At 58.7% G+C, this 57077-nt stretch carries 57 protein-coding genes and 1 pseudogene (2 of these 58 cut by a window edge); 55 read left to right on the plus strand and 3 right to left on the minus strand.

The window, feature by feature from the left end:
• The 22 genes from tsf to ispD form a co-directional block, all read left to right on the plus strand.
• A protein-coding gene (gene tsf, locus H8B20_RS00255) for a translation elongation factor Ts (RefSeq protein WP_042557875.1) crosses the window boundary here: on the plus strand, positions 1-501 show its 3' portion. It extends 363 nt beyond the left edge of the window; only the last 501 of its 864 coding nucleotides appear in the window; its start codon lies off the left edge, out of view; its stop codon occupies positions 499-501.
• A gap of 208 nt (positions 502-709) precedes the next feature.
• Complete coding sequence (gene pyrH / locus H8B20_RS00260) at positions 710-1453, plus strand: UMP kinase (protein ID WP_003222124.1); 744 nt, start codon at positions 710-712, stop codon at positions 1451-1453.
• A complete protein-coding gene (frr, locus tag H8B20_RS00265; RefSeq protein ID WP_042557876.1) occupies positions 1450-2007 on the plus strand; it encodes a ribosome recycling factor in 558 nt (185 codons plus the stop codon). The genes pyrH and frr overlap by 4 nt, the downstream gene beginning before the upstream one ends.
• A gap of 14 nt (positions 2008-2021) precedes the next feature.
• A complete protein-coding gene (uppS, locus tag H8B20_RS00270) occupies positions 2022-2777 on the plus strand; it encodes a polyprenyl diphosphate synthase (RefSeq protein WP_042557877.1) in 756 nt (251 codons plus the stop codon).
• Positions 2777-3583 carry a phosphatidate cytidylyltransferase gene (locus H8B20_RS00275; RefSeq protein ID WP_150594528.1) on the plus strand — a complete coding sequence of 269 codons (807 nt, stop codon included), beginning with the start codon at positions 2777-2779 and terminating at the stop codon, positions 3581-3583. Before uppS ends, H8B20_RS00275 begins: the two co-directional genes overlap by 1 nt.
• Positions 3580-4770 carry a 1-deoxy-D-xylulose-5-phosphate reductoisomerase gene (gene ispC, locus H8B20_RS00280; RefSeq protein ID WP_210622039.1) on the plus strand — a complete coding sequence of 397 codons (1191 nt, stop codon included), beginning with the start codon at positions 3580-3582 and terminating at the stop codon, positions 4768-4770. Before H8B20_RS00275 ends, ispC begins: the two co-directional genes overlap by 4 nt.
• A gap of 54 nt (positions 4771-4824) precedes the next feature.
• Positions 4825-6177, plus strand: coding sequence for a sigma E protease regulator RseP (gene rseP, locus H8B20_RS00285; RefSeq protein ID WP_047299911.1), 1353 nt, complete (start codon positions 4825-4827; stop codon positions 6175-6177).
• A 74-nt stretch (positions 6178-6251) separates the two neighbouring features.
• Positions 6252-8642, plus strand: a complete 2391-nt coding sequence (gene bamA, locus H8B20_RS00290) for an outer membrane protein assembly factor BamA (RefSeq protein ID WP_210622040.1) — start codon at positions 6252-6254, stop codon at positions 8640-8642.
• 45 nt (positions 8643-8687) lie between these two features.
• Positions 8688-9191 carry an OmpH/Skp family outer membrane protein gene (locus H8B20_RS00295; protein WP_210622041.1) on the plus strand — a complete coding sequence of 168 codons (504 nt, stop codon included), beginning with the start codon at positions 8688-8690 and terminating at the stop codon, positions 9189-9191.
• Positions 9192-9194: 3 nt separating this feature from the next.
• Entirely contained in the window at positions 9195-10250 is a 1056-nt protein-coding gene (gene lpxD, locus H8B20_RS00300) for a UDP-3-O-(3-hydroxymyristoyl)glucosamine N-acyltransferase (protein ID WP_210622042.1), read from the plus strand.
• A gap of 106 nt (positions 10251-10356) precedes the next feature.
• The gene (gene fabZ, locus H8B20_RS00305) at positions 10357-10797 is read left to right on the plus strand and encodes a 3-hydroxyacyl-ACP dehydratase FabZ (protein ID WP_042557884.1); all 441 of its coding nucleotides are present in this window, start codon (positions 10357-10359) and stop codon (positions 10795-10797) included.
• Positions 10794-11570, plus strand: coding sequence for an acyl-ACP--UDP-N-acetylglucosamine O-acyltransferase (gene lpxA, locus H8B20_RS00310; RefSeq protein WP_042557885.1), 777 nt, complete (start codon positions 10794-10796; stop codon positions 11568-11570). Before fabZ ends, lpxA begins: the two co-directional genes overlap by 4 nt.
• Before the next feature lie 2 nt (positions 11571-11572).
• Complete coding sequence (gene lpxB, locus H8B20_RS00315) at positions 11573-12703, plus strand: lipid-A-disaccharide synthase (protein WP_042557886.1); 1131 nt, start codon at positions 11573-11575, stop codon at positions 12701-12703.
• A gap of 11 nt (positions 12704-12714) precedes the next feature.
• Positions 12715-13341 carry a ribonuclease HII gene (gene rnhB / locus H8B20_RS00320; RefSeq protein ID WP_042557887.1) on the plus strand — a complete coding sequence of 209 codons (627 nt, stop codon included), beginning with the start codon at positions 12715-12717 and terminating at the stop codon, positions 13339-13341.
• A gap of 76 nt (positions 13342-13417) precedes the next feature.
• Positions 13418-16939, plus strand: coding sequence for a DNA polymerase III subunit alpha (gene dnaE / locus H8B20_RS00325; protein WP_042557888.1), 3522 nt, complete (start codon positions 13418-13420; stop codon positions 16937-16939).
• 139 nt (positions 16940-17078) lie between these two features.
• Positions 17079-18026 carry an acetyl-CoA carboxylase carboxyltransferase subunit alpha gene (locus H8B20_RS00330; RefSeq protein WP_042557889.1) on the plus strand — a complete coding sequence of 316 codons (948 nt, stop codon included), beginning with the start codon at positions 17079-17081 and terminating at the stop codon, positions 18024-18026.
• 133 nt (positions 18027-18159) lie between these two features.
• Entirely contained in the window at positions 18160-19488 is a 1329-nt protein-coding gene (gene tilS, locus H8B20_RS00335) for a tRNA lysidine(34) synthetase TilS (protein WP_210622043.1), read from the plus strand.
• A 274-nt stretch (positions 19489-19762) separates the two neighbouring features.
• Complete coding sequence (locus H8B20_RS00340) at positions 19763-21394, plus strand: CTP synthase (protein ID WP_042557891.1); 1632 nt, start codon at positions 19763-19765, stop codon at positions 21392-21394.
• 5 nt (positions 21395-21399) lie between these two features.
• Positions 21400-22245: a 3-deoxy-8-phosphooctulonate synthase gene (gene kdsA, locus H8B20_RS00345; RefSeq protein ID WP_210622044.1), complete on the plus strand. Its 846-nt coding sequence runs from the start codon at positions 21400-21402 to the stop codon at positions 22243-22245.
• Between the two features lie 156 nt (positions 22246-22401).
• Entirely contained in the window at positions 22402-23691 is a 1290-nt protein-coding gene (gene eno, locus H8B20_RS00350) for a phosphopyruvate hydratase (protein WP_042557893.1), read from the plus strand.
• A 171-nt stretch (positions 23692-23862) separates the two neighbouring features.
• Positions 23863-24141: a cell division protein FtsB gene (gene ftsB / locus H8B20_RS00355; RefSeq protein ID WP_007908838.1), complete on the plus strand. Its 279-nt coding sequence runs from the start codon at positions 23863-23865 to the stop codon at positions 24139-24141.
• Positions 24138-24845 (plus strand): 2-C-methyl-D-erythritol 4-phosphate cytidylyltransferase, encoded by a 708-nt coding sequence (ispD, locus tag H8B20_RS00360; protein WP_115146392.1) that lies wholly within the window; start codon positions 24138-24140, stop codon positions 24843-24845. Before ftsB ends, ispD begins: the two co-directional genes overlap by 4 nt.
• Positions 24846-24932: 87 nt before the next feature.
• Here the strand turns inward: ispD and H8B20_RS00365 are convergent, their stop codons facing one another.
• Positions 24933-25829, minus strand: coding sequence for a LysR substrate-binding domain-containing protein (locus tag H8B20_RS00365; protein ID WP_210622045.1), 897 nt, complete (start codon positions 25827-25829; stop codon positions 24933-24935).
• Positions 25830-25945: 116 nt separating this feature from the next.
• On the opposite strand from H8B20_RS00365, the gene H8B20_RS00370 reads away from it, so the two are divergent.
• The 8 genes from H8B20_RS00370 (at position 25946) to rpoS (ending at position 33154) form a co-directional block, all read left to right on the plus strand.
• Positions 25946-27058 (plus strand): S-(hydroxymethyl)glutathione dehydrogenase/class III alcohol dehydrogenase, encoded by a 1113-nt coding sequence (locus H8B20_RS00370; RefSeq protein ID WP_115146393.1) that lies wholly within the window; start codon positions 25946-25948, stop codon positions 27056-27058.
• A gap of 65 nt (positions 27059-27123) precedes the next feature.
• Positions 27124-27969 carry an S-formylglutathione hydrolase gene (gene fghA, locus H8B20_RS00375; RefSeq protein ID WP_210622046.1) on the plus strand — a complete coding sequence of 282 codons (846 nt, stop codon included), beginning with the start codon at positions 27124-27126 and terminating at the stop codon, positions 27967-27969.
• Between the two features lie 44 nt (positions 27970-28013).
• Positions 28014-28487 carry a 2-C-methyl-D-erythritol 2,4-cyclodiphosphate synthase gene (gene ispF / locus H8B20_RS00380; RefSeq protein ID WP_210622047.1) on the plus strand — a complete coding sequence of 158 codons (474 nt, stop codon included), beginning with the start codon at positions 28014-28016 and terminating at the stop codon, positions 28485-28487.
• The gene (truD, locus tag H8B20_RS00385; RefSeq protein ID WP_210622048.1) at positions 28484-29542 is read left to right on the plus strand and encodes a tRNA pseudouridine(13) synthase TruD; all 1059 of its coding nucleotides are present in this window, start codon (positions 28484-28486) and stop codon (positions 29540-29542) included. The genes ispF and truD overlap by 4 nt, the downstream gene beginning before the upstream one ends.
• Positions 29530-30279, plus strand: coding sequence for a 5'/3'-nucleotidase SurE (gene surE, locus H8B20_RS00390; protein ID WP_042557899.1), 750 nt, complete (start codon positions 29530-29532; stop codon positions 30277-30279). The genes truD and surE overlap by 13 nt, the downstream gene beginning before the upstream one ends.
• Before the next feature lie 41 nt (positions 30280-30320).
• Positions 30321-30956 carry a protein-L-isoaspartate(D-aspartate) O-methyltransferase gene (locus H8B20_RS00395; RefSeq protein WP_170947254.1) on the plus strand — a complete coding sequence of 212 codons (636 nt, stop codon included), beginning with the start codon at positions 30321-30323 and terminating at the stop codon, positions 30954-30956.
• Between the two features lie 211 nt (positions 30957-31167).
• The gene (locus H8B20_RS00400; RefSeq protein WP_210622049.1) at positions 31168-32037 is read left to right on the plus strand and encodes a peptidoglycan DD-metalloendopeptidase family protein; all 870 of its coding nucleotides are present in this window, start codon (positions 31168-31170) and stop codon (positions 32035-32037) included.
• A gap of 106 nt (positions 32038-32143) precedes the next feature.
• Complete coding sequence (gene rpoS, locus H8B20_RS00405; protein WP_150594510.1) at positions 32144-33154, plus strand: RNA polymerase sigma factor RpoS; 1011 nt, start codon at positions 32144-32146, stop codon at positions 33152-33154.
• A 522-nt stretch (positions 33155-33676) separates the two neighbouring features.
• On the opposite strand, the gene fdxA is transcribed toward rpoS, so the two are convergent.
• Both fdxA and mutS read right to left on the minus strand, forming a co-directional pair.
• Positions 33677-34000, minus strand: a complete 324-nt coding sequence (fdxA, locus tag H8B20_RS00410) for a ferredoxin FdxA (protein ID WP_007908827.1) — start codon at positions 33998-34000, stop codon at positions 33677-33679.
• A 163-nt stretch (positions 34001-34163) separates the two neighbouring features.
• On the minus strand, positions 34164-36743 hold the full coding sequence (mutS, locus tag H8B20_RS00415; RefSeq protein ID WP_210622050.1) for a DNA mismatch repair protein MutS: 2580 nt from the start codon (positions 36741-36743) through the stop codon (positions 34164-34166).
• A 202-nt stretch (positions 36744-36945) separates the two neighbouring features.
• On the opposite strand from mutS, the gene H8B20_RS00420 reads away from it, so the two are divergent.
• The 25 genes and pseudogenes from H8B20_RS00420 to H8B20_RS00540 form a co-directional block, all read left to right on the plus strand.
• Complete coding sequence (locus H8B20_RS00420) at positions 36946-37689, plus strand: LexA family transcriptional regulator (protein ID WP_080895993.1); 744 nt, start codon at positions 36946-36948, stop codon at positions 37687-37689.
• A 528-nt stretch (positions 37690-38217) separates the two neighbouring features.
• Positions 38218-38556, plus strand: coding sequence for a phage holin family protein (locus tag H8B20_RS00425; protein WP_047299923.1), 339 nt, complete (start codon positions 38218-38220; stop codon positions 38554-38556).
• A gap of 71 nt (positions 38557-38627) precedes the next feature.
• Positions 38628-39149, plus strand: coding sequence for a hypothetical protein (locus tag H8B20_RS00430; RefSeq protein WP_210622051.1), 522 nt, complete (start codon positions 38628-38630; stop codon positions 39147-39149).
• Positions 39150-39173: 24 nt separating this feature from the next.
• Positions 39174-40204 (plus strand): annotated as a pseudogene (locus tag H8B20_RS00435) (phage late control D family protein).
• A gap of 145 nt (positions 40205-40349) precedes the next feature.
• Positions 40350-40934 (plus strand): phage tail terminator protein, encoded by a 585-nt coding sequence (locus H8B20_RS00440; protein ID WP_210622052.1) that lies wholly within the window; start codon positions 40350-40352, stop codon positions 40932-40934.
• Entirely contained in the window at positions 40931-41113 is a 183-nt protein-coding gene (locus H8B20_RS00445) for a DUF2635 domain-containing protein (RefSeq protein ID WP_003222219.1), read from the plus strand. Before H8B20_RS00440 ends, H8B20_RS00445 begins: the two co-directional genes overlap by 4 nt.
• Positions 41113-42609 (plus strand): phage tail sheath subtilisin-like domain-containing protein, encoded by a 1497-nt coding sequence (locus tag H8B20_RS00450; protein WP_210622053.1) that lies wholly within the window; start codon positions 41113-41115, stop codon positions 42607-42609. Before H8B20_RS00445 ends, H8B20_RS00450 begins: the two co-directional genes overlap by 1 nt.
• 67 nt (positions 42610-42676) lie before the next feature.
• Complete coding sequence (locus H8B20_RS00455; protein WP_042557909.1) at positions 42677-43024, plus strand: phage tail tube protein; 348 nt, start codon at positions 42677-42679, stop codon at positions 43022-43024.
• The gene (locus H8B20_RS00460) at positions 43021-43317 is read left to right on the plus strand and encodes a phage tail assembly protein (RefSeq protein WP_007908778.1); all 297 of its coding nucleotides are present in this window, start codon (positions 43021-43023) and stop codon (positions 43315-43317) included. Before H8B20_RS00455 ends, H8B20_RS00460 begins: the two co-directional genes overlap by 4 nt.
• Before the next feature lie 130 nt (positions 43318-43447).
• Complete coding sequence (locus H8B20_RS00465; RefSeq protein WP_210622054.1) at positions 43448-45010, plus strand: phage tail tape measure protein; 1563 nt, start codon at positions 43448-43450, stop codon at positions 45008-45010.
• Positions 44997-46232, plus strand: coding sequence for a DNA circularization protein (locus H8B20_RS00470; protein ID WP_210622055.1), 1236 nt, complete (start codon positions 44997-44999; stop codon positions 46230-46232). Before H8B20_RS00465 ends, H8B20_RS00470 begins: the two co-directional genes overlap by 14 nt.
• A 3-nt stretch (positions 46233-46235) precedes the next feature.
• Entirely contained in the window at positions 46236-47279 is a 1044-nt protein-coding gene (locus H8B20_RS00475) for a phage baseplate assembly protein (RefSeq protein WP_210622056.1), read from the plus strand.
• 140 nt (positions 47280-47419) lie between these two features.
• Entirely contained in the window at positions 47420-47929 is a 510-nt protein-coding gene (locus tag H8B20_RS00480; protein ID WP_042557912.1) for a phage baseplate assembly protein V, read from the plus strand.
• Positions 47929-48327 carry a phage GP46 family protein gene (locus H8B20_RS00485; protein ID WP_047299943.1) on the plus strand — a complete coding sequence of 133 codons (399 nt, stop codon included), beginning with the start codon at positions 47929-47931 and terminating at the stop codon, positions 48325-48327. The genes H8B20_RS00480 and H8B20_RS00485 overlap by 1 nt, the downstream gene beginning before the upstream one ends.
• Positions 48317-49363: a baseplate J/gp47 family protein gene (locus H8B20_RS00490; protein WP_042557914.1), complete on the plus strand. Its 1047-nt coding sequence runs from the start codon at positions 48317-48319 to the stop codon at positions 49361-49363. The genes H8B20_RS00485 and H8B20_RS00490 overlap by 11 nt, the downstream gene beginning before the upstream one ends.
• Positions 49351-49950, plus strand: coding sequence for a YmfQ family protein (locus tag H8B20_RS00495; protein ID WP_042557915.1), 600 nt, complete (start codon positions 49351-49353; stop codon positions 49948-49950). Before H8B20_RS00490 ends, H8B20_RS00495 begins: the two co-directional genes overlap by 13 nt.
• A 12-nt stretch (positions 49951-49962) precedes the next feature.
• Complete coding sequence (locus H8B20_RS00500; RefSeq protein WP_210622057.1) at positions 49963-51120, plus strand: phage tail protein; 1158 nt, start codon at positions 49963-49965, stop codon at positions 51118-51120.
• Complete coding sequence (locus H8B20_RS00505) at positions 51117-51632, plus strand: phage tail protein (RefSeq protein ID WP_210622058.1); 516 nt, start codon at positions 51117-51119, stop codon at positions 51630-51632. The genes H8B20_RS00500 and H8B20_RS00505 overlap by 4 nt, the downstream gene beginning before the upstream one ends.
• 137 nt (positions 51633-51769) lie before the next feature.
• On the plus strand, positions 51770-52861 hold the full coding sequence (locus H8B20_RS00510) for a phage tail protein (RefSeq protein WP_210622059.1): 1092 nt from the start codon (positions 51770-51772) through the stop codon (positions 52859-52861).
• An 8-nt stretch (positions 52862-52869) separates the two neighbouring features.
• Entirely contained in the window at positions 52870-53436 is a 567-nt protein-coding gene (locus tag H8B20_RS00515; RefSeq protein ID WP_210622060.1) for a tail fiber assembly protein, read from the plus strand.
• A gap of 20 nt (positions 53437-53456) precedes the next feature.
• On the plus strand, positions 53457-54383 hold the full coding sequence (locus H8B20_RS00520; RefSeq protein WP_210622061.1) for a glycine-rich domain-containing protein: 927 nt from the start codon (positions 53457-53459) through the stop codon (positions 54381-54383).
• Positions 54383-54835 (plus strand): phage tail assembly chaperone, encoded by a 453-nt coding sequence (locus H8B20_RS00525; RefSeq protein WP_210622062.1) that lies wholly within the window; start codon positions 54383-54385, stop codon positions 54833-54835. Before H8B20_RS00520 ends, H8B20_RS00525 begins: the two co-directional genes overlap by 1 nt.
• A gap of 52 nt (positions 54836-54887) precedes the next feature.
• On the plus strand, positions 54888-55628 hold the full coding sequence (locus H8B20_RS00530) for a gp53-like domain-containing protein (protein WP_210622063.1): 741 nt from the start codon (positions 54888-54890) through the stop codon (positions 55626-55628).
• Between the two features lie 2 nt (positions 55629-55630).
• Positions 55631-56062 carry a phage tail assembly chaperone gene (locus H8B20_RS00535; protein ID WP_210622064.1) on the plus strand — a complete coding sequence of 144 codons (432 nt, stop codon included), beginning with the start codon at positions 55631-55633 and terminating at the stop codon, positions 56060-56062.
• A gap of 55 nt (positions 56063-56117) precedes the next feature.
• Positions 56118-57077: the 5' portion of a carbohydrate-binding protein CenC gene (locus H8B20_RS00540; RefSeq protein ID WP_210622065.1), read on the plus strand. 243 nt of this gene lie beyond the right edge of the window; the window shows 960 of its 1203 coding nt (coding positions 1-960); its start codon is at positions 56118-56120; its stop codon lies beyond the right edge, outside the window.

A 57077-nucleotide genomic window follows, 5' to 3' on the forward strand; every position in this document is an offset into this window, starting at 1 on the left:
CTGGTCGGCAAGGTTGGCGAAAACGTCAACATCCGTCGTCTGGTTCGCGTTGAAGGTGATGTTGTTGGTGGTTACCTGCACGGCAACAAGATCGGTGTTGCTGTTGTTCTGAAAGGCGGCGACGTTGAGCTGGCCAAGGACATCGCTATGCACGTAGCGGCGACCAACCCTGAATTCCTGCTGCCATCGGAAGTTTCCGCTGAAGCAGTTGAGCGTGAGAAGGGCGTTTTCCTGAGCCTGAACGCTGACAAGATCGCTGGCAAGCCAGAAAACATCGTTGAAAACATGATCAAAGGCCGTATCAGCAAGTTCTTGGCTGAAGCGAGCCTGGTTGAGCAGGCGTTCGTCAAGAACCCTGAAATCAAGGTCGGCGACCTGGCCAAGAAAGCCGGTGCTGAAATCGTTTCCTTCACCTACTTCAAAGTAGGCGAAGGCATCGAGAAACCGGTCGACAACTTCGCTGAAGAAGTTGCTGCCCAGCTGGCTGCCGCCAAGCAGTAAGACGGTTTTCAACTGTCGCCCGAAAGAGGCTGCCCGCTCACGCGCGCAGCCTCTTTTCAGATGGGGTAACCAATTATTTATTGGTTTCCACTTGGAACTGACTTACAAAGCCATGTTCCGATGGCGCTGAAGCAGCGCCAAGCTAGAGTGAACGCCAGCTGAAAACAGCTCGCAAAGAATTTTAAATACGCCGCAGGAGAGATTCGCAATGGCTCAGCAGGGCAGTGGTTATCAGGCTCGCTATAAACGCATTCTACTCAAGCTTAGCGGCGAGGCCCTGATGGGCTCGGAAGAGTTCGGGATCGATCCAAAAGTGCTGGATCGTATGGCGCTGGAAGTCGGCCAACTGGTCGGCATCGGCGTACAGGTCGGTCTGGTGATCGGCGGTGGCAACCTGTTCCGCGGCGAAGCCTTGAGCAAAGCCGGTATGGATCGGGTGACAGGCGACCACATGGGCATGCTGGCCACTGTGATGAACGCCCTGGCCATGCGCGACGCGCTGGAACGTGCGAATATCTCGGCAATCGTCATGTCGGCCATTTCGATGGTGGGCGTGACCGATCACTATGATCGCCGCAAAGCCATGCGTCACCTGAACTCCAAAGACGTAGTGATTTTCGCAGCCGGTACCGGCAATCCGTTCTTTACCACGGATTCGGCAGCCTGCCTGCGTGCAATCGAAATCGATGCCGATGTCGTCCTCAAGGCGACCAAGGTCGATGGCGTCTACACCGCAGATCCGTTCAAAGACCCGCATGCCGAGAAGTTCGATCATCTGACTTATGATGAAGTACTGGATCGCAAGCTGGGTGTAATGGACCTGACAGCTATTTGCCTGTGCCGCGACCACAAGATGCCGCTGCGTGTATTCAACATGAACAAGCCCGGCGCCCTGCTGAACATCGTGCATGGCGGCGCTGAAGGCACCCTGATCGAGGAAGGTCAACAATGATCAACGAAATCAAGAAAGACGCTCAAGAGCGTATGCAGAAATCCCTGGACTCTCTGGCCCACGCATTTGGTCAGATTCGTACCGGCAAGGCTCACCCAAGCATTCTGGGCAGCGTAATGGTGCCGTACTACGGCGCTGATACCTCCATTACCCAAGTGGCCAACATCACCGTAAAAGACTCGCGCACCCTGCAAGTCGTGGCTTTCGAGCGCAACATGCTCGCGGCTGTCGACAAGGCGATCCAGAGCGCTGGTCTGAACCTCAACCCGACCAACCTGGGCGAGTTGTTGCTGATCTCCATGCCTGCCCTGACCGAAGAAACCCGCAAGGGCTTCACCAAGCAGGCACGCAGTGCCGCTGAAGACGCTCGTGTTGCCGTGCGCAACATCCGTCGCGATGCGCTGGGCGATTTGAAGAAGCTGGTTAAAGACAAAGAAATCAGCGAAGACGAAGAGCGTCGCGCTGCTGCCGATATCCAGAAACTCACCGACAAGGCTGAGGCTGATATCGACGCGGCTACCAAGCAGAAAGAAGCGGATTTGATGGCCGTATAAGGGTCGAGTTTTTAATGGACAAGACCAAGCAGACTGCGCCGTCCGCGGTGCCGCGCCATGTCGCGATCATCATGGATGGCAACAATCGCTGGGCGAAAAAACGCTTTATGCCGGGTGTCGCCGGGCATAAGGCGGGCGTGGATGCGGTTCGTGCGGTAATCGAGGTGTGTGCCGAGGCCAAGGTCGAGGTGCTCACCCTGTTCGCTTTCTCCAGTGAAAACTGGCAGCGCCCGGCCGATGAGGTCAGCGCTTTGATGGACCTGTTCTTCAAGGCGCTGCGTCGTGAGGCCAAGCGCCTTAACGACAACAACATCAGCTTGCGCATCATCGGTGATCGCTCGCGCTTTCATCCGGAGCTTCAGGTCGCGATGCGCGAAGCCGAGGCCATGACCGCGGGTGCCAACCGTTTCATCCTGCAAATTGCCGCCAATTACGGCGGTCAGTGGGATATCGCACAAGCTGCACAGCGTCTTGCACGTGAGGTTCAGGCCGGGCATCTGCGTCCGGAGGACATCACCCCGGATCTGCTGCAAACGTGTCTGGCAACCGGCGATCTGCCGTTGCCGGACTTGTGCATCCGCACCGGTGGCGAGCACCGCATCAGCAACTTCCTGTTGTGGCAACTGGCTTACGCCGAGTTGTACTTCTCCGACCTGTTCTGGCCGGACTTCAAACACGATGCCATGCGCAATGCGCTGGCCGATTTCGCTTCGCGCCAACGTCGCTTCGGTAAAACGAGCGAACAGGTCGAAGCTGGAGCCCGGGTTTAATGCTTAAACAACGAATCATCACCGCGCTGATCCTGCTGCCGATCGCCTTGTGCGGGTTTTTCCTGCTTGAAGGTTCCGGTTTTGCGCTGTTCATCGGTCTGGTCGTGAGCCTGGGCGCCTGGGAATGGGCGCGACTCGCGGGCTTCACTGCACAATCGTTCCGCGTCGGTTTTGCCGCCGTCGTCGCGTTGATGCTGTTCGTCATGTATGTGCTGCCCGGTCTCGCACCTTGGGTGCTCGGTGCTTCGGTGCTGTGGTGGGCGGTCGCGACGTATCTGGTGCTGACCTATCCACGTTCCAGTGAGCATTGGTCCAGTGCGGCCACCAAACTGGTGATCGGCTTGCTGATTTTGCTGCCGGCCTGGCAAGGTCTGGTACAAATCAAGCAGTACCCGTTGGGTAACTGGCTGATCATGGCGGTCATGGTGTTGGTCTGGGGCGCAGATATCGGTGCCTATTTCTCTGGCCGTAAATTTGGCAAGCGTAAGTTGGCTCCTCAAGTCAGCCCCGGTAAGAGCTGGGAAGGCGTTTACGGTGGTCTGGCGCTGAGCCTGGTGATCACCGCAATTGTCGGCCTGGTGCGTGACTGGACGGTAGCCGAGTTGCTCAAGGGGCTGATTGGCGCTGCGCTGATCGTCTTTATCTCGGTCGTGGGAGACCTGACCGAAAGCATGTTCAAGCGTCAGTCCGGCATCAAGGACAGCAGTAACCTGTTGCCCGGTCATGGCGGCGTGCTTGATCGCATCGACAGTCTGACCGCGGCCATTCCGGTGTTTGCCGTGTTGCTGTGGATGGCTGCGCCGTGAGCCGCCCGCAACTGATTACCGTGCTGGGCGCTACCGGCTCGATTGGCCTGAGTACCCTTGATGTGATTGCGCGTCATCCTGAGCGTTATCAGGTGTTCGCGTTGAGCGGTTTTACGCGCCTCAGCGAATTGTTGGCCTTGTGCATACGTCACGTGCCGCAATTTGCCGTGGTGCCGGAAGTCGCTGCAGCTCGCGGTTTGCAGGATGATTTGCGTGCAGCCGGTCTGGCGACTCGTGTGCTGGTGGGTGAGGCTGGCTTGTGTCAGGTCGCTTCTGCGCCGGAAGTCGATGCGGTCATGGCGGCGATCGTCGGTGCCGCAGGTCTGCGTCCGACGCTGGCGGCTGTCGAAGCAGGCAAGAAGATTCTGCTGGCTAACAAGGAGGCGCTGGTCATGTCCGGCGCCCTGTTCATGCAGGCTGTGCGCAAGAGTGGTTCGGTGCTGCTGCCAATCGACAGCGAGCACAATGCGATTTTCCAGTGCATGCCACAGGATTTCGCCAGTGGATTAAGCAAGGTCGGAGTCCGTCGGATTTTACTGACAGCTTCTGGTGGACCGTTCCGGCAGACGCCCATGAGTGAGTTGGCGCATGTGTCGCCTGAGCAGGCGTGTGCGCATCCGAACTGGTCAATGGGTCGCAAGATTTCCGTGGATTCGGCCAGCATGATGAACAAAGGTCTCGAACTGATCGAGGCCTGCTGGTTGTTTGATGCAAAACCAGCGCAGGTCGAGGTGGTGATTCATCCGCAAAGCGTGATTCACTCGCTGGTCGATTATGTCGACGGTTCGGTCCTGGCTCAGTTGGGCAATCCTGACATGCGCACTCCGATCGCCAACGCGCTGGCCTGGCCGGAGCGTATCGACTCCGGCGTCGCGCCGCTGGATCTGTTTGCGATCGCGCGCCTGGACTTCGAAGCGCCGGATGAAGAGCGCTTCCCGTGCCTGCGTCTGGCGCGGGAAGCGGCCGAGGTGGGCGACAGCGCACCGGCAATGCTCAATGCGGCCAACGAAGTGGCGGTGGCAGCGTTTCTCGACGGACGGGTTCGTTACCTGGAAATCGCGAGTATCATCGAGGAAGTCTTGAACCTCGAGCCGGTCGTAACGCTGGATGATCTCGATGCTGTGTTCACGGCGGACGCGAAGGCGCGAGTTCTGGCCGAGCAATGGCTGGCTCGTCACGACCGATAGGTTTTGCAACACAATAGTTTCAAGCAGCACTGAACAGGATTGCGGAGAAATTAGATGAGCGCGCTCTATATGATTGCCGGCACCCTGATCGCCTTGGGTGTGCTGGTCACCTTTCACGAATTCGGCCACTTCTGGGTCGCGCGTCGCTGTGGCGTCAAGGTTCTGCGCTTTTCCGTAGGCTTTGGCATGCCGCTGCTGCGCTGGCACGACAAGCAAGGTACTGAGTTCGTCATCGCTGCGATTCCGCTGGGTGGCTACGTCAAGATGCTCGATGAGCGCGAAGGCGACGTCCCGGTTGATCAGCTCGATCAGTCGTTCAACCGCAAATCCGTTCGCCAGCGTATTGCTATTGTCGCGGCTGGCCCTATCGCCAACTTTCTTCTGGCCCTGGTGTTCTTCTGGGTATTGGCGATGCTCGGTAGTGAGCAGGTCCGCCCGGTAATCGGTGCGGTCGAATCCGGCAGTATCGCCGCGAAGGCTGGTCTGGGTGCAGGTCAGGAGATCGTCGCGATTGATGGCGAGCCGACTTCCGGCTGGGCCGCCGTCAATTTGCAACTGGTTCGCCGGCTCGGCGAAAGCGGCTCGCTGCAGGTGCTGGTGCGCGAACAGGGCTCTACGGCGGATTCGCCGCGTGAACTGACGCTGGATAAATGGCTCAAGGGGGCTGATGAGCCGGATCCGATTCGCTCTCTGGGGATTCGTCCATGGCGTCCTGCCCTGCCACCTGTGCTCGCCGAGCTTGATCCAAAAGGCCCGGCCCAGGCCGCTGGCCTGAAAACCGGTGATCGCCTCGTTTCTCTTGACGGTCAGGCGCTCAATGACTGGCAGCAGGTGGTCGATACCGTTCGTACGCGTCCTGATACTAAAATCTTGCTGCGGGTCGAGCGCGATGGTGCTCAAATCGACGTCCCTGTCACTTTGGCAGCGCGCGGTGAAAGCAAGGCGCCAAGCGGTTATCTGGGCGCAGGTGTCAAAGCGATCGACTGGCCGCCGGAGATGATCCGCGAAGTCAGTTATGGTCCGTTGGCCGCGATTGGCGAGGGCGCCCGTCGTACTTGGACCATGAGCATCCTGACGCTGGATTCGCTCAAGAAAATGCTGTTCGGCGAGCTCTCGGTAAAAAACTTGAGTGGACCGATAACCATTGCTAAAGTGGCGGGCGCTTCTGCCCAGTCGGGTGTCGCTGATTTCCTGAATTTCCTTGCTTATCTGAGTATTAGCCTGGGTGTTCTGAATTTGCTGCCCATTCCTGTACTGGATGGGGGGCATTTGTTGTTTTATCTGATCGAGTGGGCGCGTGGTCGTCCCTTGTCGGATCGGGTGCAAGGTTGGGGGATACAGATCGGTATCAGTTTGGTGGTCGGGGTGATGTTGCTTGCTCTGGTCAACGATCTGGGTCGACTGTAACGCTTCGCTGAATTGCGAATCTGCCGCATTTTGCGGCAGTTTGTTTATTGCCAGTTGGAATAAGAAAGGACTTCATGAAACGTCTGCTGCTAACTGCGGTTCTCACCGTATTGATGATCGCCGAAGTTCACGCCGAGTCCTTCACCATCTCTGATATTCGCGTCAATGGCCTCCAGCGGGTCTCCGCGGGTAGTGTCTTTGGTGCCTTGCCGTTGAACGTCGGCGAGCAGGCGGATGATCGTCGCCTGGTGGAATCCACTCGTGCGTTGTTCAAAACCGGTTTCTTTCAAGACATCCAGCTGGGCCGCGAAGGCAACGTTCTGGTGATCACGGTCGTCGAACGTCCGTCGGTTGCCAGTATCGAGATCGAGGGCAACAAGGCGATCTCCACTGAAGACTTGATGAAAGGCCTCAAGCAATCCGGTCTTGCCGAAGGCGAAATCTTCCAGCGTGCCACCCTCGAAGGCGTGCGTAACGAACTGCAGCGCCAGTACGTCGCGCAAGGTCGCTATTCGGCTACGGTCGATACCGAAGTGGTATCGCAGCCGCGTAACCGCGTCGGCCTGAAAGTGAAGATCAATGAAGGCACTGTTGCGGCCATTCAACACATCAACGTGGTGGGTAACACGGTTTTCCCTGAGGATGACCTGACCGACCTGTTCGAGCTGAAGACCACCAACTGGCTGTCGTTCTTCAAGAACGATGACAAATATGCCCGTGAAAAACTGTCCGGTGACCTGGAGCGTCTGCGTTCCTACTATCTGGACCGCGGCTATATCAACATGGATATCGCTTCGACCCAGGTGTCCATTACCCCGGACAAGAAGCACGTCTACATCACTGTCAACGTGACCGAAGGCGAGAAGTACACCGTTCGCGACGTCAAACTCAGCGGCGACCTCAAAGTTCCTGAAGACCAGGTCAAGTCCTTGTTGCTGGTGCAGAAAGGCCAGGTGTTCTCGCGCAAGTTGATGACCACCACCTCTGAACTGATCACCCGTCGTCTGGGTAACGAGGGTTACACCTTCGCCAACGTCAACGGCGTGCCTCAGCCGCACGATGATGACAACACCGTGGACATCCTGTTTGCCGTCGATCCGGGCAAGCGTGCCTACGTCAACCGCATCAACTTCCGTGGTAACACCAAGTCGGAAGATGAAGTGTTGCGTCGTGAGATGCGTCAGATGGAAGGTGGCTGGGCTTCGACCTACCTGATTGACCAGTCCAAGACACGTCTTGAGCGTCTGGGCTTCTTTAAAGAAGTCAACGTCGAAACCCCGGCCGTTCCGGGTGTCGATGACCAGGTTGATGTGAACTACAGCGTTGAAGAGCAGGCTTCGGGTTCGATTACCGCCAGTGTCGGTTTCGCCCAGAGTGCCGGTCTGATCCTCGGCGGTTCGATCACCCAGAACAACTTCCTCGGTAGCGGTAACCGCGTCAGCATCGGTCTGACACGAAGCGAATATCAGAGCCGCTATAACTTCGGCTATGTTGACCCGTACTGGACTGCCGATGGCGTAAGTCTGGGTTACAACGCGTTCTACCGCACCACTGACTACGATGAACTCGATGCCGATATCTCGAGCTACTCCGTAGACAGCCTGGGCGCCGGTGTCAACGTTGGCTACCCGATCAGCGAGACTTCGCGACTGACCTTCGGTCTGTCTGCTCAGCAAGACACGATCAATACAGGTAAATACACCGTTGACGAGATTTTTGACTTCGTCAAAAAGGAAGGTGACAGCTATCTGAACTTCAAGGCTTCGGCCGGCTGGTCCGAATCGACCCTGAACAAAGGCGTTTTGCCGACTCGTGGCCGTTCCCAGAGCCTGACCCTGGAGAGCACCATTCCGGGCAGCGACCTATCATTCTTCAAACTTGATTACCGTGGTCAGTTGTTCCAGCCGCTGAGCGAAAACTACACCATGCGTCTGCACACCGAACTGGGTTATGGCGACGGTTACGGTTCGACTGACGGCTTGCCGTTCTATGAAAACTACTATGCTGGTGGTTTCAACTCGGTTCGTGGTTTCAAGGACAGTACGCTTGGCCCGCGAAGCACGCCGAGTCGTGGCGCAGATAAGACCGGTAACACCGGTACGCTGGCCGACCCGGATCAGGATCCGCTGCCATTTGGCGGTAACGTGTTGATCCAGGGTGGTGTTGAACTGCTGTTCCCGCTGCCGTTTGTCAAAGATCAGCGCTCCCTGCGTACTTCGGTATTTTGGGACGTGGGTAACGTATTTGACTCCAAGTGCGAGAAGACTACCAACGCTACCGTCGGTTCGACTTCCGCCACTAAGTGCAACGACATCAGCCTGAGCAACATGGCAAGTTCCGTCGGTGTGGGCGTGACCTGGGTCACCGCGCTGGGTCCTCTGAGCTTCGCGTTGGCCATGCCGATCAAGAAACCGGATGACGCTGAAACTCAAGTGTTCCAATTCTCCCTCGGCCAGACGTTCTAAGCGTCTGACCCAAGATAACGACAATGGATTTTGTAGGAGTGCATCGTGCGTAAGTTGACTCAATTGGTTCTCCTGGCCTCCGTACTGGTGGCAGGCCCGGCGTTCGCCGACATGAAAATCGCTGTCCTGAACTATCAGATGGCCTTGCTGGAATCCAACGCGGCGAAGAAGTACGCCGTGGATGCCGAGAAGAAGTTCGGTCCGCAACTGACCAAACTGAAGACTCTGGAAAGCAGCGCCAAAGGCATTCAGGATCGTCTGATGGCCGGTGGCGACAAGATGCAGCAAGGCGAGCGTGAGCGTCTGGAACTTGAATTCAAGCAGAAGGCCCGTGATTTCCAGTTCCAGTCCAAGGAGCTGAACGAAGCCAAAGCCGTTGCCGACCGCGAAATGCTCAAGCAACTGAAGCCAAAACTGGATGGCGCAGTGGAAGAAGTCATCAAGAAAGGTGGTTTTGACCTGGTGTTCGAGCGTGGCGCAGTCATCGATGTCAAACCTCAGTACGACATCACGCGCCAGGTTATCGAGCGCATGAATCAGCTGAAGTAACCCATGACCGTGACTATCAAGCTCGGCCAGTTGGCCGAGTTCCTCGGCGCCACCCTGCGTGGCGACGCGGAGAAGCAAATTACTGGGCTAGCCACTTTGCAAGAGGCTGGCCCAGCTCAGTTGAGCTTTCTGGCAAATCCGCAATATCGCAAATTCCTTGCCGGTTCTCAGGCAGCAGCGTTGCTGCTCAAAGAGGCGGACGCCGAGGGTTTTGCCGGTAACGCATTGGTGGTGCCGGATCCTTATCTGGCCTACGCACGCATCTCTCACCTGTTCGATTCCAAGCCAAAAGCCACTGCGGGTATTCATCCTTCGGCGGTAATTGCAGCTGATGCGGTGGTTGATCCAACCGCCAGCATCGGTGCGTTTGTGGTGATCGAGGCGGGTGCGCGGATTGGTGCGCAGGTCACTCTGGGTGCCCATTGTGTTATCGGTGCACGCAGTGAAATCGGTGAGGGCGGCTGGCTCGCTCCACGGGTGACGCTGTATCACGATGTGCGCATCGGCAAGCGTGTGGTTATCCAGTCCGGTGCCGTAATCGGTGGTGAAGGCTTCGGCTTTGCCAACGAGAAGGGTATCTGGCAGAAAATCGCCCAGATTGGTGGTGTGACCATCGGTGACGATGTGGAGATCGGCGTGAATACCGCCATCGACCGCGGTGCATTGGCCGATACGGTGATCGGCAATGGCGTAAAACTCGACAATCAGATCCAGATTGCTCACAACGTCCAGGTCGGTGATCACACCGCGATGGCTGCGTGCGTGGGCATCTCCGGCAGCACCAAAATCGGCAAGCACTGCATGCTGGCCGGCGGTGTCGGTCTGGTCGGGCACATTGATATTTGCGACAACGTTTTCCTGACCGGGATGACCATGGTGACCCACTCGATTACCGAGCCGGGTGCCTATTCTTCCGGCACAGCCATGCAACCGGCTGCCGAATGGCGCAAAAGCGCGGCACGCATCCGTCAGCTCGATGAAATCGCGCGACGTTTGAAACAGCTGGAAAAGCGCGTTGGGGACGTGACCCCTGACGGCAATGCTTCATCAGATGGCTGATACCATTTCCATATCAAGTGTGCACAGCCTCTAGACTGCCTCCTTGATTTGCTAGAGGAGTGCGCGTCAGTCGCGCTCCCAATCTTTACATAGGCTTCCCCCCGAAATGATGGACATCAACGAGATTCGCGAATACCTGCCTCACCGTTACCCGTTCCTGCTGGTGGACCGGGTGGTGGATCTGGACACTGAAGGCAAGCGAATTCGCGCCTACAAGAATGTCAGCATCAATGAGCCGTTCTTCAATGGTCACTTCCCTGCGCACCCAATCATGCCGGGCGTGCTGATCATCGAAGCGATGGCTCAGGCTGCCGGGATCCTCGGTTTCAAAATGCTCGACGTCAAACCGGCCGACGGCACTCTGTATTACTTCGTTGGTTCGGACAAACTGCGCTTCCGTCAGCCAGTCAAGCCGGGCGACCAGTTGATTCTTGAAGCTACGTTCATCAGCTGCAAACGCAAGATCTGGAAATTCGAGTGCCAGGCTTCGGTTGATGGCAAGCCGGTCTGCTCGGCCGAGATCATCTGCGCGGAACAAAAAGTATGAGTTTGATTGACCCTCGCGCAATCATCGATCCGTCGGCCGTTCTGGCTGACGGCGTCGAGGTCGGCCCGTGGTCGATCATCGGCGCAGGTGTGGAAATCGGCGAGGGTACCGTGATCGGGCCGCATGTGATCCTCAAAGGTCCGACTCGCATCGGTAAACACAATCGCATCTACCAGTTTTCTTCGGTAGGCGAAGATACGCCCGACTTGAAGTACAAGGGCGAAGAAACCCGCCTGGTGATCGGTGACCACAACGTCATCCGTGAAGGCGTGACGATTCACCGCGGCACCGTTCAGGACCGTTCGGAAACCACGCTGGGCGATCACAACCTGATCATGGCCTATGCCCACATCGGTCACGACAGTGTCATCGGCAATAACTGCATTCTGGTCAACAACACCGCGTTGGCTGGCCACGTGCACGTCGATGACTGGGCGATCCTCTCCGGGTTCACCCTGGTTCACCAGTATTGCCACATCGGCGCCCACAGTTTTTCCGGTATGGGCACGGCGATCGGTAAAGATGTTCCGGCATTTGTCACGGTATTTGGCAACCCGGCCGAAGCGCGCAGCATGAACTTCGAGGGCATGCGCCGTCGCGGTTTCAGCGAAGACGCTATCCACGCGCTGCGCCGTGCTTATAAAACCGTTTATCGCCAAGGGCTGACAGTTGATCAGGCCTTGGCCGACCTGGCAGGACCTGCTGCTCAGTTCCCGGAAGTTGCGGTGTTTCGCGACTCCATCGAGTCGTCGACTCGCGGCATCACCCGCTGATCATGGCCAGTCTGCGTATTGCGCTGGTGGCGGGGGAGGCTTCCGGTGACATTCTCGGTGCCGGCCTCATGCGTGCCCTCAAGGCACAACATCCGTCAGTCGAGTTCATCGGTGTCGGCGGTCCGTTGATGCAGGCCGAAGGCCTGACTTCCTACTTCCCCATGGAGCGCTTGTCGGTCATGGGGCTGGTTGAGGTTCTCGGCCGACTGCGCGAGTTGCTCAAGCGTCGCAAAAAGCTGATTGCCACGCTGATTGCCGAGAAGCCTGACGCGTTCATCGGCATCGATGCCCCGGACTTCAACCTCAATATCGAACTCAAGCTGCGTCAGGCCGGGATCAAAACCGTGCATTACGTCAGCCCGTCGGTGTGGGCATGGCGGCAGAAGCGCGTGCTGAAGATTCGCGAAGGTTGCGATCTGATGCTCACGCTTTTCCCATTCGAAGCCAAATTCTACGAAGAGAAAGGCGTGCCAGTGCGGTTCGTCGGTCACTCGCTGGCCGACGCCATACCGCTGCAAGCCGATCGCGCCGCTGCACGTGCCGAGCTGGGCCTGCCAGACGGGCCGCTGGTCGCGTTGATGCCCGGCAGCCGTGGCGGTGAAGTCGGTCGTCTCGGCGCGTTGTTTCTCGATACTGCCCAGCGCCTGCGGGCCCTGCGTCCGGGTGTGCGTTTTGTCATGCCGTGCGCCAGTCCGGAGCGCCGTGTGCAACTTGAAGAACTGCTCGCCGGCCGTGATCTGCCGGTGACGTTGCTCGATGGCAAATCCCACTTGGCTCTGGCCGCGTGCAATGCGGTGCTGATCGCTTCCGGCACGGCGACCCTTGAGGCGCTGTTGTACAAGCGGCCGATGGTGGTTGCGTATCGCCTGGCACCGCTGACGTTCTGGATTCTCAAACGCATGGTCAAGAGCCCGTACGTGTCCCTGCCGAACCTCCTGGCCCAGCGCCTGTTGGTGCCGGAATTGTTGCAGGACGATGCGACAGTCGAGGCGCTGGCTCAGACCCTGTCGCCATTGATCGAGGGCGGCGAAGAGCAAACCCGTGGTTTCGACGAGATCCATCGCACCCTTCGGCTGGATGCTTCCAACCAAGCGGCGGATGCCGTGCTGAACCTGGTCGGTCAAACACGATGAGCAAGAAAGATATGCAGATGGGCCTGGATTTCACTCTGGTTGCCGAAGTTGAAGAGCTGGTCGCCGGTGTCGATGAAGTCGGTCGTGGCCCGTTGTGCGGTGCGGTGGTGACGGCGGCGGTGATCCTCGATCCGAACCGGCCGATTCTCGGTCTCAATGACTCGAAGAAACTCACCGAAGCCAAGCGTGAAAAGCTTTACGACGAGATCATCGAGAAGTCCCTGAGCTGGTGCATCGCCCGTGCCGAAGTCGAAGAAATCGATGAGCTGAACATTCTGCATGCGACCATGCTGGCCATGCAGCGCGCGGTGGCCGGGCTGCACATTCAGCCGAAACTGGCGATGATCGACGGCAATCGCTGCCCGCACTTGCCCATGCGCGCCGAAGCGGTGGTGCAGGGCGATGGCAAGGTTCCAGCCATTGCAGCGGCATCGATTCTGGCCAAGGTCAGTCGTGACCGCGAAATGGCCGCATTCGAATTGATCTATCCGGGTTACGGTATCGGTGGCCATAAAGGCTACCCGACGCCCGTTCATCTGGAAGCGTTGGTCCGTTTGGGCCCGACGCCGATTCACCGGCGCTCGTTCGCCCCGGTGCGTCAGGCTTATGAGGCGCTGGAAGGTCTGACGCAGGTTTAGTCGCAAGGCTGATGTTTTGTTCGAGGCCCGGTACAATCCGGGCCTTGTTGTCTCTCTGTAACTGGACAGGATCACTATGCCGGCTTCATTCGTTCATCTACGCCTGCACACTGAATACTCCCTGGTCGACGGGCTGGTGCGGATCAAGCCGCTGGTCAAGGCGCTGACCGCCATGAACATGCCGGCGGTTGCGGTCACTGATCAGAACAACATGTGTTCCCTGGTCAAATTCTATAAAAACACCATGGGCGCAGGCATCAAGCCGATCTGCGGCGCCGACCTGTGGCTGTCGAACAAGGACCCGGACGCGCCCCTGAGCCGGCTCAGCCTGTTGGTGATGAACGCCAAGGGCTATCGCAACCTCACCGAGTTGATCTCGCGCGGCTTCATCGAAGGCCAGCGCAACGGCATGATCATCATCGAGCGCGAGTGGGTTGCCGAGGCGAATGAAGGCCTTATCATGCTGTCCGCCGCCAAAGAGGGCGAGATCGGCATGGCGCTGATCAGTGGCAACCCGGCCGAAGCCGAGGCCCTGACGCGTGAGTGGATGTCGGTGTTCCCGGACCGCTTCTATCTGGAAATCCAGCGCACCAGTCGCCCTAACGATGAAGAGCAGTTGCACGGCGCCGTGGCCCTGGCTGACAAGCTCGGCGCGCCGCTGGTGGCGAGCAACGATGTGCGTTTCATCAAGCAGGAAGACTTCGCCGCCCACGAAACCCGGGTGTGCATCGGTGAGGGCCGTGCCCTCGACGATCCTCGGCGCTCGAAGAATTACAGCGATCAGCAATACCTCAAAAGCGCCGAGGAAATGGCCGAGCTGTTCAGCGACATTCCCGACGCAATCGAGAACACCGTCGAGATCGCCAAGCGCTGCAACATCGAAGTAAAACTGGGCACCCACTTTTTGCCCAACTTCCCGATTCCCGATGGCATGACCATCGACGAGTATTTCCGCAAGGTGTCCTTCGATGGTCTGGAGGAGCGGCTGGCGGTTTTGTTGCCAAAAGACACCACCGAAGATTACGACGCCAAGCGTCAGGTCTATGTCGACCGGTTGAATTTCGAACTGGATATCATTATCCAGATGGGCTTTCCCGGTTACTTCCTGATCGTTATGGACTTTATCCAGTGGGCCAAGAGCAACGGTGTACCGGTAGGCCCGGGCCGTGGGTCGGGTGCCGGCTCGCTGGTGGCCTATGTGCAGAAGATCACCGACCTCGATCCGCTGGAATACGACCTGCTGTTCGAACGTTTCCTTAACCCGGAACGGGTTTCCATGCCCGACTTCGATGTCGACTTCTGCATGGACGGGCGTGACCGGGTGATCGACTACGTGGCCGAGAAGTACGGCCGCAACGCGGTAAGCCAGATCATCACGTTCGGTTCGATGGCCGCCAAGGCTGTGGTGCGTGACGTGGCGCGGGTGCAGGGCAAGTCCTATGGCTTGGCGGATCGTCTGTCGAAGATGATTCCCTTCGAAGTCGGCATGACCCTGGAAAAAGCCTACGAACAGGAAGAGATCCTGCGTGATTTCATCAAGGTCGATGAAGAAGCCGCAGAAATCTGGGAGATGGCGCGCAAGCTCGAAGGCGTTGTGCGTAACGTCGGCAAGCACGCCGGTGGTGTAGTAATCGCGCCGACCAAGCTGACTGACTTCTCGCCTATCTATTGCGACGAGGCCGGCGACGGTCTGGTGACCCAGTTCGACAAGGACGACGTTGAAGCCGCCGGACTGGTGAAGTTCGACTTCCTCGGCCTGCGGACCCTGACGGTCATCGACTGGGCGCTGAAGACCATCAACCGCGACCGTGCCAAGGTCGATCAGCCGCCGCTGGACATCGCGTTCATCCCGCTGGACGACAAGCCGACCTATCAGCTACTGCAAAAAGCCGAAACCACAGCGGTGTTCCAGCTCGAGTCGCGCGGCATGAAAGAGCTGATCAAAAAGCTCAAGCCCGACTGCCTGGAAGACCTGATTGCACTGGTGGCCCTGTTCCGTCCTGGCCCGCTGCAGTCAGGCATGGTTGACGACTTCATCAACCGTAAGCACGGTCGCGCCGAACTCGCGTACCCGCACTCGGACTACCAGTACGAAGGCCTCAAGCCTGTATTGGCGCCGACTTACGGCATCATCCTGTATCAGGAACAGGTGATGCAGATTGCCCAGGTCATGGCCGGTTACACCCTTGGCGGTGCGGACATGCTGCGTCGGGCCATGGGTAAGAAAAAACCCGAAGAAATGGCCAAGCAGCGCGGCGGTTTCATTGAAGGTTGCAAGACCAACAATATCGATGCGGACCTGGCTGGTAACATTTTCGACCTGGTGGAAAAGTTCGCCGGTTACGGCTTCAACAAGTCTCACTCTGCCGCTTACGGCCTGGTGTCGTATCAGACCGCTTGGCTGAAGACGCATTACCCGGCGCCGTTCATGGCGGCGGTACTGTCGGCGGATATGCACAACACCGACAAGGTCGTGACCTTGATCGAAGAAATTCGCACCATGAAGCTGCGTCTCGACGCGCCGGATGTGAATAATTCGGAGTTCAAGTTCACGGTGAACGACGACGGCCGCATCGTCTATGGCCTCGGCGCAATCAAAGGCGTTGGCGAAGGCCCGGTGGAAGCGATCACCGAGGCGCGTCAGGCGGGACCGTTCAAGGATCTGTTCGACTTCTGCGCCCGCGTCGACCTCAAACGCATCAACAAGCGCACCCTTGATGGCTTGATCCGCAGCGGTGCGCTGGATCGTCTCGGTCCGTATTTCCACGACGAACAAAAGGCTTATCAGGCCAACATCGACCGCAACCGCGCCGTGCTGCTGGCGGCGATGGAAGAAGCAATCAAGTCAGCCGAACAGACCGCCCGTACCCGCGACAGTGGCCACGCCGACCTGTTTGGCGGGTTGTTCGTCGAGGAAGACGCCGATGTGTATGCGGTGCATCGCAAGGCCAAGGAACTGACTCTCAAGGAGCGTCTCAAGGGTGAGAAAGACACCTTGGGCCTTTACCTCACCGGCCACCCGATCGACGAATACGAAGGCGAAATTCGTCGTTTCGCCCGTCAGCGCATCATCGACCTGAAACCGGCGCGCGATACGCAAACCGTGGCGGGGATGATCATTGCCCTGCGGGTGATGAAGAACAAGAAGGGCGACAAGATGGGTTTCATCACCCTTGACGACCGCTCCGGGCGGATCGAGGCGTCGCTGTTTGCCGAGGCGTTCCACTCGGCGCAGTCGCTGCTGCAGACCGACGCGATGGTGGTGGTCGAAGGTGAAGTCAGTAACGACGACTTCTCCGGTGGCCTGCGCCTGCGAGTCAAGCGGGTGATGAGCATGGAAGATGCGCGTACCAACCTCGCCGAGAGCCTGCGTCTGAAGTTGCAGACGCAGGATCTCAAAGGCGATCAGCTACGCTGGTTGGGTGATCTGCTCAAGCGTCATCGCGGGGCGTGCCCAATCACAATGGAGTACACGAGCCCTGATGCGAAGACCTTGCTGCAGTTCGGCGAGACTTGGCGAATCGACCCGGCGGATGCCTTGATTCAAGCCCTGCGTGACCAGTTCGGGCGAGACAACGTCTTCCTCCAATACCGTTGACCGGCAGGTGCCATCATTGCACTTGCCCGCAACCTGAATTTTTAATCTCGACCTCAGCGCGCCTCTCCCTTAAGGTAGGGCGCGAATAGACAACCGGCCGGCCCAAGCTCATTTGGGACACGACCCAAGACGGACGCCTATGAACCCGAATTTTCTAGATTTCGAACAGCCGATCGCCGACCTGCAAGCCAAGATCGAAGAGTTGCGCTTGGTCGGTAATGACAATTCGCTGAATATCGGCGATGAGATCTCCCGCCTGCAGGACAAGAGCAAAACGCTGACCGAAGACATCTTCGGCAAGCTGACCAGCTGGCAGATCGCACGCCTGGCACGTCACCCGAAACGTCCGTACACCCTGGACTACATCGAGCACATCTTCACCGAGTTCGACGAACTGCACGGCGATCGTCATTTCTCCGACGACGCTGCAATCGTTGGCGGTATTGCCCGTCTGGACGACCAGCCAGTGATGATCATCGGTCACCAGAAGGGCCGCGAAGTACGCGAGAAGGTTCGCCGCAACTTCGGCATGCCGCGTCCGGAAGGCTACCGTAAGGCTTGCCGTCTGATGGAGATGGCCGAGCGTTTCAAAATGCCGATCCTGACGTTCATCGACACGCCGGGCGCCTACCCTGGCATCGACGCTGAAGAGCGCAACCAGAGCGAAGCGATCGCCTGGAACCTGCGTGTCATGTCGCGCCTGAAAACTCCGATCATCGCCACCGTCATCGGTGAAGGTGGTTCCGGCGGCGCATTGGCGATCGGCGTGTGCGATCAGTTGAACATGTTGCAGTACTCGACCTACGCGGTTATTTCGCCGGAAGGTTGCGCCTCGATTCTGTGGAAAACCGCCGAGAAAGCGCCGGATGCCGCCGAAGCGATGGGCATCACTGCCGAGCGTCTGAAAGGCCTGGGCATTGTTGACAAGGTTATCGGCGAGCCTCTGGGCGGGGCGCATCGTGACCCGGCAGCCGCTGCGGCGTCGATCCGTGCCGAGCTGAGCTCGCAACTGGCGATGCTGAAGAAGTTCGACAACGAAGCGCTGCTCAAGCGCCGTTATGATCGACTGATGAGCTACGGTCTCTAAGTCGAAACGCGATACCTGATGTGGGAGCGAGCCTGCTCGCGAAAGCGGTATGACAGTCGACGAATGTGTTGAATGTTAAACCGTCTTCGCGAGCAGGCTCGCTCCCACATTTGATTGAGGCAAAGAGAACGATATGGGGCAGTCCATGATTGATTTGCCTTCCCGGCTTTTGCTTAATCTTGCAGCCTGGCGCAATGCCAGGAACTGGCGGGTCGCTTTCTCCGGCGGCCTCGATTCCAATGTCCTCCTGCATCTGCTGGCCCATCTCGCCAAAACCGAGTCCCTCCCGACGCTAAGCGCCATCCACATCCATCACGGCCTTCAGGCTGCAGCCGATGCGTGGCCGGAACATTGCCAGGCGGTCTGCGATGCGTTGAGCATTCCATTGCAAGTGGAGCGGGTTAAGGTGCAACCGGGCGCGAGTCTTGAGCGGGCGGCGCGGGATGCGCGTTATGCGGTGTTCGGTTCGGTAAACCAGTCCAACGACGTTTTGCTGACCGGTCAGCACCGCGACGATCAGGCGGAAACCCTGTTGTTTCGTCTGTTGCGCGGTGCCGGCGTGCGTGGGCTTTCGGCAATGCCGGCGCAACGTCCGTTGGGGCAGGGCACGTTGGTTCGGCCTTTGCTCGACGTCACTCGCGCCGAACTTGAAGCCTACGCCGCGGCGCACCAGTTGCAATGGATCGAAGACCCGTCAAACGAAGATCGGCAGTTTTCGCGCAATTACCTGCGTCATCAGATCGTGCCGCTGCTTACCGGGCGCTGGCCGCAAGCGCAAGCCAACATGGTCCGTAGCGCCGCACATCTGCGTGAAGCGCAAGGCTTGCTGGATGAGCTGGCAGAGATCGATCTGGCGCACGGCAAAGCCTCGACTGATTTCGACTGGCTGGGCGTGCCGTCGCTGGAATTGGCACCGTTGGCGGCGTTGTCCGTGGCCCGTCAGCGAAATGCATTGAGCCACTGGCTCGAACCACTCACCCGGCTGCCTGATACTGACCATTGGTCGGGTTGGGCGGATTTGTGCGATGCCGGCCACGATGCATCGCCGGTCTGGCGTCTGGCCGATGGCGAGTTGCACCGCAGCGCCGGTCGTCTCTGGTGGCTGAGCGGCGACTGGCTGCGTGCACCAGTGATCGGCGGCGAGTGGCACACCCCGACATCACCGCTACGCTTGTCCGGTAACGGGAGCGTCGTGTTCAGTGGCCAGACGCCTTGCGGGCCGTTGCGCATTGCTTACCGTCAGGGCGGGGAATTGATGCATCTGGCCGATCGTGGCCATCGTGATCTCAAACGGTTGCTCAACGAACGTGCGGTGCCGGCCTTCGTGCGTGGCAGATTGCCGCTGCTGTTTCGCGGTGAAGAATTGCTCGCGGTGGCAAACCTGCCGGGCCTTGATGGCAATGCGCAGGACGGCTGGAAATTGCATTGGCAGCCAACAGACGAAGATCAAGGTTTGAGATGAAAGGGGCATTCCGGTAGACTACGCTCCCTTCTTGATACAACTTCTGTGGATTCGCCTGAATTGCAGGAGTTGCCGATTACCAAGCAGTCTTTGCTGGGCGATTCCAAAAAATGTGTAGCGAGCAACGTACCGGTGTTTCATCTGCCGGTCTGTCCCAACGCGGCGGTTTTTTTGAAAGGTGCACTGTGATTAATGCAGGTGATCGGGGGCTTCGGCCTTCCTTCGCTTTCCCCGGCGGCTCGTACCGCTTTAACGCAGACTTCTAGGGTTTTTCATGACGCGCTACATATTCGTCACGGGCGGTGTTGTTTCTTCATTGGGGAAAGGCATTGCCTCGGCTTCATTGGCGGCTATCCTGGAGGCGCGGGGGCTTAAGGTCACCATGCTTAAGCTGGATCCGTACATCAACGTCGACCCGGGCACCATGAGCCCGTTCCAGCATGGTGAAGTGTTCGTCACCCACGACGGCGCCGAGACCGACCTGGACCTGGGCCACTACGAGCGGTTCATCCGCACGACCATGACCCAGAACAACAACTTCACCACCGGCCGTGTTTACGAACACGTGCTGCGCAAAGAGCGCCGTGGTGACTACCTGGGTGCAACCATCCAGGTGATTCCGCACATTACCGACGAAATCAAGCGCCGCATCATCAAGGGTGCAGGCGATGCCGACGTGGCGATGGTCGAAATCGGTGGCACCGTGGGTGACATCGAGTCGCAACCGTTCCTCGAAGCCATCCGTCAGCTGCGATTCGAAGTCGGCGCCAAGCGCGCGATGCTGATGCACCTGACGCTGGTGCCGTACATCGCCACCGCCGGCGAAACCAAAACCAAGCCAACCCAGCACTCGGTCAAGGAACTGCGTTCCATCGGCCTGCAGCCTGACGTGCTGGTTTGCCGCTCCGATCACCCGATCGACATCTCGTCGCGTCGCAAGATCGCGCAGTTCACCAACGTTGAAGAGCGTGCGGTCATCGCTCTGGAAGACGCCGACACCATCTACAAGATCCCGGGCATTCTGCATTCGCAGGGTCTGGACGATTTCGTCGTCGAGCGTTTCGGTCTGCAGTGCGGCGGTGCCGATCTGTCCGAGTGGGAAGCTGTGGTTGATGCCAAGCTGAACCCGGAACATGAAGTCACCATTGCCATGGTCGGCAAGTACATGGAACTGCTGGACGCCTACAAGTCGCTGATCGAAGCGATGAGCCATGCGGGTATCAGCAACCGTACCAAGGTCAACCTGCGCTACATCGATTCCGAAGACATCGAAAACCAGGGCACTGCGCTGCTGGAAGGCGTAGACGCCATCCTCGTTCCGGGCGGCTTCGGTCTGCGCGGCGTGGAAGGCAAGATCACTGCCGTTCAGTACGCTCGCGAAAACAAGGTTCCGTACCTGGGTATCTGCCTGGGCATGCAAGTGGCGGTCATCGAGTTCGCTCGTAACGTCATGGGCTGGAAAGACGCCAACTCCACCGAGTTCGATCGCGCCAGCGGCCACCCGGTTGTCGGCCTGATCACCGAGTGGGAAGACGCCACCGGTGCCGTAGAAGTGCGTACTGAAGCCTCCGATCTGGGCGGCACCATGCGCCTCGGCGCTCAGGAATGCCTGCTCGAAACCGGCTCCAAAGTGCACGATTGCTACGGCAAGGACGTGATCGTCGAGCGTCACCGCCACCGTTACGAAGTGAACAACAACCTGCTGCCGCAAATCATCGAGGCCGGCCTGAAGATTTCCGGTCGCTCCGCTGATGCAGCCCTGGTTGAAGTGGTTGAAGCACCGGATCATCCATGGTTCGTCGCTTGCCAGTTCCACCCAGAGTTCACCTCGACACCACGTGATGGCCATCCGCTGTTCAGCGGCTTCGTCAAAGCAGCGTTGGCTCAACACCAGAAGAAGGCGTAACCCCGATGGCACAGAAGATCATCCGCGTCGGCGACATCGAGATTGCCAACGACAAACCCATGGTGCTGTTCGGCGGCATGAACGTGCTGGAAAGCCGTGACATGGCCATGCAGGTTTGCGAAGAGTATGTGAAGGTCACCGAAAAACTTGGTATCCCTTACGTGTTCAAGGCCAGTTTCGACAAGGCCAACCGTTCTTCTGTGACCTCGTATCGCGGTCCTGGCCTGGAAGAGGGCATGCGCATCTTTCAGGACATCAAGCAGGCTTTTGGCGTGCCGATCATCACCGACGTCCACGAGCCTGAACAGGCCGCGGTCGTCGCCGAGATCTGCGACATCATCCAGTTGCCGGCCTTCCTGTCGCGCCAGACCGATCTGGTCGTGGCGATGGCCAAGACCAACGCGATCATCAACATCAAGAAAGCCCAGTTCCTCGCCCCTCAGGAAATGAAACACATCCTGAACAAGTGCGTTGAAGCGGGTAATGATCAACTGATCCTCTGCGAGCGTGGTTCGAGCTTCGGCTATAACAACCTCGTGGTCGACATGCTCGGCTTCGGCATCATGAAGCAGTTCGAGTACCCGGTATTCTTCGACGTGACCCATTCGCTGCAAATGCCTGGCGGTCGTTCCGACTCCGCCGGCGGTCGCCGTGCACAGGTCCTGGACCTGGCCAAGGCTGGCATGAGCCAAAGTCTGGCAGGTCTGTTCCTCGAAGCTCACCCGGATCCGGACAACGCCAAATGCGACGGCCCTTGCGCCTTGCGTCTGGACAAACTGGAGCCATTCCTGGCCCAGCTCAAAGCCTTGGACGAACTGGTTAAGAGTTTTCCGACGGTAGAAACCGCGTAAACCTCAATTCTCCGGTAAAGTACCGCACGATTTGTCGCTCATGCCCTCGGGCATGAGCGTTATCGTCTGCAAATCTGCCCGCTGCACCCCCTTGCCGACGGTAAAAAGATTTCCTCTAGCTGCGTCGTTTTCGTCAACTTTGGAGTGTTTACAACAATGGCAAAAATCGTCGACATCAAAGGTCGTGAAGTTCTCGACTCCCGTGGCAATCCCACCGTGGAAGCGGACGTGCTTCTCGACAACGGCATCATCGGCAGCGCATGCGCGCCGTCCGGTGCATCCACTGGCTCGCGTGAAGCGCTCGAGCTGCGTGATGGCGACAAGAGCCGTTACCTGGGCAAGGGCGTGCTTAAAGCGGTAGCCAACATCAACGGTCCGATCCGCGATCTGCTGCTGGGCACTGACCCAAGCGACCAGAAAGCCCTCGATCACGCGATGATCAAGCTCGACGGTACCGAAAACAAAGCGACCCTGGGCGCCAACGCCATTCTCGCCGTCTCCTTGGCTGCGGCCAAGGCTGCTGCACAGGATCAGGACCTGCCGCTGTACGCTCACATCGCCAACCTGAACGGCACTCCGGGTGTTTACTCGATGCCGGTTCCGATGATGAACATCATCAACGGTGGCGAGCACGCCGATAACAACGTCGACATCCAGGAATTCATGGTTCAGCCGGTTGGCGCCAAGTCTTTCTCGGAAGGTCTGCGCATGGGCACCGAGATTTTCCATCACCTCAAAGCTGTGCTGAAGGCCCGTGGCCTGAGCACTGCTGTCGGCGACGAAGGTGGTTTCGCGCCTAACCTGGCTTCCAACGAAGACGCGCTGAAAGTGATTTCCGAAGCTGTGGCCAACGCCGGTTATAAACTGGGCACCGACGTGACCCTGGCCCTGGACTGCGCAGCCAGCGAATTCTACGAAGACGGCAAGTACAACCTGTCCGGCGAAGGCCAAGTGTTCACTGCTGAAGGTTTCGCCGACTACCTCAAAGGTCTGACCGAGCGTTACCCGATCATCTCCATCGAAGACGGTCTGGACGAGTCCGACTGGGCTGGCTGGAAAATTCTCACCGATAAAATCGGCGAGAAAGTGCAGCTGGTGGGCGACGACCTGTTCGTAACCAACACCAAGATCCTGAAAGAAGGCATCGATAAAAAGATCGCCAACTCGATCCTGATCAAGTTCAACCAGATCGGCACCCTGACCGAAACCCTGGAAGCCATCCAGATGGCCAAGGCTGCCGGTTACACCGCAGTGATCTCGCACCGTTCCGGCGAAACAGAAGATTCGACCATTGCCGACCTGGCTGTGGGCACCTCGGCTGGCCAGATCAAGACCGGTTCGCTGTGCCGTTCCGACCGCGTTTCCAAGTACAACCAACTGCTGCGTATCGAAGAGCAGTTGAATGGCAAAGCCAAGTACAACGGTCGTAGCGAGTTCCGCGGTTAAGCTGAAACTGATAAAAGGACACCGGATTGTGTCGAAAAAGTCGTGACAGCGATGGATTTGCCACTAATCTGATGCCTTAACAGCACAAGCCTGGATTTTCCAGGCTTCGTGCTATCAGACGCTGCAAAGTTTTGGCGTGGCTGTCTTTTTTCACTGGATACCTGATATTCGATGCGCAGTCCTTACTGGTTGTTTCTCGTTTTGCTCCTGCTGCTGGCCGGTCTGCAGTACCGACTGTGGGTGGGCAATGGCAGTCTGGCGCAAGTCGCCGAGCTGAATCAGCAGATTGCTGATCAACATGCCGAGAACGAAGGTTTGCTGGAGCGTAACCGGGTGATGGACGCTGAGGTCAGCGAGTTGAAGAAAGGCATGGAGACCGTTGAAGAGCGGGCTCGTCACGAGTTGGGCATGGTCAAGGACGGCGAAACCCTTTACCAGTTGGCTCAATGATCAATTCCCTGCCGGCCTTCTGGGCCGTGATTCCTGCCGCGGGCGTCGGTGCCCGAATGGCCGCGGACCGTCCCAAGCAATATCTGCAACTGGGCGGGCGCACAATTCTCGAACACAGCCTCGGCTGTTTCCTCGATCACCCGAGCCTCAAGGGTTTGGTGGTCAGTGTTGCTGTTGATGATCCTTATTGGCCGAGCCTGGCATGCGTCAACGATCCGCGTATTCAGCGCGTTGACGGCGGTGCCGAGCGTTCCGGTTCGGTGCTCAATGCCTTGCTGCATTTGCACGCGCAAGGTGCGGACGATGAGGACTGGGTGCTGGTGCACGATGCGGCGCGGCCCAATCTGAGTCGCGATGATCTCGACAAATTACTCGCTGAACTGGCGGATGACCCGGTGGGTGGTTTGCTGGCGGTTCCTGCGCGCGACACCCTCAAGCGGATCGACAAGCACGGTCGTGTGGTTGAAACCGTTGACCGCAGCGTGATCTGGCAGGCGTACACGCCGCAGATGTTCCGCCTCGGTGCACTGCATCGCGCATTGGCGGACAGCCTGGTGGCGGATGCGGTGATTACCGATGAAGCTTCGGCGATGGAGTGGGCGGGGCAGGCACCCCGTCTGATCGAAGGGCGTGCGGATAACCTCAAGGTGACCCGCCCGGAAGATCTGGAGTGGTTGCGTCAGCGTTGGGCCAACCGCCGCTAAAAGATCGCAGCCTGCGGCAGCTCGTGCAGTGGTATTTGTCGCGGCAAATCCCCTGTAGGAACTGCCGAAGGCTGCGATCTTTTGATCTTAAATCCGATACTCTGGCCTTTCGGCCAACCCTTCCTTAAGAAAGTCCACCAACTTGCGCACCTTCGGCGACAAATGTCGCTGTTGCGGATACAGGGCCCACACTGCGGTATTCGGCGGCTGATGAGCCTCCAGCAACGAAATCAATGCGCCGCTGTGCAAGTGCTCCAGCACGTAATAGTCCGGTAACTGACACAACCCGACCCCTTGCAAAGCGGCATCCAGCACCGCTTGCCCACTGTTGCAACGCCAGTTTCCCTGCACTCGCTGGGAGAATTCCCGCCCGTTTTGCTCAAGCTGCCAGATATCCGTGCTGCCGATCAGGCAGTTATGCCGGCTCAGTTCCGACAAGCTATGTGGTCGTCCATACCTTTCCAGGTAGGACGGAGACGCGCAGAGATACATGCGCCGTGGCGCCAGGCGCGTCGCGACCAGTCGTGAATCTTGCAATCGTCCCAATCGAATCGCCAGATCCAGCCCCTCATGCACCAGATCGAGTTGACGATTGCTCAGCTCAATATCGATGCGCAGTTGCGGGTAGAGCCCCATGAACCGTGTCACCAGCGGCACGATAAATCGCTCGCCATAGGCCACAGCGCACGTCATGCGCAGCATGCCTTTGGGTTCGCTGGTCAGATCGCCAACCGCGCGCAGGGCTTCTTCGCGTCCGTCCTGCAAGCGCTGGCAGTGTTGCAGGAATGTCTGCCCGGCTTCGGTCAGCGTCACCCTGCGGGTACTGCGATAGAGCAGGCGCGTCTGCAAACGCTCTTCCAGTCGTACGATTTGTCGACTGATGTGCGAGGAAGAAACCCCGAGACGTTCAGCCGCGGCGGCGAATTGGCTGCATTCAGCGACGGCGACAAACTCGTCGATGCCTTCCCAGCGGTTTTCGGACATCAGGATTATCCCTGTATGGCAATAATGTTTTGCTTTTGGCCTGATTATTCATCGTCAGGTCATGTATTACACTCCTTGTCTGCTTTTTTATTTAATGGATTCACGGGAGAGTCAGCATGATCAAGTCGCGCGCCGCCGTTGCCTTCGAGGCCAAGAAGCCGCTGGAAATCGTAGAAGTGGATGTCGCCATGCCCAAGGCCGGCGAAGTGCTGCTGCGGGTAGTCGCTTCCGGTGTTTGCCATACCGACGCCTACACCTTGTCCGGCGCTGACCCGGAAGGGATCTTCCCTTCGATCCTCGGCCACGAGGGCGGCGCCATCGTTGAGGCGATCGGCGAAGGCGTGACATCGGTTGCTGTAGGCGATCACGTTATCCCGCTCTACACCCCGGAGTGTGGCCAGTGCAAATTCTGCAAGTCGGGCAAGACCAATCTGTGTCAGGCCATTCGTGCGACCCAGGGCAAAGGCCTGATGCCGGATGGCACTTCGCGCTTTTCCTACAAGGGCGAAACGATTTTCCACTACATGGGTACTTCGACCTTCTCGGAATACACCGTGTTGCCGGAAATCTCCGTGGCCAAAATCGCTAAAGACGCGCCGCTGGAAAAAGTCTGCCTGCTCGGTTGCGGCGTCACCACCGGTATCGGTGCAGTGCTCAACACCGCCAAGGTCAAACCGGGCGACACCGTGGCCATTTTCGGTTTGGGCGGCATCGGTCTGTCGGCTGTCATCGGTGCGGTGAAGGCCAAGGCCGCGCGCATCATCGCCATCGACATCAACCCGGCCAAGTTTGAAATCGCCAGGCAACTGGGGGCAACCGACTGCGTAAACCCGAAAGATTTCGACCGTCCGATTCAGGAAGTCATCGTCGACATGACCGATGGTGGCGTCGACTTTTCCTTCGAGTGCATCGGCAACGTGCAACTGATGCGCGCCGCCCTCGAGTGCTGCCATAAAGGCTGGGGCGAGTCGGTCATCATCGGTGTCGCCGGTGCCGGTCAGGAAATCGCTACCCGTCCGTTCCAGTTGGTCACCGGTCGCGTCTGGCGCGGTTCAGCATTCGGCGGCGTACGTGGCCGCAGCGAATTGCCAAGCTATGTCGACATGGCCCAGAGCGGTGAAATCCCGCTGGATACCTTCATCACCCACACCATGGGCCTGGAAGATATCAACAAGGCGTTCGACCTGATGCACGAAGGCAAGAGCATTCGTACCGTCATCCATTTCTGATCAATCGTGATGTCATGACTACAAGTCTTGAAGGCTTGTGGCCGTGACCGCGTAGGAGTCTTTACATGAGCCTGGAAAATATCTCCTGTCAGAAAAGTTTTGGCGGTTGGCACAAGCGCTATCGTCACCGTTCCGACGTGCTGGGCTGCGACATGGTATTTGCCGTGTACCTGCCACCGCAGGCGGAGCAGGGCGGCAAGCTGCCGGTGTTGTACTGGCTGTCGGGGCTGACCTGTACCGACGAGAACTTCATGCACAAGGCCGGCGCGTTGCGCATGGCTGTTGAACTCGGTCTGATCATCGTCGCACCGGACACCAGCCCGCGTGGTCCCGATGTGCCGGGCGACCCGGATGGTGCGTGGGACTTTGGTCTCGGTGCCGGGTTTTATCTGAATGCCACGCAGGAACCCTGGTCGCGGCACTATCGGATGCATGACTATGTCGTGCAGGAATTGCCTTCACTGGTTGAAGCGCATTTCCCGGCCTCGGATAAACGCAGCATCAGCGGCCACTCCATGGGTGGCCACGGTGCGTTGGTGTGTGCCCTGCGCAACCCGGGACGTTATCAATCGGTGTCGGCCTTTTCGCCGATCAACAACCCGATGGATTGTCCGTGGGGGCAGAAGGCATTTTCGCGTTATCTGGGTGAAGACCGTTCGAAGTGGAAAGAGTGGGATGCCTGTGCGCTGATCGCCGAGGCTGACGAGAAGCTCCCGCTGTTGGTCGATCAAGGTGATCGCGATGACTTCCTCGCGACTCAGCTCAAACCCGAAGCTCTGCAACAAGCGGCCAAACAAGCGGGTCATCCGCTGACGCTGCGCCTGCAACCGGGCTACGACCACAGCTATTTCTTCATCTCAAGCTTTATAGACGACCACTTGCAGCATCACGCACAAGCCCTTCGGGGCTAATGCAGGTAGAATCACGCCCTGACAAAAATCGGGGCGTTTTTTTTATGCGTATTGGCCACGGCTATGATGTGCACCGTTTCGCTGAAGGCGATTTCATTACTCTGGGCGGCGTGCGCATTGCACACAGCTTCGGGCTGCTCGCTCATTCCGACGGTGACGTCCTGCTGCACGCCTTGAGCGATGCCTTGCTCGGCGCGGCTGCGCTGGGCGATATCGGCAAACATTTCCCGGATACCGACCCACAATTCAAGGGCGCCGACAGCCGTGCGTTGCTGCGTCATGTGGTCGGTCTGATCCACGCCAAGGGCTGGAAAGTCGGCAACGTCGATAGCACCATCGTTGCCCAGGCGCCAAAAATGGCCCCGCATATCGAATCGATGCGCGCACTGATCGCCGCGGATCTTCAAGTTGAGTTGGATCAAGTGAACGTGAAAGCTACCACCACCGAAAAGCTTGGCTTTGTCGGTCGCGAAGAAGGCATCGCCGTGCACTCCGTTGCCTTGTTGCTGCGCGCATGAATGAACTGCAATTGCTCGGCCCGCGCGCCTATGGCGAACCCCTCGGCACCGCGGTACTGAAAGCCATCGCTGAAGATTTTCAGGTGGATGAAGTACTGGAGATCCCGTTCAGTGGCGACGGTGAACACCTGTGGATCTGGGTGGAAAAACGTGGCCTGAACACCGAGGAAGCCGCACGGCGTATCGCCAAGGCTGCCGGTGTGCCGCTGCGCACTGTCAGCTACGCCGGTCTCAAGGATCGTCAGGCGCTGACCCGTCAGTGGTTCAGTGTGCAACTGCCGGGCAAGGCAGATCCTGATCTGTCGGCGGCGGAAAACGACACGTTGAAGGTCCTCAAGACCACTCGCCACAAGCGCAAGCTGCAACGCGGCGCGCATTCGGCGAATGGTTTCACGTTGCGCCTGACGCAGTTCGCCGGCGACAAAGCCGCGATTGAAGAGCGCCTGCAACTGATCGTCAAACAAGGTATTCCCAATTATTTCGGCGCCCAGCGTTTCGGTCATGACGGCGGCAACGTCGTCGATGCCCGATCGTGGGCGGCGCGCAAGGCCTTGCCGGAGCAGCGCAATGTACGCTCGCGACTGCTGTCGACGGCGCGCAGTTTTCTTTTTAACCAGGTGTTGGCTGCACGTGTGGCAGATGGCACCTGGCAGCGCGCGCTGGTTGGCGATCTGCTGGCTTTCACCGATAGCCGTAGTTTCTTCCCGGCTGGTGAAGCTGAATTGAGCGACCCGCGTCTGGCGATTCTCGATCTGCATCCGACCGGCCCGCAGTGGGGTGAAGGTGACTCTCCGGCTGCTGGCGCTGTCCATGATCTGGAGCAGGGGATTGCCGCGCGTGAAGCGGATCTGCGCGATTGGTTGATCAACGCCGGCATGAGTCACGAACGTCGCATCCTGCGGCTGCCCATTGGCGGGTTGACGTGGCATTATCCCCAGCCTGACATTCTGCAACTGGAATTCGTCCTCCCGGCCGGATGCTTCGCCACTGTATTGGTGCGCGAGCTCGTTGATCTGGTGCCGGTGGGGCAGACGGACAGCCCATGCGTATTCTGATTTCTAACGATGATGGGGTAACCGCACCCGGTCTCGCCGCGCTTTATGCTGCGCTGGCGGATTACACCGAGTGCGTGGTTATCGCCCCTGAGCAGGACAAAAGCGGCGCCAGCAGTTCGCTGACGCTCGACCGTCCGTTGCACCCGCAATACCTGGCCAACGGCTTCATCAGCCTCAACGGCACGCCAACCGACTGCGTACATCTGGGCCTGAACGGGTTGCTGGAGCGCCAGCCGGACATGGTGGTTTCCGGGATCAATCTCGGCGCCAACCTTGGCGATGACGTGTTGTATTCCGGGACGGTGGCGGCGGCCCTTGAAGGACGTTTCCTCGAGCGCCCATCGTTCGCCTTCTCGCTGGTCTCACGCCAGGTCGATAATCTTCCTACGGCGACCTACTTTGCGCGCAAACTGGTCGAAGCCCACGCCGGGCTCGATCTGCCGCCGCGCACGGTGCTCAACGTGAACATCCCCAATCTGCCGATCGACCACATTCGCGGCATCCAGCTGACCCGACTGGGGCACCGTGCCCGGGCGGCGGCGCCGATGAAAGTGGTCGACCCGCGTGGCAAGGCCGGTTACTGGATTGCTGCCGCCGGCGATGCCGAAGATGGTGGCCCGGGCACTGACTTTCATGCGGTGATGCAGGGCTATGTTTCCATCACGCCACTGCAGCTCGATCGCACCTTCAACGATGCCTTCAGAAGTCTCGATGGCTGGCTGGAGGGACTGCGCTGATGGCTCGTGAACACGAAGACAGAATGCGTAGCGGCATCGGCATGACGTCCCAGCGCACGCGGGAGCGTTTGATCCAGCGTTTGTATGAAGAAGGACTGTCCAACGCCAAGGTGCTGGAAGTCATCCGGCGCACGCCGCGTCACCTGTTCGTAGACGAAGCGTTGGCGCACCGCGCTTATGAGGATACTGCGCTGCCGATCGGCCATAACCAGACCATCTCCCAACCTTATATGGTGGCGCGCATGAGCGAGCTGCTGTTGGAGGCTGGTCCGTTGGACAAGGTGCTGGAGATCGGTACCGGTTCCGGTTACCAGACTGCCGTGTTGTCGCAACTGGTTGAGCGGGTGTTCTCGGTCGAGCGCATCAAGGTCTTGCAGGATCGGGCCAAGGAGCGTCTGGTCGAACTCAATTTGCGCAACGTGGTGTTTCGTTGGGGCGACGGTTGGGAAGGCTGGCCGGCGCTGGCACCGTACAACGGCATTATTGTCACTGCCGTGGCCACCGATGTGCCGCAAGCGTTGCTTGATCAACTGGCACCGGGCGGGCGATTGGTGATTCCGGTCGGTTCCGGAGAAGTGCAGCAATTGATGCTGATCGTGCGCGAAGAAAATGGTTTTTCTCGACACGTTTTAGGCGCCGTGCGTTTCGTGCCATTGCTCAATGGTCCACTGGCCTGAGCATTTGTTCAACGGCGCTGAATTCCTTTCGCTGGCTTTGGTCTTACACCGGCGGCGATCGTTTAAACGCAGCAGACTGTCAGCTTGCAAACGTGTGCGTGAAGCGATTTCGCTTCATTAAAGGTAAAGCCGATTCGGCCCGTTATACTTGCGACACCTCATGCCGGAGTTCGGCATTCGAATTTTTCAGCCACCACAAAGGGAGCGGCGGGTGAGTCTCACTGTCATTGCGCAGCGTATGGGTAACACGAGCTTTCAGCGCCTGGTGACTGGCCTTGTCTTGAGCACCTTGCTGGTGGGTTGCTCCAGCACCAAATCGAGCAATGTCCGGGTAGTCGATCGCAACGGCGCGGCCGCACAGCGTCCTACCGTGACGACCGGTCAATATGTAGTCCGTCCGGGCGATACGATGTTTTCCATCGCATTTCGCTACGGCTGGGACTACAAAGCCCTCGCGGCGCGGAACAATATTCCTACGCCGTATACGATCCATCCGGGTCAGACAATTCGCTTCGACGGGCGTACCGGTTCAACGCCGACTGCCGTGGTGAGCAGCGCCAGTTCTTCGCCATCATCGTCCAGCAAAACCACGGTAATCCGGCGCCAGGCAAATGGCACAACGACCACCACAACCCGCGGTTCTGCTGGGGCTGTACCGTCCGTCGCCAACAAGCAAACCTCGGCTCCAATGCCTCCAGCCGGTCCAGCCCCGACCGGCTGGGGATGGCCATCTAATGGCATTCTGATTGGTAAATTCTCTTCAAACGGTAGTTTGAATAAAGGAATTGATATCGCCGGGGATTTGGGACAGCCTGTTTTAGCTGCGTCTGATGGGACGGTGGTTTACGCCGGGAGTGGCTTAAGGGGCTACGGCGAATTAGTCATCATCAAACACAGCGAAACCTACGTCAGTGCTTACGGACATAACCGCAGGCTGTTGGTTCGGGAGGGACAGCAGGTCAAAGTCGGACAGACAATTGCCGAAATGGGGTCAACGGGTACAGACCGGGTGAAACTGCATTTTGAGATTCGCCGACAAGGTAAACCAGTAGATCCGCTGCAGTTCCTGCCAAGGCGTTGATTTGCAATCCAGCCTGTTCCGTCGCGTAGAGGGGACAGGCTCCAGCGTTGCCAAGGATAGAGGCGTCGCTTGAGCTTGGGGTCGAACTCACCAAAGGACTATAACAATGGCTCTCAGTAAAGAAGTGCCGGAGTTTGACATCGACGATGAGGTTCTCCTTATGGAGGCCGGCATCGATTCGGAATCTTCGATGTCGAATGATGAAGGGGCTGCTCCACCTTCCGTTCGTTCCAAATCCAAACAATCCGCCACACTTAAACAACATAAATACATCGATTACACTCGGGCACTTGATGCCACGCAGTTGTATCTCAACGAAATCGGCTTTTCCCCATTGCTCTCCCCCGAGGAAGAAGTTCATTTTGCGCGCTTGTCGCAAAGTGGCGATCCGGCCGGGCGCAAGCGCATGATTGAAAGTAACCTGCGGCTGGTGGTGAAAATCGCCCGGCGTTACGTCAATCGGGGGCTGTCGTTGCTGGATCTGATCGAAGAGGGCAACCTCGGCTTGATCCGCGCGGTAGAAAAGTTCGACCCCGAGCGCGGCTTCCGCTTCTCGACCTACGCGACCTGGTGGATTCGTCAGACCATCGAGCGCGCGATCATGAATCAGACCCGAACCATTCGGTTGCCGATCCATGTGGTCAAGGAGCTCAATGTGTACCTGCGGGCTGCACGGGAGCTGACGCAGAAACTCGACCACGAACCTTCACCCGAAGAAATCGCCAACCTGCTGGAAAAACCGGTGGGTGAGGTCAAGCGCATGCTGGGCCTGAACGAGCGTGTTTCTTCGGTCGACGTCTCGCTGGGTCCGGATTCGGATAAAACCCTGCTGGACACACTTACCGATGATCGTCCGACCGATCCGTGCGAACTGCTGCAGGACGATGACCTGTCGCAGAGCATCGATCAGTGGCTGTCGGAGCTGACCGACAAGCAGCGCGAGGTGGTCATCCGCCGCTTCGGCCTGCGCGGCCACGAGAGCAGTACGCTGGAAGATGTAGGCCTGGAGATCGGCCTGACCCGGGAGCGGGTAAGACAGATCCAGGTAGAAGGCCTCAAGCGCCTTCGCGAAATCCTTGAGAAGAATGGCCTGTCGAGCGAGTCGCTGTTTCAGTAAGCGCTTCAAACGACCACCCGCAAAAAGCCCCGACTGGTTCGGGGCTTTTTGTTGCCTGGAATTCGCGTTGAATCTCGGCCCGAGCCTTCGGCAGCTCCTGCAAAAGCTATCGGTCGAGATTTGTAGTCTCGCTCTGTAAGCCTTTTCTTACTGTTTCGTAAGTGTTCGTTATTTTTACACGGTGGAAGGTGTCTGTTTTTTAATGGGCTGTTTTTAACCAATTGATTAATATGATTATTTTTTAATATGAAGCGTTTGTGACGGACCGTTTGAGCGCTCAGGACGCATTGCTCTTGCCGGGAAATTCTCTAGTATCGGGGTTGTGTCGACGGACAGACACGCCCTTCAAGGAAGAGGGGAATGGACATCGCAGGATGCGATTCATCAGGACGATGAAAGGGAACACAGGGAATAGGGAAAAATGTGGGCGGGTCAAACCGCCCCTTTTTTTGTCTGCAAAAAAGTAAAACCCGCAAAAGCAAAAAGGCCCGCAAGGGGCCTTTTTTTCGAGCGCGTGACAGATCAGCGTTCGAGGTCTTTGATCTTGCCTTTGACGCCATCCCACTCTTCGGCATCCGGCAGCGATTCTTTCTTCTCGGTGATGTTCGGCCAGATTTCGGCCAACTCAACGTTCAGCTGGATGAATTCCTGCATCTCTTCCGGAACTTCGTCCTCGGAGAAAATGGCTACGGCCGGGCATTCTGGTTCGCACAGGGCGCAGTCGATGCACTCATCCGGGTGAATCACCAGGAAGTTCGGGCCTTCGTAAAAGCAGTCCACCGGACAGACTTCTACGCAGTCGGTGTACTTGCACTTGATGCAGTTGTCGGTGACGACGAAGGTCATTTCTAGTTCTCTCCTCAGGCGGCGGCAGCGTTGCCCCTTCACGGTTGGGGTCGCCAGGTTCGGGAGCGATGTCTGCTGGCCAGGCTATTAGCCAGCAGCATCCCAAACCGCGCGAGATTCTAACAGCTTGAAGCCGTTTGCGTTATATCCGCTTCTTCAGTGCTTATATCCGGTTCTTCAGCGCATAGAGCATTTCCAGAGCACGACGAGGAGTCATGTCGTCGATATCCAGTTTAGCCAGCTCATCCAGTACGGGGTGCGGCAGACTGGCGAACATATCGCTCTGCTGCGGCGCTGCGGGTTTTCCCTTGACCGGTTTCGGCGCTTCATGGGGCAGCGCGGTCTCTTCCAGTCGACCCAGATGTTCCCGCGCCCGCACGATGACTTCGCTCGGTACGCCCGCCAGTTGCGCGACGGCCAGGCCGTAGCTCTGACTTGCAGGCCCTGGCAGCACATGGTGCAGGAACACGATGCGCTCGTTATGTTCGGTCGCGTTGAGGTGGACGTTGGCCACCAACGGCTCGGCTTCCGGCAACACAGTCAGTTCGAAATAGTGCGTGGCAAACAGCGTGTAGGCGCGCAGATGCGCCAAGCGCTCGGCAGCAGCCCAGGCCAGCGACAGGCCGTCGAAGGTGCTCGTACCGCGCCCGACTTCGTCCATCAGCACCAGACTGCGTTCGGTGGCGTTGTGCAGGATGTTGGCGGTTTCGCTCATTTCCACCATGAAGGTCGAGCGGCCACCGGCCAGGTCATCACTGGAACCGATCCGGGTGAAGATCCGGTCAACCAACGACAGTTCGCAACTGGCCGCCGGCACGAAGCTGCCGATGTGTGCCAGCAGCACGATCAAAGCAGTTTGACGCATGTAGGTGGATTTACCGCCCATGTTCGGGCCGGTGATCACCAGCATCCGCGTGTTGTCATCCAGACTCAGGTCATTGGCCACGAACGGCGTGGTCAGGACTTGCTCGACTACCGGGTGACGACCCTGAGTGATGCGCATGCACGGCTCGCTGACGAAACGCGGGCAGTTCAGATCCAGATTCAGTGCGCGTTCGGCGAGGTTGCTCAGCACGTCCAGCTCGGCCAGCGCGCTGGCCGTGTCCTGCAGCGGTGGCAACTGGCTGATCAGATCTTCCAGCAGCGCCTCATAGAGCATCTTTTCACGAGCGAGGGCGCGGCTCTTGGCCGACAGCGCCTTGTCTTCGAACTCTTTCAGCTCTGGCGTGATGAAACGCTCGGCACCTTTCAAGGTCTGGCGACGGATGTAATCCGCCGGTGCCGATTCGGCTTGCTTGCTCGGCAACTCGATGAAGTAGCCGTGAATACGGTTGTAGCCGACTTTCAGGTGGGACAGCCCGGTGCGAGCCTTTTCCCGGGCTTCCAGATCGATCAGGAACTGGCCGGCGTTTTCGCTTAGCGATTGCAACTCGTCGAGTTCGCTGTCGTAACCGGTCTTCAACACGCCACCGTCACGGATCACCGCAGGCGGGTTGTCGATAATGGCTTTTTGCAGCAGTGCCGCCAGTTCCGGGTAAGTGCTGGTGGTCGTCGCCAGACTTTGCAGGTGCGGCGCTTCCAGATCGGTCATCGCTACTTGCAGTTCAGGCAGCGCGCCAAGGGCGTCGCGCAGGCGCGCAAGGTCACGCGGACGCGCATTGCGCAGGCCGATTCGCGCGAGAATCCGCTCGATGTCGCCGATTTCCTTGAGCTGCGGCTGCAATTTTTCGAAACGATAGCGGTCGAGCAGGCAAGTGATCGATGTCTGACGCGCCAGCAGTACGGTCAGATCACGCAGCGGACGGTTCAGCCAACGCGTCAGCAAACGGCTGCCCATGGCGGTCTGGCAGCGATCAACCACCGATTGCAGGGTGTTGTCACGGCCCCCGGCCAGGTTGGTGTCGAGCTCTAGATTACGCCGGCTCGCGCCGTCGAGCACAACCGTGTCATCAAGACGTTCGTGGCGCAGGCTGCGCAGGTGGGGCAGGGCGGTGCGCTGGGTTTCCTTGGCATAGGCCAGCAGGCATCCGGCAGCGCCGATGGCCAGTGTCAGGTTTTCGCAACCGAAGCCCTTCAGGTCCTGGGTGGAAAATTGCTGGCAGAGACTTTTCAGCGCCGAATCACGCTCAAAATCCCACGGCGCACGACGCCGCACGCCACGGCGTTTTTCCGCCGGCAGATCCCTCGGCCAGTCATCCGGGATCATCAGTTCCACCGGGTTGACCCGCTCCAGCTCGGCCAGCAGATTTTCCCAGCCCTTGATTTCCAGAACGGTGAAGTTGCCGCTGGTGATGTCCAGCACCGCCAGACCAAACAGGCGCTCGTCACCCAGTACAGCGGCGATCAGGTTGTCGCGGCGCTCATCGAGCAGTGCCTCGTCACTGACCGTGCCCGGCGTGATGATCCGCACCACTTGACGATCAACCGGCCCTTTACTGGTGGCCGGATCGCCAACCTGCTCGCAGATCACTACCGACTCGCCAAGCTTGACCAGTTTCGCCAGGTAACCTTCTGCGGCGTGGTAAGGAATCCCACACATCGGAATCGCCTGTCCCGCCGATTGCCCGCGCGCAGTCAGCGTGATGTCGAGCAGCTTGGCGGCCTTCTTCGCGTCTTCATAGAAGATCTCGTAGAAGTCACCCATGCGGTAGAACATCAGCTGATCCGGGTGCTGATTCTTCAGGCGCCAGTATTGCTGCATCATCGGGGTGTGGGAGGACAGATCGGAGACGGCTTTATTCATCGGATTGTCAGGCAACTCGTTAAAAGATGTAGGGCAAAAGCGGGGACAACGACCGGGCTTTTCCGCGATGGGCGCAAGGTTACCATGGGGAGTCTGCTCGACGCAGGCATCGCGGGTCGCTGTGTATTTCCTTCGTCGAAAAGACGCTATATGCATTTATTATGCAAATCAGCATTTGTCTTGGCGAATAACTTCAAGCATTATGCGCGTTATGCAAAAACGCAACGTATCCTCCGTCTTAAGAGCACTGCTCGATCAGCACGGGATCTCCCCCACGGAGCTCCACCGTCGCACCGGCGTGCCTCAATCCACTCTCTCGCGGATTCTCAGCGGGAAGATCGTCGATCCTTCGGATAAACATATTTCGAAGATCGCCGAGTACTTCGCCGTGAGCACCGATCAGTTGCGCGGGCGCGCGGATGTCGCGCCGTCGGCGGGTGCCGGGCGCGGTGACGTACACGCAGAACTCAAGGACATAATGCTGTGGGACGACGACACACCTGTCGATGACGACGAGGTGTCGGTGCCGTTTCTTCGCGAGGTTGAATTGGCAGCAGGATCAGGAAGATTCGTCATCGAAGAGAGCGAACGCTCTAGCCTGCGCTTCGGCAAGCGCAGTCTGCGCCATAACGGTGTGCAGTTCGACCAGGCCAAATGCGTGACGGTGCGTGGCAACAGCATGTTGCCGGTACTGCGTGACGGCGCCACGGTCGGCGTGAACGCGGGCAAGTGCGGCATCGGCGATATCATTGATGGTGATCTGTACGCGATCAACCACAACGGCCAGTTGCGGGTGAAGCAGCTCTATCGCTTGCCTACCGGCATTCGACTGCGCAGCTTCAATCGTGACGAGCACCCGGACGAGGACTACAGCTTCCAGGAAATCCAGGAGGAGCAAATCGTCATCCTCGGTCACGTCTTCTGGTGGGGCATGTACGCCCGGTAATCACAACGATCTCAGATAAAACCCGCCATCGGCGGGTTTTTTTTCGCCCGTCAAAAACCCTTGGAACCTTGATCCATGCGGCTTCCATGCGCCTATGCATTTATCGCGCATAAATAAATGCATTAACGCATTGACTGTATATGCATTCATGCATATTATTGCCACCAAGCCGCTCGACAAAGCGGCTGGAAACGAAAGCTCTTTAGTTCCACAAGAACAGGCAGCGATGAACCGGCCTCAACGGTTCAGAGGGTTGGCAACTGACCCGGGTGTGCAGCGTAAAGCACCAGAAGCAGTTATCCGGCGGGCAGGGACCGCGGTCGGAAAAACAATTTGAATGGACTCGTACCGCGCCAGTAGCGCCGAAAAGTCAGCTTCCTTTTTTGAACACAGGATTTAAAGGAAGGCGAAGGAGCGCATTACTGAAAAGCCCGGCGTTCAAACGCCGGGCTTTTTGGAATGCCTACCTCAAGAGAAAACGATTGAACCCAACACAGACCACTCATCCATCACACCAGGAGGCGTGACATGACAAGCGAGCAACAAGCGCTGGCAGAAATGCCGATCTGGCTGGTCATCCTCCTTGCCGTAGTGGGCGGGGTGTCCGGCGAAATGTGGCGTGCCGATAAAGAGGGCGCCCGTGGCTGGTCACTGCTGCGGCGCCTGGCCCTGCGCTCCGGCGCCTGCATGATCTGCGGCGTGTCGGCGATCATGCTGCTGTATGCCGCAGGGCTGTCGATCTGGGCCGCCGGCGCGTTCGGTTGCCTGACGGCAATGGCCGGCGCCGACGTGGCCATCGGTCTGTACGAACGCTGGGCCGCCAAGCGCATCGGCGTCTGCGAAGTTCCACCGCGCGACCAGCCTTAAACCCGACTGTTTCTCCGTGCCGCGATTTTGGCGGCAGGGCTGCGCGTGGACGATTGAAAAGGAGGTCATGTATGCCAACACCGATCCAGCAGCCGTCGCAACTGTTTGCAGCCATCGCGACGACGCTGCGTAACACCGCCGCGCTCAACGTCAATGTCGGCAATCACGACGATTTCACCGCACCTGGCGAACAGGCTTGGGTGTTAATCGACTTCGACCGAAATGCATCGGGAGTGCGCGCCGCTGATGGGCGAATTGCTCATGTCATGACGGTGTCGTTGCAAGTCGTCCCGGCGCTTGCCGCCACGGCATTTGCAGCGTGCGATCTGATTGCCGTGTTGAAAAACCTGATCACCGACAACCGCTGGAGCCTGCCCGGCGATCAATGCGATCTGCCGATGAACATCGCTGGCTTGCCGTCATTGCTCATCCGCACAGAGCAGCCATACAAAACCTGGACGTTGTCATTCAACCAGACTCTTTACCTCGGTCCGACCTTGCTCGACGACCCGCTCGGCATCCCGAAATTCGCCCGCACCTGGGAGGTCAGCAACATCGACGACCCCGACCAATACACCACGCTGGAGGCCTGACCGATGTTTGACGCATTACTGCGCATGCAGCTGGGCCCGATCATTGAACGGCTGGCCCCGGCAGTAAAAATCTACGGGGCCAATGCGGCCTTGCTCAATCAACGCCTGATCAGTTGGGAACACATCGATGCGGCCGGTTTCGAGTCCGATCAATTGACCTTGACCATCGACCTGGAGGGCCTTGAAGGGCTGCCAAGCCTCGGCGGAAAAATCGGCCTGATGGTCGGTTATCGGGAGACGGAAATGGTCGACAAAGGCCAGTTCAAAGTGACGCGCCTGACGCCGACGCTGTTCCCGTTTCGCCTGACCCTGGTGGCCACCGCAGCGCCGTTCAGCAAGGATGATGAAACCGGCTTCAAGCAGCGCCGAACCGCCAGTCACGGGCCAACGACGCTGGGTGGATTGTTTCGTGAACTGGTCTTGCAGCATGGCTTTTCACCGCGTGTCGCTCCAGAGGTTTCGTTGATCAAAATCGATCACGTCGACCAGTCCAACGAAACCGACATGGGCTTCCTGACGCGCCTGGCCAAAAAGTACAACGTGATCGCCAAACCCTACGACGATGTGTACGTGCTGGCGCGGCCCGGTCAGACCAAGTCACTGTCGGGCAAAATTTTGCCCAACGTCACCTTGTCAGTCACCAGCAACAACCGGCCCGGCGATCATGCCTTCATCAGCGCCACGCTGGAGGAATCCGCCCGCGAACAGGCCAAGGGCTGCAAAACCTGTTTTGTGGATGCGGCTACAGCGTATTGCGCTGGATCGAAACGGGGCTTGCACCGTTCAAGACTATCCGCCAGAAGCAACCCAATGAAGCGGAGGTCATCGCCGTCGGCGAAGGCGAAGTGCGCAAGATGTTGCGGCACAAGTACAAGGTGAAAATCACCTGTCCGGGTGATCCAAGGCTGGCTGCCGAAGGCCTTGTGCTGCTCGACGACACATGGCCTGATTTCATGCGTGGGCGCTGGTCGATCGACAAGGTCACCGCCAGCGGCAATCGCGAGAACAGCTATCGCTGTTTGATCGATGCGACTTGCCTCGATCCGAAAGCCTGATACCTGCAAAAACTTTGTGGGAGCGAGCCTGCTCGCGAAGAGGCCGGCACCTTCAACCGTGATGGCGACTGATCCACCCCTTTCGCGAGCAGGCTCGCTCCCACATTTGGGTCTGCGATAACTCCCCCGACTCAGGAACACCCCCATGAAGATCACCCCGATCCTCACGCAGTTGCGTGCGCAATGCCCCAGCCTGGCCAGTCACATTGCGGTAGGTGTTGATCTGGCATTGCTGCAAGGCAATCCCGATCTGCTGATACCCTCGGCCCATGTGCTGCCAATGGCCGATATAGCCAGTAGCAGCACCGCACAAAACCTCATCACTCAACCGATCCGCGACCGCTTCGAAATCGTCCTCGTGCTTGATGCCACCAACGCTACAAAAGCGCTGGATCTGTTGCATGACCTGCGCGGCGAACTGTGGCGCGCGCTGGTGGGGTTCAAGCCTGACAACGACTACAACGCCATCGTTTATGACGGCGGCGAAATGGTCTCGATCAACAGCAGCCGCGTGTTTTACCGGTTGCGCTTTTTTGCCGAGTTCCAGCTCGGTCGCAACCTGCCCGGTCAACCTGCGCAGAGCTGGCACGAACGTGAACTGGACGGTTTGTCGTCCTTTACCGGGGCCACCGTGCGAGTCGATGCGATCGACCCCGCCGACCCCAACCTGAAACGCCCGGGCCCCGATGGGCGCGTGGAACTGACTTTCTCTGCAGAGGTAACCCCATGAGCAATCGCATCACCGTACTGCCGGCCGCTGGCCGTGCTGTGCCTGACCCGGAGGCGGGCGATCTGCTGCCCCTCGAAGGCCGTGAAGTGCTGGACAGCGCCTGGTGGCGCCGACGTCTGGCCGATGGCGATATCACACTCAAAACCGCAAAAGCGGCTAAACCACAGGGAGCCAAATAATGGCGATCGGATTCAGCAACATCCCCGCGGACATTCGTGTACCGCTGTTCTATGCCGAAATGGACAACTCGGCCGCCAATAGCGCGAGCTCGACCATGCGCCGTTTGATCGTCGCTCAGGTCAACGATAACGTCGCCCCGAGCGAGGTCGGCAAACTGGTGCTGGTCTCCAGCGTTGCACTGGCGAAAAGCATTGGTGGTCAGGGCTCGATGCTCGCCTCGATGTACGAGACCTTCCGCAAGGCCGACCCGATTGGCGAGATCTGGTGCCTGCCGCTGCACAACGCTGAAGGCGCCGTCGCCAAAGGCGTGCTGACCCTGACCGGCACCGCGACTCAGGCGGGTCTGCTCAATCTGTATGTTGGCGGCGTGCGTGTGCAAGCCACCGTGGTCAACGGTGCAACCGCTGCTCAGGCAGCCACTGCGCTGGCGCAGAAAATCAATGCCAGTGCCGATCTCCCGGTGAGTGCGGCAGCGGCCGAAGGTGTGGTCACCCTGTCTGCCAAATGGACTGGCGACAGCGGTAATGACATCAGCCTGCAATTCAATCGCCTGGGCAAGAGCAACGGCGAAGAAACCCCGGCTGGCCTGACCAGCGCAGTCACCGCCATGACCGGCGGCGCCGGCGTGCCCGATCAGATCGCTGCTGTCGCGGCACTGGGTGACGAGCCGTTCGAGTTCATCGCGCTGCCGTGGTCGGATCTGGCCACCCTCAACACCTGGCAAGCGGTCATGGATGACAGCACCGGTCGCTGGTCGTGGGCCAAGCAACTGTTCGGTCACGTCTACAGCGCCAAACGCGGCACCGTCGGCACTCTGGTCGCTGCAGGCCAGGCGCGTAACGACCAGCACATGACCATTCAGGCGCTGGAGCCGGGCGTACCGCAACCGGTCTGGGTACAAGCCGCCGCACTGGCTGCACGCACCTCGGTGTTCATCTCCGCCGACGCCAGCCGTCCGACCCAAAGCGGCAGCCTGCCGGGTGTCGATCCGGCGCCGGCGAGCGAGCGCTTCACCCTGACCGAGCGTCAGTCGCTGCTCAACTACGGCATCGCCACCGCGTACTACGAAGGCGGCTACGTGCGCATCCAGCGTTCGATCACCACCTACCAGAAAAACGCTTACGGCCAGGCTGACAACTCCTACCTGGACAGCGAAACCATGCACCAGTCGGCGTTCATCGTGCGTCGTCTGCAAAGCGTGATCACCAGCAAGTACGGCCGGCACAAACTGGCTTCCGACGGCACCCGTTTCGGCGCCGGCCAGCCCATCGTCACCCCGAGCACCATTCGCGGTGAGCTGATCGCCCAGTACGCCAAGCTCGAACTGGAAGGCCACGTAGAGAACGCCGAACTGTTCGCCGAGCACCTGATCGTCGAGCGCGACGTGCAGGACCCGAGCCGCGTGAACGTACTGTTCCCGCCGGATTACATCAACGGTCTGCGCGTGTTCGCACTGCTCAACCAATTCCGCCTGCAATACGACGACGCAGCCTGATCGCAGCGTTTGACGTCAAGCATTCAGCCCACCTCGCGTGGGCTTTTTTATGAAAGGGAGTAACACCATGGGTCAACTGATTGCAGGCACCTGCTACGTCAAGGTCGACGGCGCACAACTGACTATCAATGGCGGCTGCGAAGCCCCGTTGATGGCGGTCAAACGCGAAACCGTCGTACCCGGTTTCTACAAGGAAACCGACATCGCACCGTCGTTCAAAGTGACTGCGCTGCACACCCCCGACTTCCCGCTGAAGAAGCTGATCGACGGCACCGATATCACCGTCACCTGCGAATTCAGCAACGGCAAAGTCTATGTGCTGGCCGGCGCTTACCTGGTCGAAGAGCCAGTCTCCAAAGGCGATGACGCCACCATCGAACTGAAATTCGAAGGCATCAAGGGGACCTGGCAATGAGCGGCGCCGTGAAGCTTCAAGTTGCGATCGAAGCTCACGGCGAGCCCCTGACCGAACTCGTCCTGCGCCGTCCGACGGTGCAGGAAGTGCGAGCGATCAAGGCGCTGCCGTACAAGATCGACAAGAGCGAAGAAGTCAGCCTCGACATGGACGTCGCGGCCAAATACATCGCCGTGTGCGCCGGCATTCCGCCGTCGTCGGTCAACCAGCTGGATCTGGCTGACCTCAATGCGCTGAGCTGGGCCGTTGCAAGTTTTTTCATGAGTGCGGCGTCGGCGCCATCACCGACCTGATCGCAGTCGCCTATGACCTGGCCTGGTTCTGGAAGGTTGACCCCGAACAGATGATGGCCAGGCCACTGGATGTGCTCCGCGAATCGCTGGAGCACGCGCAACGGATCAATGCGATGCAGCAGGTGCAGTGATGGCAGACGAAGAAAAGAAAGTGAAAACTCCGGTGCTGATCACGGGCATCGATGAACTGTCGCCCAAACTCGGCGCCCTTCGGGCCAATGTCGAGAGTTTCAAGAAAAATCTTGAGCAGACCGGTCTCGGCAAACTGGACATCAGTGGTCTGTTCAAGGGCGGCAGCGTGATTACGCCGTTCGTGGACGGGATCAAGTCGGCTGCGGCGTTTCAGGGCAAATTGACCGAGGTCAGCGCGACGGCAAAAACCGTCGACTTGCCCGCCGCACCGAAAGTCGCTGCGCAGAACATGAACGTGTTCAGTGCGTCGATGGAAAAGGTCACGGGCGCAATCGATGCCGCGCTGGTGCCCGCTGTCGGTGCATTGGTCGTCGGACTTGAGCCGATGCTCACTCAGGTCAGCGGTATCCTCGCCGACAACCCGCAACTGGTCGAAGGCCTGGCGGCGGGGGCTATCGCTTTCTCGGCGATGCAAACCGCTGTGGCCGGTGCAACCCAGGTGTTCGACGTGATGAGCATGGTGATGAAGGCCAATCCGATCATGCTGATTGCCGCAGGCATTGCCTTGGCTGCCGGTTTGATCGTGGCCAACTGGAAACCGGTCTCGACGTTTTTCATCGGGCTCTGGCAGAAAATTGCGCCGGTTGTCATTCCGATGGCCGAGTTTTTCAAGACGATGTTCGGTTATACCCCGCTGGGGCAATTGATCAGTAACTGGGGACCGGTCACGGCTTTTTTCGCGGCGTTATGGGAGGGCGTCAAGGCTGTCGCGGCGCCGGTGATGGAGTTCTTCAAGACCTGGTTCAACTATTCGCCTCATGGGCTGGTCGTGAATAACTGGGGGCCATTGGTCGGGCTGTTCTCTTCGATCTGGGATTTGCTCAGGGCGGTCTCGGTGCCTGTGCAGACTTTCCTGCAAGGCTTCTTTGATTGGTCGCCGCTGGAAGTGATCCAGGCAGTCTGGGGCGGGGTGGTCAGTGTGTTCACCGCGATCTGGGATTACATCAAACTGCCGTTTGTGGCGATGTACGCGGTTATTCGCGAGCAACTGGGCTGGTCACCGCTGGAAAAAATCATCGAGAACTGGGCACCTGTTACCGCCTGGATCGAAAAGTGGGCGCAGAAGTTTCAGGACGCCATCGCACCGATCAAGGCGTTTTTCAACGGCGGTTTCGGCGAGCTGATCGCTGATGCCAAGGCCAAGGTGGATGTTTTCACTCAAGCCCAATTGAAGACCAACGCTGAAGGTAAAGGCGAACTGTCGCCGGTGTTTTTCAAAGGCACCGTGGAGTCGTCACCGAGCCCGTTGGCGGCACCCGGAACTACGCCGGAAAAACCGGCCCTACAGGCCGGCTCTCTGTCGCAAACCTCCAACACGCTGATCCAGCAAAGCGCCGCCAACAACCGCACGCAACTCGAGGGCGGCCTCACCGTGCGCTTCGAAAACGCGCCGGCCGGGCTGCGTACCGATCAACCGCAAACCAATCAACCGGGCCTGGCGCTGTCGTCGCGCATCGGCTATCGCTCACTGTCGGCAGGAGGTTCCAATGAACTGGCGTGACCGCTTGTTGCCGGCATCCTTTCGCGGTGTCGGGTTCTGGATCGATCAGGCGAAAACCCCGGTCGGTCGCAAAGGTCAGTTGCATGAATATCCGCAGCGTGACCTGCCGTTTTTCGAGGATCTCGGCCAGCAGGCCCGGACTCATGAGGTGACGGCATTTATCGTCGGCGCCGATTGCCTGGAGCAGCGCGACAAATTGCTCAAGGCGCTGGAGGCGGGTAGCGGTGAGCTGGTGCATCCATGGCTCGGACGCGTGCAAGTCAAGGTCGGCGAGTGCGACATGACCCACACCCGCCAGGACGGTGGGTTGGTCACGTTCGCGCTGAAGTTCTATCCCGATCAGCCGTTGCCGTTTCCGACGGCAACCGTCAGTACGCAGAAAGTGTTGTTGTCCAAGGCTGACACTTTGCTGGGTTCGGCGGTGGCACGCTTCGAACAGGCGATGACCTTGATCAAGGCTGCGCGAATCGGTATCGCCAATCTGCGCAACAGCCTGACCGGGGTTTACGAAGTGATCAAGGAACAGCTCAAACCGCTGATCGAGCAGTACAAACAGATCACCGAACTGGTCAAAGCCGTCAAGGAGCTGCCCAAGGAAGTGGCGGCGGAGTTCAAGGGTTTGCTCGGCGATATCAAGGAGCTGAAGGCGTTCGCGAAGGAGGGCTACCGTGGCGTGATTGCCGACGTGTCGCAACAACTCGAAGCCATCCGCAAGGCCGATGCACCGAAGATCACCACCGGCAAGGACACCACTGCGGCGGCACAAGCCATGGCGGATCTGGTGCAGGACACAATGCTGGTCAAAGTGGCGCAATGGGTGGCATCGATGCCAGTGGCGACCACCCCGGTGAAGCTGCAATCGACGCCATCGGTAGGCCAACAGGCGACGAGCCCGGTGGCCCGGCAGGAAGTCCCGGTCAGTGACGACATGCAGGCTCTGCGTGACGCCGTGGCCGTGGCGATCAATCCAATGCTGGACAAGGCCGACCCCGCGCACTTCCAGGCCATCAGCGATGTGAAAGAGGCGCTGATTGCGCATCTCAAGGCTGTGGCGTCGTCCGGTGTGCGGCAAGTCAGCAAATCCTTTCAGGAGAGCTTTCCGGCCGTGGTCGTGGCCTACAAGCAATTTGGCGATGCAACTCGGGTGACCGAAGTGACTCAGCGTAACGGGATATCTCATCCGGGTTTTGCGCCCAACGACGTGAAAGTCTCCGGGGAGTGAACCATGAGCGAGATGGATAACCGCGTTACGTTGATAGTCAACGACATGGAGTACGGCGGCTGGAAAAGTGTGCAAATCACGGCTGATCTGGAGCGCCAGTTTCGCACCTTCAAACTCGACATCACCTGGCAATGGCCGGGGCAAACGGTTGATCAGCGGATCAAGCCCGGCGACCCGTGCGAAGTGAAGATCGGCAAGGATCTGGTCCTCACTGGTTACGTGTTCAAGGCGCCCATCACCTACGACGGTCGGCAGATCAGCCTGAGTGTCGAGGGCAGTTCCAAGACTCAGGATCTGGTCGATTGCGCCGCCACCAACCGGCCCAATCAATGGCAGGAGCAACCGTTGCTGAGCATTGTCCAGGCCTTGGCGATGGAGTATTCGTTGACGGTGGTCAACGAAATTGCCGAGACCTCACGGCTGGCCAAGCACACGATTGTGCCGGGTGAAACGGTGTTCCAGTCGATCGACCGTTTGCTCTCGTTGTTCCGGGTGTTTTCCACCGATGACGAGCAAGGCCGGCTGGTACTGGCCAAGCCCGGCAGTGGCGGGCGGGCCAGTGATGCGCTGGAGTTGGGTAAAAATATCTTGTCCGCCAATGCACCGATGGATCACAGCCAGGTGTTCTCCGAATACCGGGTGATCGGCCAGCAAAAAGGCTCGGACAAGAAGAGCGGGGCGGCGGTCAGCGAAGTTGAATCGACGGCGGCTGACCTGACCTTCAAGCGGCGGCGCACCACCATCATCAACGAGGGTACTGCGCTGACGTTTGAGCTGGCGCAGCAACGTGCCCAATGGGAAAGCGTTACCCGCATGGGGCGGGCGCAAACCACCACCTATCAGGTGCAGGGCTGGCGCCAGGCCAACGGCGATCTGTGGCGTCACAACACACTGGTGAAGGTCAAGGATCCGGTGCTCGGGTTCGACGGCGACATGCTGATCTCCAAAGTGACTTATTCACTGTCGGCGCAGGGCTCGGTGACGACCCTGCAAGTCGCGCCACCGCATACCTTCGATCCTGATCCAATCCCCCCGAAAAAAACTTGAGCCCTCCACCGATGCTGTGGGAGCGAGCCTGCTCGCGAAAGCGTCGGCAGCCTCAGCATCACAGTGCCTGACCCAGCGCATTCGCGAGCAGGCTCGCTCCCACATTGATCCCATTCGGGCCACTTTTTGAAGGACACCCCATGAGCCTACTGACTCGCCTCCTGGCGCGCGGCACTGTCGTGCTCGCCAATTCGGCATCCAAGCTGCAATCGCTGCAAATGCGCCTCACCGCCGGCGAAGTCAACGATGACCTCGAACACTTCGAACCTTACGGCTTCACCAGCAACCCGCTGCCCGGCGCCGAAGGTGTCGTCACATTTCTGGGCGGTGACCGTTCCCACGCTATCGCCCTGGTGGTAGCCGATCGTCGCTACCGCCTGCAATCGCTCGCCAGTGGCGAAGTGGCGATCTACACCGACGAGGGCGACAAAATTCACTTCAAGCGCGGGCGGATCATCGACATCGAAACCGCCACGCTGAACATACGCGCCAGTACTGCCGTGAACTTCGATACGCCGGTGATCAACCAGACCGGAAAAATCGTGTCCACCGGCGATCAACTCGCCGGCGGCATCAGCCAGATCAAACACGTGCACGTCGGCGTGCAGGCCGGCAACGGCCAGACCGGCGCACCGGCAGGAGGCAAGTGATGTTTATCAGCCAGAACCTCCACGCCGCGCTGACCCGCGCCGTGCTCATCAGCCTGTTCAGCTGGCGTCGCGCCGCCGATGACGACGCCCTCGACGATGAAGAGCGCTACGGCTGGTGGGGCGACACTTTTCCCACCGTTGCCGACGATCGCATCGGCTCGCGTCTGTGGCTGTTGCGTCGGGTCAAGCTGACCCGACAGACCCAGATTGACGCCGAGTTTTATGCCCGCGAAGCCTTGCAATGGCTGATCGACGACGGCCATTGCAGCGCCATCGACATCATCAGCGAACGCCTCGACGCCCAGCGCCTGAACCTGCGCACGGTCCTGACCCTGGCCGACGGTGAACGTCTGGACATCAACCCCGATAACAGTTGGCAGGTGATCTATGCCGTTTGAAACCCCTTCGCTGCCGGTGCTGATCAAGCGCACCCAAAGCGACCTGGCCGGCGATTCGCTGCGCCAGTCCGATGCGCAAGTGCTGGCCCGCACCTTGGGCGGCGCCGCTTATGGTCTGTACGGTTATCTCGACTGGATCGCCGAGCAGATCCTGCCGGACAAGGCCGACGAGTCGACCCTGGAACGCATCGCCGCGCTGCGTCTGAACCAGCCGCGCAAACCCGCGCAAGTGGCCAGCGGCAGCGTCAGTTTCACCGCGACGGCCGGCGCAGTGCTGGACGTGGACACGCTGCTGCAAACGAACGACGGTCGCACGTACAAAGTGACCACGGCGCGCACCACCGCCAATGGCATCAACACCACGACCATCGCCGCGCTGGATGCCGGCAGTTTGGGCAACGCCGATGCCGGTCTCGCATTGACCCCGGTGCAGCCGATCGCCGGCATTGTCGGCACCAGTTTTGTCGTTTTGGCGCCAGGACTCAGCGGGGGCGTGGCGCGCGAAAGTCTGGAGTCGCTGCGCTCGCGGGTGATCCGCTCCTATCGCGTCATCCCCCATGGCGGCTCGGCCAATGACTACGAGACCTGGGCGCTGGAAGTGCCGGGCGTGACCCGCGCGTGGTGCCGTGGCGGTTTGCTCGGCCCGGGCACGGTGACGGTGTTCATCATGCGTGACGACGATCCGCAACCAGTGCCCAACGACGAGCAACTGGCAGAAGTTCAGGACTACATCGAACCGCTGCGCCCGGTCACCGCCGAAGTGCATGTGCAGAAGCCGATTCAAGTGCCGGTGGTGTATCGCTTCAAAAGCGTCAATCCCGACACCACCGCTGTGCGTGCCGCCGTCGAAGCGCAGTTGCGCGACTTGCACAACCGTGAAGCCGATCTCGGCGTGCCGTTGCTGATCAGCCACATCCGCGAAGCCATCAGCAGCGCTGGCGGCGAATACGATCACACGCTCACCGCACCGGTCGTCGATGTGCCCGCCGCCCCAAGTGAACTGCTCACCTTCGGAGGTTGCGTATGGGGGGCATAAGAACCGCCGCGCAATATCAGGCGCAACTTCGCGCATTGCTGCCATCGGGTCCCGCATGGGACCCGGAGCGGGTTCCGGAACTTGAAGAAGTGCTGCAAGGCGTCGCCGTCGAACTGGCGCGCCTCGACGCCCGCGCCGCCGATCTGCTCAACGAAATGGACCCCGCCGGCGTCAGTGAACTGGTACCGGACTGGGAACGGGTGATGAACCTGCCCGACCCGTGCCTGGGCGCCGAACCCCTGTTCGACGACCGCCGCCTCGCCGTACGCCGGCGCTTGCTCGCGGTTGGCAGTCAGGCCGTCGGTTACTACCTCGAAATCGCCAAAAGCCAGGGTTACCCCAACGCCTCCATCACCGAACACGAAGCGCCACGCATGGGTCGTGCACGGTTCGGCGCGGCGCATTTCGGCACCTGGGAAGCGCAATTCATGTGGACGCTCAACACCGGCGGCCGCCTGCTGCTGGGTCGACGCTTCGGGGCGAGTTACTGGGGCGAACGCTTCGGCGTAAACCCGGGCTCGGCACTGGAATGCCTGATCCACCGCAGTGCGCCGGCGCATACCAAGGTGCACATCAACTATGACTAGGGAGTAAATGGGATGGATTATCCGAAAAGTGTGCCCAGCGCCGGGTTGGTGAACGGGAAGTTTGTCGATGAGAACCCGCTGATGGGAACGCCGGGGTCGTTGATTCCGGCGGAGTGGGGCAACAGCGTCACGCAAGAAATCATTAACGTGATCAAGGCCGGGGATCTGGCGCCGGATGAAAACAAATACGATCAGTTGTTGCAGGCGATTCAGTCCGTAACATCCAAGGGCTGGAATCAGGATCTGGCTTTGCCTTTAGTGGCATTGCCGCTGCCGACGGTCGCCACCTCCGATGGTCGTTTGCCAGTCAGTCCGGCTGCGGCATCCACCAGTGGTGGCAGAGTTTCGATTGCTGCCGGTACGTTTATCAGCCTTGGCCAGGAAGTGGTGAGCGGCCAATTGGGGCGTTCACGCACTTTCGTGACTTCGTCCTGGAGCAGTGCGGATCTTCTGCCCAGCAGCCATTACTTTCTGCGTGCGCAGGTCATCGGTGGTGTGCTGACGTTCTACATGCAAAGGGGTGGCATTCACGATGTGGTGCCGGAGTCACTGAAAGGGGCACTCAACGGTGCTACCGGTGGCGGATTCCAATCCACGACGCTGGACATGTGCCTGGCGTGGGTGGTGACCGGTGCGCCGGGTTCCGTGCCTACGGTGCGCACCATTTACAACAGGGCACGTTTGACCTGGACACAAACCGTCAATGGCACTGGGGCAATATTCCTCCCGCTTGATCCTCATGCACGTTCTGCTCGTCTGGTTGCTGGTAACCCGACTCCGTCGTCGACGGCAGTGACAACGGTTGCCTTTCCGTCAACTGGTTGGGCCGGAGGCAACTATTGCTTTCTGTCGCCCATTATTGCCGGCAGCTCCAATAACCCGGGTGGCTGGAACCCGGCCACGGTTGCACCGTGCGTGCTGTTCAGTAACAACATCGTCAATGACGTTACGGTTTCCAGTCTGACTGCGAGTTTCGATCACGCCAATTTGCGCTCGCTCTGGCAGTGCTATCAGGCTGAGCACAACCTTGGACAATCGGTTGCCGACAGTGACGAATTATTGCTGAGCATGGGCATCAAGAACCATCCAGTCACCGACTACAGCGTTGGTATCGCGATCAACTTTTCTGACGCCGTGAACGTCCAGCTTTCGTGGGAGCTTATTCGATGATCGTTATTCAAGAACTTCACCAGTTCGATGGCGAGTTACGTGTTCCCCAGCCTTCAACTGCCCACGAATGGGATGGCGAACAGTGGGTACTGAGCGCTGATAAAAAACGTGTTTTGGACGAGCAGGAAACTGAACACCTGTGCACCAAAGTCGATGCCGCCGCCGACAACGCTCGCACGGCACTGGCCGGCGACCCGCTCAAAGCCATGGAATACGCCCAGGCCGCCGCCGACGCCCAGGCTTATCAGGACGCCGGTTACCCGAAAAAGGAAGTGCCGCTGTCGGTCGCTGCCTGGGTTGTCAAAGGTCGTACGGCCAAACAGGCTGCGGATCAGATTCTCGGCAAGGCCGATCAACTCACCGATCACCTCTTGACCCTGCGCACCCTGCGCCTCAAGGCCAAAACGCAGATCCGCGCGCACGCGACCAAGGGCAACATCGATCTGGCGCGTAGCGCCGCCGACGAGGCGCTGTTGGCTATAAGCCAACTGGTCAGCGGCCAGAACAGCTAGATCACGAACCTTCGTTTTGCATCTCTCAAGCCCACTTCATTGTGGGCTTTTTATTTTCAGAAAAAGACTTCGGACGAGCCTGCAGCAGCATCCCTCGTGACGCGGTTCATTTGTTATTTCAGAGGAACGAAAAACCTATGGATTATCCAAAAAGCGTCCCCAGCGTCGGCCTTGTCGATGGCCGCTTCGTCGATGAAAACCCGGTGGCGGGTAAGCCCGGTTCGTTGATTCCGGCGGTTTGGGGCAACAGCGTGACTCAGGAGATCCTGAGTGTGATCAGCGGCGGTGGGTTGGTGGCTTCGGAAGCGGACAACAGCCAGTTGCTCAAGGCGATTCAGGCGATTGTCGCGAGTGCCAGTCCGATGCGTTCGGTTGTCACGCGGATCGCTGCTTCCAAGACGTTGGCCGGGCAAGAACTTGGTCTTGTGTTGATCGACGGCAGTCCTGCTCCCATGACCATCTTGCTACCACCGGCCGATGTTGCCCTCGGCGTGCGTGATGTCATTGTTCGTCGGGTGGACAACAGCGGCAATCGCCTGGTCATCAAGGCCTCCGGCACCGACCGCATTCGCTTTCATACCCATCTATCGCCAAGTGGGTATCCGTTCTTCGTACTGATGGGCGGCGGTGACTGGTGGCATTTGCGTAGCGACGGTGCGGGGAGCTGGTGGCCGGTCGGCCGTTTCGACAATACCCCGTTGGGGCGGCCGTTTTTTGAGACCACGGTTCTGCTCAGTCCCGGTGGCTATGGGGCGCTCAACGGTACGTTAATGAATCGTTCTGAGTGGCCGTGGCTCTGGGATCACGCCCAGCGTTCGGGAATGCTCAATACCGAGGCTACTCGGGCCGGTAATGAGGGGAACTGGACACCGGGCGATGGTGCACTGACCTTTCGTGGGCCTGAGTTGCGCGGTGAGTTTCTGCGGGTTCTGGACGAGGGACGCAACGCTGACATCGGCCGAATAATGGGCACCAATCAGGCAGGTACCGTGCATTCGTATGCAATGGGAGGGGGCGGTGCAGGGGCGGTAGGTTCTCGCTGGTCCGACAGTCTTTCCGCAGTCGGAGCGCAGACTCATGAAGCCCAGACATGGGTGAAACCGGCTAATGGCGGTCCGATTTATCCTGCAGGTACCGTCTACCAACAGGACACGGCCAACACGATTTTGTACACATTCTCCTCCCGTCCTCGCAACGTCGCCTATCCCGGCCGCATCAAAGTCATCTGAGGCTCTTCATGTTCAATTATCTAATGGATGACGCTGGCGCTCTGGTGGGGCCGGTGGAGTTTTTCGTCACGCCCGGCATCGGCGTTCAACTGCCAGCCAACGCGGTCCAATTGGCGTATGAATTGCCAGCGGCGGAACAGGGTCGCACGTGGGCAATGGCCAACGGCGTTCCCCGCGAGCTGATCGATCTGCGCGGCACCGTTTATAGCAAGGTTAACGGTGCCCAACATACCTGGAGCGAATTGGGCGTTCTGGCGGAAGAGTTCACCGCGGAGCCTTGCCCTGATGAGTTTCATGTATGGCAGGACAACGCATGGGTTTTGAGTGAGCCTCGGCGTCTGGCGGACATCTCGGCCAAAACCATTGCTCAGCGCGACACGCTTCTGCGCGATGCTGTTTTGCGCATCGCCCCCCTGCAATACGCCGAAGACATCGGCGATGCCGACCATGACGAACAGCTGCTTTTGATCGAATGGAAGCTCTACAGCGTGGAGCTCAATCGCATCGAAAAACAGCCGGGTTTTCCGCAAGAAGTGAGTTGGCCGGTGATCCCCGGTGCTTCCGACGTCAACTGATCAGTACAAGGAAATGTGCAGTGGACTATCCCAAAAGCATCCCCGGCGTTGGCCTGGTCAATGGCGGTTTTGTCGATGAAAACCCGGTGGCCGGAACACCGGGGTCGTTGATCCCCGCCGCCTGGGGCAACAACGTTACACAAGAAATTCTTAACGCCATCAAGGCTGCCGGGCTGACGCCCGATGAGGCTAAAACCGACCAGTTGGCCACCGCCATTGGCGCGCTGGTCGACTTCCGCAAACTGAAAAACACCCCGACCACGCTGAGTGGCTACGGCATCACCGATGCCGGCGGGCGACTGTTGGCAATCAGGCAGATCGAGTCGGTTGGTATCACTGTTTACAAGCCAAATCCGAAAGCCAAACGCATTCGCGTGCGATTGGTTGGGGCGGGTGGATCTGGCGGCGGTTGTGTGTCAGTAGCTGCGAGTCATCAAATGATCGGCGGCGGCGGAGGTTCCGGTGCGTACGTGGAGAGCCTGTATGAGGTAACCCCACAAATGCTGGCAGGTGTCCCTGTTTCGCTGGGGGCCGGTGGCGCAGCAAGTAACGCGGCGGGCCAGCCAGGAGGAGGCGCTTCCTTCGGCACATATATGAGTGCTGCGGGCGGTGCGGGAGGGCAAATCCTGACGTTGGCGGTAACTGCAACGGCAGTGGGGTTCATTCAGGGAGGTGCAGGAGGGCAGGCCGTTACCGGTGGCACACTTTCCAATGCGCGTGGCATCGGTGGTGAGTACGGGATGTACAACGCCAATTGGGGGGTACTTGCCGGGGCTGGCGGCTCTAGTCCGTTCGACGGCGGTGCCCCACGTATCGGCGTAAACGGAACTGGCGGTTCTGGTGGCCGTGGCTCAGGGGGAAGCGGCTCTTGCTCAACCAACGCTTCCGCTTCAGTGCTCAGTGGCGCTGGCGGCAACGCCTTCTGTGAAATCTGGGAGTACGAGTAATGGCCCGTTATGCACGCGTGGAAAACGGTGTCGCGGTTGAGCTGATCGATACCGGTGACTACCTGATCACCCAACTGTTCGCCCCGGCTTTTGTCGAGTCGATGGTGTTGGTGCCGGAAGGCATGGAGATCGAAATCGGTGCGCCAGTTGGCGAATTTCGATCGGTCAGCACAGGGCAGCCAGAAGCTGACAATCCAGTCGCTCCAACATCACCCGCAGCCGACGAAGAAGAGCCTTCATCAGCGGCGCGTACCTGGCGTCAGTCCAGCCTGTCATCCACGGAGTGGTTGGTGGCGCGTCATCGCGATGAACAGGAACTGGGGCGCGGTACGACCCTCAAGGCCCAGCAGTATCTGGAGCTACTCGAGTACCGGCAGGCGTTGCGCGATTGGCCAGATTCGGATCATTTCCCGGCAGTAGTTTCCCGCCCGTCGATACCGGTGCGGATGTAGGCGTCCATGGCTGACGTCTTGTTTCTTGTTTTTTCAAACATGGAGAAGCGTGATGGATTATCCGAAAAGTGTGCCCAGCGCCGGTCTGGTCAATAACAAATTTGTAGACGAAGACCCGATCACCGGAACGCCGGGGTCATTGATTCCGGCAACTTGGGGTAATAGCGTCACGCAGGAAATTCTTGAAGTTATCAGAAGCTCAGGAGCGGTCGCCGACGAAGCTGATAACACTCAGTTAAGAGTAGCAATTAACACGCTGATCTCGAAGAAATACAGCGAAAGCCTGGCCAGCCAAGAGGATGCGGAGTCTGGTGTCAGTACCACCAGGTTGATGACCCCGTTGCGCGTAGTCCAATCAATTGCAAAAAAAATCCAACAGGCGACCGAGTCTATCGTTGGCACAGCAAAAGTTGCCTCTCAGGCAGAGGTTAATGCTGGCGTAAGTGACTCGACTATTGTGACGCCGAAAAAACTCAGACTTGGCTTCATGGTGAGACTGGGGGGTTCAGGCTACATCGTTTTTCCATCCTGGATGGGTGGATTGATCATCCAGTGGATAAGCGGCAGTGCGAGTCAGTCGGGCAACAACAATTATGGAGATCTGAACGTATGGCCACTGGCATTTCCCAATGCGTTGTTTCTTGCAGTTGCCACACATGAAGGTACTTCAACAGCAACGTTTTTGACGTGGAACGGTGTTTCAACGGTGAATCCGCGCGTGGGCATCAACGTACGCTGTCCTGATTATCCGGGTGTCTCCATTTCCGCGCGCATCATCGGGATAGGGTATTGACTATGTATTATTTTTCTCCGGCAACTTCTGGCTTCTATCACTCGGATTTACATGGACTGAACATCCCGGCCGATGCCTTTCAGCTAAGTGAAGGTGAGTATTGCGCACTGGTGTCGAATGCCCCTGGAGGAACAGTTCTTTCTCTGAACACTGACGGCCGCCCGCAAAGGGTTTTACTCGCCGCACAAACCGAGGATGGTTTAGAACGTGCCTGGCGAAACAAGGCGCTGGAGTCGACTCAATGGCTGGTACTTCGCGACGTTGAAGAAATGGAAGTCGGCGAGGGCACGACACTGCGCACGGAGGAGTTCAAAGAACTTCTCGCTTACCGACAGGCACTGCGCGATTGGCCGAGCGATCCTGAATTTCCGGATACACGTTCTCGGCCGGTCGAACCCGACTGGCTGGAACTGTTGCTGCGCGCAACCGGCTGAGCAGTTTGCCCTATGACAGCGGAGCCGCAGCCCGAACTAACAAGGAAAACATAACGTGGATTATCCAAGAAGTGTGCCTGGCTCCGGCTTGGTCGACGGCAAATTTGTCGATGAAGATGCGATAGCCGGAACACCGGGATCGCTAATTCCGGCGAGCTGGGGCAACAGTGTTACGCAGGAAATACTCAGCGCGATTACCGCAGCTGGTTTGAGGCCGGATGAGCAGCAAACCGATCAATTGGCTCAAGCTATTCGGCAGTTGTCGAAACCGGACCCATTACAGAAATTTCCGATTCAGGTGTATCGCAGGAATCTGTTGATCAATGGCGGGTTCGATTTCTGGCAGCGCGGTTTAATCAATCAAGGGCCAAACATTGGCGGCTATGTGGCCGATCGTTTTCGTTGCGATTGGAATGGCAATGCCGCCGTGACCATCTCTCGCCAGGACTTCGCGCCAGGCCAGGCAGAAGTTTCCGGTGAGCCGAGCTATTTTTTGCGCTGGCAACAAACCACAGCGGGTGTCGGTGCGTCCACGCACACAGTCTCCCAGTGCATTGAATCGGTCCGAACATTGGCCGGTAAAACGGCGACCCTGACTTTCTGGGCGCGATCCGATGCGGCTCGAACGTTGAAAGTGGCGATAGGTCAGTACTTTGGGATCGGTGGCTCGGAAGCGGTCGTGAAGGTAGTTGATGTCTTTCAACTAAGTACTGGCTGGGCCAACTACAGCGCAACGTTCCAGGTACCGGTTATTGCAGGAAAAATGCTCGGTGCCAATGGTTACCTGCGGCTGGCTTTCGATCTTCCGCTCAATGTTTTGCAGACGGTGGACTTCGCAAGAGTTCAGTTGGAGGAGGGGCCGATCTCCACGCCATTCGAATATCGTCCAGCCGCTGAAGAGATGATGCTTTGTCAGCGTTATTTCGAGAAGTCCTTTGCCAACCGTTTAACCATTCGACCGAACAATGGCACGGGCACATGCATTGTCACGTTTACTCAGGCAGCGGCGGCCAAT

Origin of the sequence: Pseudomonas sp. P42, from assembly GCF_017973755.1 — a bacterium.
In the GTDB taxonomy this organism is placed as follows: domain Bacteria; phylum Pseudomonadota; class Gammaproteobacteria; order Pseudomonadales; family Pseudomonadaceae; genus Aquipseudomonas; species Aquipseudomonas iridis.

Bases quoted from the DNA above. Each gene is read 5' to 3' on its own strand.
- pyrH (WP_003222124.1), top strand. From the start codon at position 710: ATGGCTCAGCAGGGCAGTGGTTATCAGGCTCGCTATAAACGCATTCTA.
- frr (WP_042557876.1), top strand. From the start codon at position 1,450: ATGATCAACGAAATCAAGAAAGACGCTCAAGAGCGTATGCAGAAATCC.
- uppS (WP_042557877.1), top strand. From the start codon at position 2,022: ATGGACAAGACCAAGCAGACTGCGCCGTCCGCGGTGCCGCGCCATGTC.
- H8B20_RS00275 (WP_150594528.1), top strand. From the start codon at position 2,777: ATGCTTAAACAACGAATCATCACCGCGCTGATCCTGCTGCCGATCGCC.
- rseP (WP_047299911.1), top strand. From the start codon at position 4,825: ATGAGCGCGCTCTATATGATTGCCGGCACCCTGATCGCCTTGGGTGTG.
- bamA (WP_210622040.1), top strand. From the start codon at position 6,252: ATGAAACGTCTGCTGCTAACTGCGGTTCTCACCGTATTGATGATCGCC.
- lpxD (WP_210622042.1), top strand. From the start codon at position 9,195: ATGACCGTGACTATCAAGCTCGGCCAGTTGGCCGAGTTCCTCGGCGCC.
- fabZ (WP_042557884.1), top strand. From the start codon at position 10,357: ATGATGGACATCAACGAGATTCGCGAATACCTGCCTCACCGTTACCCG.
- lpxA (WP_042557885.1), top strand. From the start codon at position 10,794: ATGAGTTTGATTGACCCTCGCGCAATCATCGATCCGTCGGCCGTTCTG.
- lpxB (WP_042557886.1), top strand. From the start codon at position 11,573: ATGGCCAGTCTGCGTATTGCGCTGGTGGCGGGGGAGGCTTCCGGTGAC.
- rnhB (WP_042557887.1), top strand. From the start codon at position 12,715: ATGCAGATGGGCCTGGATTTCACTCTGGTTGCCGAAGTTGAAGAGCTG.
- dnaE (WP_042557888.1), top strand. From the start codon at position 13,418: ATGCCGGCTTCATTCGTTCATCTACGCCTGCACACTGAATACTCCCTG.
- H8B20_RS00330 (WP_042557889.1), top strand. From the start codon at position 17,079: ATGAACCCGAATTTTCTAGATTTCGAACAGCCGATCGCCGACCTGCAA.
- tilS (WP_210622043.1), top strand. From the start codon at position 18,160: ATGGGGCAGTCCATGATTGATTTGCCTTCCCGGCTTTTGCTTAATCTT.
- H8B20_RS00340 (WP_042557891.1), top strand. From the start codon at position 19,763: ATGACGCGCTACATATTCGTCACGGGCGGTGTTGTTTCTTCATTGGGG.
- kdsA (WP_210622044.1), top strand. From the start codon at position 21,400: ATGGCACAGAAGATCATCCGCGTCGGCGACATCGAGATTGCCAACGAC.
- eno (WP_042557893.1), top strand. From the start codon at position 22,402: ATGGCAAAAATCGTCGACATCAAAGGTCGTGAAGTTCTCGACTCCCGT.
- ftsB (WP_007908838.1), top strand. From the start codon at position 23,863: ATGCGCAGTCCTTACTGGTTGTTTCTCGTTTTGCTCCTGCTGCTGGCC.
- ispD (WP_115146392.1), top strand. From the start codon at position 24,138: ATGATCAATTCCCTGCCGGCCTTCTGGGCCGTGATTCCTGCCGCGGGC.
- H8B20_RS00365 (WP_210622045.1), bottom strand. From the start codon at position 25,829: ATGTCCGAAAACCGCTGGGAAGGCATCGACGAGTTTGTCGCCGTCGCT.
- H8B20_RS00370 (WP_115146393.1), top strand. From the start codon at position 25,946: ATGATCAAGTCGCGCGCCGCCGTTGCCTTCGAGGCCAAGAAGCCGCTG.
- fghA (WP_210622046.1), top strand. From the start codon at position 27,124: ATGAGCCTGGAAAATATCTCCTGTCAGAAAAGTTTTGGCGGTTGGCAC.
- ispF (WP_210622047.1), top strand. From the start codon at position 28,014: ATGCGTATTGGCCACGGCTATGATGTGCACCGTTTCGCTGAAGGCGAT.
- truD (WP_210622048.1), top strand. From the start codon at position 28,484: ATGAATGAACTGCAATTGCTCGGCCCGCGCGCCTATGGCGAACCCCTC.
- surE (WP_042557899.1), top strand. From the start codon at position 29,530: ATGCGTATTCTGATTTCTAACGATGATGGGGTAACCGCACCCGGTCTC.
- H8B20_RS00395 (WP_170947254.1), top strand. From the start codon at position 30,321: ATGACGTCCCAGCGCACGCGGGAGCGTTTGATCCAGCGTTTGTATGAA.
- rpoS (WP_150594510.1), top strand. From the start codon at position 32,144: ATGGCTCTCAGTAAAGAAGTGCCGGAGTTTGACATCGACGATGAGGTT.
- fdxA (WP_007908827.1), bottom strand. From the start codon at position 34,000: ATGACCTTCGTCGTCACCGACAACTGCATCAAGTGCAAGTACACCGAC.
- mutS (WP_210622050.1), bottom strand. From the start codon at position 36,743: ATGAATAAAGCCGTCTCCGATCTGTCCTCCCACACCCCGATGATGCAG.
- H8B20_RS00420 (WP_080895993.1), top strand. From the start codon at position 36,946: ATGCGCGTTATGCAAAAACGCAACGTATCCTCCGTCTTAAGAGCACTG.
- H8B20_RS00425 (WP_047299923.1), top strand. From the start codon at position 38,218: ATGACAAGCGAGCAACAAGCGCTGGCAGAAATGCCGATCTGGCTGGTC.
- H8B20_RS00430 (WP_210622051.1), top strand. From the start codon at position 38,628: ATGCCAACACCGATCCAGCAGCCGTCGCAACTGTTTGCAGCCATCGCG.
- H8B20_RS00440 (WP_210622052.1), top strand. From the start codon at position 40,350: ATGAAGATCACCCCGATCCTCACGCAGTTGCGTGCGCAATGCCCCAGC.
- H8B20_RS00445 (WP_003222219.1), top strand. From the start codon at position 40,931: ATGAGCAATCGCATCACCGTACTGCCGGCCGCTGGCCGTGCTGTGCCT.
- H8B20_RS00450 (WP_210622053.1), top strand. From the start codon at position 41,113: ATGGCGATCGGATTCAGCAACATCCCCGCGGACATTCGTGTACCGCTG.
- H8B20_RS00455 (WP_042557909.1), top strand. From the start codon at position 42,677: ATGGGTCAACTGATTGCAGGCACCTGCTACGTCAAGGTCGACGGCGCA.
- H8B20_RS00460 (WP_007908778.1), top strand. From the start codon at position 43,021: ATGAGCGGCGCCGTGAAGCTTCAAGTTGCGATCGAAGCTCACGGCGAG.
- H8B20_RS00465 (WP_210622054.1), top strand. From the start codon at position 43,448: ATGGCAGACGAAGAAAAGAAAGTGAAAACTCCGGTGCTGATCACGGGC.
- H8B20_RS00470 (WP_210622055.1), top strand. From the start codon at position 44,997: ATGAACTGGCGTGACCGCTTGTTGCCGGCATCCTTTCGCGGTGTCGGG.
- H8B20_RS00475 (WP_210622056.1), top strand. From the start codon at position 46,236: ATGAGCGAGATGGATAACCGCGTTACGTTGATAGTCAACGACATGGAG.
- H8B20_RS00480 (WP_042557912.1), top strand. From the start codon at position 47,420: ATGAGCCTACTGACTCGCCTCCTGGCGCGCGGCACTGTCGTGCTCGCC.
- H8B20_RS00485 (WP_047299943.1), top strand. From the start codon at position 47,929: ATGTTTATCAGCCAGAACCTCCACGCCGCGCTGACCCGCGCCGTGCTC.
- H8B20_RS00490 (WP_042557914.1), top strand. From the start codon at position 48,317: ATGCCGTTTGAAACCCCTTCGCTGCCGGTGCTGATCAAGCGCACCCAA.
- H8B20_RS00495 (WP_042557915.1), top strand. From the start codon at position 49,351: ATGGGGGGCATAAGAACCGCCGCGCAATATCAGGCGCAACTTCGCGCA.
- H8B20_RS00500 (WP_210622057.1), top strand. From the start codon at position 49,963: ATGGATTATCCGAAAAGTGTGCCCAGCGCCGGGTTGGTGAACGGGAAG.
- H8B20_RS00505 (WP_210622058.1), top strand. From the start codon at position 51,117: ATGATCGTTATTCAAGAACTTCACCAGTTCGATGGCGAGTTACGTGTT.
- H8B20_RS00510 (WP_210622059.1), top strand. From the start codon at position 51,770: ATGGATTATCCAAAAAGCGTCCCCAGCGTCGGCCTTGTCGATGGCCGC.
- H8B20_RS00515 (WP_210622060.1), top strand. From the start codon at position 52,870: ATGTTCAATTATCTAATGGATGACGCTGGCGCTCTGGTGGGGCCGGTG.
- H8B20_RS00525 (WP_210622062.1), top strand. From the start codon at position 54,383: ATGGCCCGTTATGCACGCGTGGAAAACGGTGTCGCGGTTGAGCTGATC.
- H8B20_RS00530 (WP_210622063.1), top strand. From the start codon at position 54,888: ATGGATTATCCGAAAAGTGTGCCCAGCGCCGGTCTGGTCAATAACAAA.
- H8B20_RS00535 (WP_210622064.1), top strand. From the start codon at position 55,631: ATGTATTATTTTTCTCCGGCAACTTCTGGCTTCTATCACTCGGATTTA.